Annotated in this window: 52 protein-coding genes (2 of these 52 only partly in view); 32 read left to right on the plus strand and 20 right to left on the minus strand. The window is 74.8% G+C overall.

Annotation, left to right across the window (positions count from 1 at the left end):
- Positions 1-940, plus strand: partial view of an acyl-CoA synthetase gene (locus tag VKZ81_RS25685; protein ID WP_324244250.1) — the 3' portion only. It extends 656 nt beyond the left edge of the window; only the last 940 of its 1596 coding nucleotides appear in the window; its start codon lies off the left edge, out of view; its stop codon occupies positions 938-940.
- On the opposite strand, the gene VKZ81_RS25690 is transcribed toward VKZ81_RS25685, so the two are convergent.
- Positions 941-2887: an acyl-CoA dehydrogenase family protein gene (locus VKZ81_RS25690; protein ID WP_324244251.1), complete on the minus strand. Its 1947-nt coding sequence runs from the start codon at positions 2885-2887 to the stop codon at positions 941-943.
- Positions 2884-3513 (minus strand): TetR/AcrR family transcriptional regulator, encoded by a 630-nt coding sequence (locus tag VKZ81_RS25695; RefSeq protein WP_324244252.1) that lies wholly within the window; start codon positions 3511-3513, stop codon positions 2884-2886. Before VKZ81_RS25695 ends, VKZ81_RS25690 begins: the two co-directional genes overlap by 4 nt.
- A 57-nt stretch (positions 3514-3570) precedes the next feature.
- Here VKZ81_RS25695 and VKZ81_RS25700 point away from each other — a divergent pair, with 57 nt between their 5' ends.
- From VKZ81_RS25700 to VKZ81_RS25715, 4 genes are all read left to right on the plus strand, one after another.
- A complete protein-coding gene (locus tag VKZ81_RS25700; RefSeq protein ID WP_324244253.1) occupies positions 3571-4857 on the plus strand; it encodes an acetyl-CoA C-acetyltransferase in 1287 nt (428 codons plus the stop codon).
- The gene (locus VKZ81_RS25705; RefSeq protein WP_324244254.1) at positions 4857-6182 is read left to right on the plus strand and encodes a 3-oxoacyl-ACP reductase; all 1326 of its coding nucleotides are present in this window, start codon (positions 4857-4859) and stop codon (positions 6180-6182) included. Before VKZ81_RS25700 ends, VKZ81_RS25705 begins: the two co-directional genes overlap by 1 nt.
- A complete protein-coding gene (locus VKZ81_RS25710) occupies positions 6182-7003 on the plus strand; it encodes a MaoC/PaaZ C-terminal domain-containing protein (RefSeq protein ID WP_324244255.1) in 822 nt (273 codons plus the stop codon). Before VKZ81_RS25705 ends, VKZ81_RS25710 begins: the two co-directional genes overlap by 1 nt.
- Positions 7004-7106: 103 nt before the next feature.
- Positions 7107-8645: an adenylate/guanylate cyclase domain-containing protein gene (locus VKZ81_RS25715; RefSeq protein ID WP_324244256.1), complete on the plus strand. Its 1539-nt coding sequence runs from the start codon at positions 7107-7109 to the stop codon at positions 8643-8645.
- A 111-nt stretch (positions 8646-8756) separates the two neighbouring features.
- On the opposite strand, the gene VKZ81_RS25720 is transcribed toward VKZ81_RS25715, so the two are convergent.
- The 6 genes from VKZ81_RS25720 to VKZ81_RS25745 all read right to left on the minus strand — a co-directional run bounded on the left by VKZ81_RS25720 (position 8757) and on the right by VKZ81_RS25745 (position 13960).
- A complete protein-coding gene (locus VKZ81_RS25720) occupies positions 8757-9557 on the minus strand; it encodes a putative hydro-lyase (protein WP_324244257.1) in 801 nt (266 codons plus the stop codon).
- A complete protein-coding gene (locus VKZ81_RS25725; protein WP_324244258.1) occupies positions 9554-10432 on the minus strand; it encodes a 5-oxoprolinase subunit C family protein in 879 nt (292 codons plus the stop codon). The genes VKZ81_RS25720 and VKZ81_RS25725 overlap by 4 nt, the downstream gene beginning before the upstream one ends.
- Positions 10429-11034: a 5-oxoprolinase subunit B family protein gene (locus VKZ81_RS25730; RefSeq protein ID WP_324244259.1), complete on the minus strand. Its 606-nt coding sequence runs from the start codon at positions 11032-11034 to the stop codon at positions 10429-10431. Before VKZ81_RS25730 ends, VKZ81_RS25725 begins: the two co-directional genes overlap by 4 nt.
- Entirely contained in the window at positions 11031-11801 is a 771-nt protein-coding gene (locus VKZ81_RS25735) for a LamB/YcsF family protein (RefSeq protein WP_324244260.1), read from the minus strand. Before VKZ81_RS25735 ends, VKZ81_RS25730 begins: the two co-directional genes overlap by 4 nt.
- Positions 11798-13015, minus strand: a complete 1218-nt coding sequence (locus tag VKZ81_RS25740; RefSeq protein ID WP_324244261.1) for an NRAMP family divalent metal transporter — start codon at positions 13013-13015, stop codon at positions 11798-11800. Before VKZ81_RS25740 ends, VKZ81_RS25735 begins: the two co-directional genes overlap by 4 nt.
- A 372-nt stretch (positions 13016-13387) precedes the next feature.
- A complete protein-coding gene (locus VKZ81_RS25745; protein ID WP_324244262.1) occupies positions 13388-13960 on the minus strand; it encodes an SACE_7040 family transcriptional regulator in 573 nt (190 codons plus the stop codon).
- Between the two features lie 86 nt (positions 13961-14046).
- On the opposite strand from VKZ81_RS25745, the gene VKZ81_RS25750 reads away from it, so the two are divergent.
- Positions 14047-16128, plus strand: a complete 2082-nt coding sequence (locus tag VKZ81_RS25750; protein ID WP_324244263.1) for a sensor histidine kinase — start codon at positions 14047-14049, stop codon at positions 16126-16128.
- Here VKZ81_RS25750 and VKZ81_RS25755 read toward each other — a convergent pair.
- Together VKZ81_RS25755 and VKZ81_RS25760 are read right to left on the minus strand one after the other, a co-directional pair.
- On the minus strand, positions 16104-16778 hold the full coding sequence (locus tag VKZ81_RS25755) for a response regulator transcription factor (protein ID WP_324244264.1): 675 nt from the start codon (positions 16776-16778) through the stop codon (positions 16104-16106). The genes VKZ81_RS25750 and VKZ81_RS25755 overlap by 25 nt on opposite strands.
- Before the next feature lie 32 nt (positions 16779-16810).
- Positions 16811-18064, minus strand: a complete 1254-nt coding sequence (locus VKZ81_RS25760) for an MFS transporter (protein WP_324244265.1) — start codon at positions 18062-18064, stop codon at positions 16811-16813.
- A gap of 81 nt (positions 18065-18145) precedes the next feature.
- On the opposite strand from VKZ81_RS25760, the gene VKZ81_RS25765 reads away from it, so the two are divergent.
- Genes VKZ81_RS25765 through VKZ81_RS25785 form a run of 5 tightly spaced genes read left to right on the plus strand, consistent with a single transcriptional unit; the run spans position 18146 to position 24748 of the window.
- Positions 18146-19690 carry a carboxyl transferase domain-containing protein gene (locus VKZ81_RS25765; RefSeq protein ID WP_324244266.1) on the plus strand — a complete coding sequence of 515 codons (1545 nt, stop codon included), beginning with the start codon at positions 18146-18148 and terminating at the stop codon, positions 19688-19690.
- Positions 19691-19707: 17 nt separating this feature from the next.
- Positions 19708-21681, plus strand: coding sequence for an acetyl/propionyl/methylcrotonyl-CoA carboxylase subunit alpha (locus tag VKZ81_RS25770; protein WP_324244267.1), 1974 nt, complete (start codon positions 19708-19710; stop codon positions 21679-21681).
- Positions 21681-22829: an acyl-CoA dehydrogenase family protein gene (locus VKZ81_RS25775; protein ID WP_414709472.1), complete on the plus strand. Its 1149-nt coding sequence runs from the start codon at positions 21681-21683 to the stop codon at positions 22827-22829. Before VKZ81_RS25770 ends, VKZ81_RS25775 begins: the two co-directional genes overlap by 1 nt.
- Before the next feature lie 59 nt (positions 22830-22888).
- On the plus strand, positions 22889-24337 hold the full coding sequence (locus VKZ81_RS25780) for a fused MFS/spermidine synthase (protein WP_324244269.1): 1449 nt from the start codon (positions 22889-22891) through the stop codon (positions 24335-24337).
- 21 nt (positions 24338-24358) lie between these two features.
- Complete coding sequence (locus VKZ81_RS25785; protein ID WP_324244270.1) at positions 24359-24748, plus strand: hypothetical protein; 390 nt, start codon at positions 24359-24361, stop codon at positions 24746-24748.
- A 72-nt stretch (positions 24749-24820) separates the two neighbouring features.
- Here VKZ81_RS25785 and surE read toward each other — a convergent pair whose 3' ends face one another.
- Entirely contained in the window at positions 24821-25621 is an 801-nt protein-coding gene (surE, locus tag VKZ81_RS25790) for a 5'/3'-nucleotidase SurE (RefSeq protein WP_324244271.1), read from the minus strand.
- 151 nt (positions 25622-25772) lie between these two features.
- On the opposite strand from surE, the gene VKZ81_RS25795 reads away from it, so the two are divergent.
- From VKZ81_RS25795 to VKZ81_RS25820, 6 genes are all read left to right on the plus strand, one after another.
- Complete coding sequence (locus VKZ81_RS25795; RefSeq protein WP_324244272.1) at positions 25773-26225, plus strand: MaoC family dehydratase; 453 nt, start codon at positions 25773-25775, stop codon at positions 26223-26225.
- A gap of 13 nt (positions 26226-26238) precedes the next feature.
- Positions 26239-27456 (plus strand): acetyl-CoA C-acetyltransferase, encoded by a 1218-nt coding sequence (locus VKZ81_RS25800; RefSeq protein ID WP_324244273.1) that lies wholly within the window; start codon positions 26239-26241, stop codon positions 27454-27456.
- Between the two features lie 361 nt (positions 27457-27817).
- Positions 27818-28282, plus strand: coding sequence for a MarR family winged helix-turn-helix transcriptional regulator (locus VKZ81_RS25805; RefSeq protein ID WP_324244274.1), 465 nt, complete (start codon positions 27818-27820; stop codon positions 28280-28282).
- A gap of 86 nt (positions 28283-28368) precedes the next feature.
- Positions 28369-30021 (plus strand): protein kinase family protein, encoded by a 1653-nt coding sequence (locus VKZ81_RS25810; RefSeq protein ID WP_324244275.1) that lies wholly within the window; start codon positions 28369-28371, stop codon positions 30019-30021.
- Positions 30018-32108: a WD40 repeat domain-containing serine/threonine protein kinase gene (locus tag VKZ81_RS25815; protein WP_324244276.1), complete on the plus strand. Its 2091-nt coding sequence runs from the start codon at positions 30018-30020 to the stop codon at positions 32106-32108. The genes VKZ81_RS25810 and VKZ81_RS25815 overlap by 4 nt, the downstream gene beginning before the upstream one ends.
- A 3-nt stretch (positions 32109-32111) precedes the next feature.
- Positions 32112-34022: a WD40 repeat domain-containing serine/threonine protein kinase gene (locus VKZ81_RS25820; RefSeq protein WP_324244277.1), complete on the plus strand. Its 1911-nt coding sequence runs from the start codon at positions 32112-32114 to the stop codon at positions 34020-34022.
- Here the strand turns inward: VKZ81_RS25820 and VKZ81_RS25825 are convergent.
- Positions 34019-34510 carry an inorganic diphosphatase gene (locus VKZ81_RS25825; protein ID WP_324244278.1) on the minus strand — a complete coding sequence of 164 codons (492 nt, stop codon included), beginning with the start codon at positions 34508-34510 and terminating at the stop codon, positions 34019-34021. The genes VKZ81_RS25820 and VKZ81_RS25825 overlap by 4 nt on opposite strands.
- Positions 34511-34699: 189 nt before the next feature.
- On the opposite strand from VKZ81_RS25825, the gene dacB reads away from it, so the two are divergent.
- Genes dacB through hpt form a run of 4 tightly spaced genes read left to right on the plus strand, consistent with a single transcriptional unit; the run spans position 34700 to position 38828 of the window.
- Positions 34700-36094 (plus strand): D-alanyl-D-alanine carboxypeptidase/D-alanyl-D-alanine endopeptidase, encoded by a 1395-nt coding sequence (gene dacB, locus VKZ81_RS25830; protein ID WP_324244279.1) that lies wholly within the window; start codon positions 34700-34702, stop codon positions 36092-36094.
- A 52-nt stretch (positions 36095-36146) separates the two neighbouring features.
- Positions 36147-37217, plus strand: a complete 1071-nt coding sequence (locus VKZ81_RS25835; RefSeq protein ID WP_324244280.1) for a zinc-dependent metalloprotease — start codon at positions 36147-36149, stop codon at positions 37215-37217.
- A gap of 29 nt (positions 37218-37246) precedes the next feature.
- Positions 37247-38254 (plus strand): tRNA lysidine(34) synthetase TilS, encoded by a 1008-nt coding sequence (tilS, locus tag VKZ81_RS25840; RefSeq protein WP_324244281.1) that lies wholly within the window; start codon positions 37247-37249, stop codon positions 38252-38254.
- A gap of 28 nt (positions 38255-38282) precedes the next feature.
- Positions 38283-38828 (plus strand): hypoxanthine phosphoribosyltransferase, encoded by a 546-nt coding sequence (gene hpt / locus VKZ81_RS25845; protein ID WP_324244282.1) that lies wholly within the window; start codon positions 38283-38285, stop codon positions 38826-38828.
- 7 nt (positions 38829-38835) lie between these two features.
- On the opposite strand, the gene VKZ81_RS25850 is transcribed toward hpt, so the two are convergent.
- A complete protein-coding gene (locus tag VKZ81_RS25850; protein ID WP_324244283.1) occupies positions 38836-39723 on the minus strand; it encodes a serine protease in 888 nt (295 codons plus the stop codon).
- A 290-nt stretch (positions 39724-40013) separates the two neighbouring features.
- Between VKZ81_RS25850 and ftsH the strand changes: the two genes are divergently transcribed.
- The 10 genes from ftsH (at position 40014) to VKZ81_RS25900 (ending at position 49546) form a co-directional block, all read left to right on the plus strand.
- Positions 40014-42473, plus strand: coding sequence for an ATP-dependent zinc metalloprotease FtsH (ftsH, locus tag VKZ81_RS25855; protein WP_324244284.1), 2460 nt, complete (start codon positions 40014-40016; stop codon positions 42471-42473).
- A gap of 59 nt (positions 42474-42532) precedes the next feature.
- The gene (gene folE / locus VKZ81_RS25860) at positions 42533-43096 is read left to right on the plus strand and encodes a GTP cyclohydrolase I FolE (protein WP_324244355.1); all 564 of its coding nucleotides are present in this window, start codon (positions 42533-42535) and stop codon (positions 43094-43096) included.
- Positions 43097-43140: 44 nt separating this feature from the next.
- Positions 43141-43944, plus strand: coding sequence for a dihydropteroate synthase (gene folP, locus VKZ81_RS25865; RefSeq protein WP_324244356.1), 804 nt, complete (start codon positions 43141-43143; stop codon positions 43942-43944).
- Positions 43945-43965: 21 nt separating this feature from the next.
- Positions 43966-44355: a dihydroneopterin aldolase gene (folB, locus tag VKZ81_RS25870; protein WP_324244285.1), complete on the plus strand. Its 390-nt coding sequence runs from the start codon at positions 43966-43968 to the stop codon at positions 44353-44355.
- Complete coding sequence (folK, locus tag VKZ81_RS25875; RefSeq protein WP_324244286.1) at positions 44352-44867, plus strand: 2-amino-4-hydroxy-6-hydroxymethyldihydropteridine diphosphokinase; 516 nt, start codon at positions 44352-44354, stop codon at positions 44865-44867. The genes folB and folK overlap by 4 nt, the downstream gene beginning before the upstream one ends.
- Positions 44864-45349 carry a DUF3180 domain-containing protein gene (locus VKZ81_RS25880; RefSeq protein ID WP_324244287.1) on the plus strand — a complete coding sequence of 162 codons (486 nt, stop codon included), beginning with the start codon at positions 44864-44866 and terminating at the stop codon, positions 45347-45349. Before folK ends, VKZ81_RS25880 begins: the two co-directional genes overlap by 4 nt.
- A gap of 11 nt (positions 45350-45360) precedes the next feature.
- A complete protein-coding gene (locus VKZ81_RS25885) occupies positions 45361-46722 on the plus strand; it encodes a PrsW family intramembrane metalloprotease (RefSeq protein WP_324244288.1) in 1362 nt (453 codons plus the stop codon).
- A gap of 194 nt (positions 46723-46916) precedes the next feature.
- On the plus strand, positions 46917-47810 hold the full coding sequence (locus VKZ81_RS25890) for a Rossmann-like and DUF2520 domain-containing protein (protein ID WP_324244289.1): 894 nt from the start codon (positions 46917-46919) through the stop codon (positions 47808-47810).
- Positions 47807-48709, plus strand: a complete 903-nt coding sequence (gene panC / locus VKZ81_RS25895; RefSeq protein ID WP_324244290.1) for a pantoate--beta-alanine ligase — start codon at positions 47807-47809, stop codon at positions 48707-48709. Before VKZ81_RS25890 ends, panC begins: the two co-directional genes overlap by 4 nt.
- 9 nt (positions 48710-48718) lie before the next feature.
- On the plus strand, positions 48719-49546 hold the full coding sequence (locus VKZ81_RS25900) for a type III pantothenate kinase (RefSeq protein ID WP_324244291.1): 828 nt from the start codon (positions 48719-48721) through the stop codon (positions 49544-49546).
- Here VKZ81_RS25900 and VKZ81_RS25905 read toward each other — a convergent pair.
- The 6 genes from VKZ81_RS25905 to VKZ81_RS25930 are packed head-to-tail and all read right to left on the minus strand — an operon-like array spanning position 49527 to position 56055.
- Entirely contained in the window at positions 49527-50726 is a 1200-nt protein-coding gene (locus VKZ81_RS25905; RefSeq protein ID WP_324244292.1) for a hypothetical protein, read from the minus strand. The two genes, VKZ81_RS25900 and VKZ81_RS25905, sit on opposite strands and share 20 nt — an antisense overlap.
- 47 nt (positions 50727-50773) lie before the next feature.
- Positions 50774-51910 (minus strand): N-acetylglucosamine-6-phosphate deacetylase, encoded by a 1137-nt coding sequence (locus VKZ81_RS25910; protein ID WP_324244293.1) that lies wholly within the window; start codon positions 51908-51910, stop codon positions 50774-50776.
- Positions 51907-52665, minus strand: a complete 759-nt coding sequence (locus VKZ81_RS25915) for an SIS domain-containing protein (RefSeq protein WP_324244294.1) — start codon at positions 52663-52665, stop codon at positions 51907-51909. The genes VKZ81_RS25910 and VKZ81_RS25915 overlap by 4 nt, the downstream gene beginning before the upstream one ends.
- On the minus strand, positions 52662-53402 hold the full coding sequence (locus VKZ81_RS25920; protein ID WP_324244295.1) for a 6-phosphogluconolactonase: 741 nt from the start codon (positions 53400-53402) through the stop codon (positions 52662-52664). The genes VKZ81_RS25915 and VKZ81_RS25920 overlap by 4 nt, the downstream gene beginning before the upstream one ends.
- Positions 53399-54550, minus strand: coding sequence for an AGE family epimerase/isomerase (locus VKZ81_RS25925; RefSeq protein ID WP_324244296.1), 1152 nt, complete (start codon positions 54548-54550; stop codon positions 53399-53401). The genes VKZ81_RS25920 and VKZ81_RS25925 overlap by 4 nt, the downstream gene beginning before the upstream one ends.
- Entirely contained in the window at positions 54547-56055 is a 1509-nt protein-coding gene (locus VKZ81_RS25930) for a sodium:solute symporter family protein (protein ID WP_324244297.1), read from the minus strand. Before VKZ81_RS25930 ends, VKZ81_RS25925 begins: the two co-directional genes overlap by 4 nt.
- A gap of 155 nt (positions 56056-56210) precedes the next feature.
- On the opposite strand from VKZ81_RS25930, the gene VKZ81_RS25935 reads away from it, so the two are divergent.
- Positions 56211-57242, plus strand: a complete 1032-nt coding sequence (locus VKZ81_RS25935) for a LacI family DNA-binding transcriptional regulator (protein ID WP_324244298.1) — start codon at positions 56211-56213, stop codon at positions 57240-57242.
- Here VKZ81_RS25935 and VKZ81_RS25940 read toward each other — a convergent pair.
- Positions 57211-57500: the final stretch of a class I SAM-dependent methyltransferase gene (locus VKZ81_RS25940; RefSeq protein WP_324244299.1), read on the minus strand. 454 nt of this gene lie beyond the right edge of the window; only the last 290 of its 744 coding nucleotides appear in the window; its start codon lies beyond the right edge, outside the window — the gene reads right to left on this strand; the stop codon is at positions 57211-57213. The genes VKZ81_RS25935 and VKZ81_RS25940 overlap by 32 nt on opposite strands.

Genomic DNA, 57500 nt, shown 5'->3' on the forward strand with positions numbered 1-57500 from the left:
CGACGTCGAGGTCCACGCGCTGCCGATGTACCACTGCGCGCAGCTGGACTGCTTCTTCTCCGTCGACGTCTACCTGGGCGCCACCAGCATCATCCTGCCCGGCCCGGACCCGGCCGCCCTGCTCGCGACGATCGAGGCGGAGCGGGTCACCAAGCTGTTCTGCCCGCCCACGGTGTGGATCTCGCTGCTGCGCCACCCCGACTTCGACACCCGTGACCTCACGAGCCTGCGCAAGGGCTACTACGGCGCGTCCGCGATGCCGGTCGAGGTGCTCAAGGAGCTGCAGCGCAGGCTGCCCGACGTGCAGCTGTGGAACTTCTACGGCCAGACCGAGATGGCCCCGCTCGCCACGATCCTGCGCCCGCACGAGCAGCTGGCGAAGGCGGGCACGGCCGGCCGGGCGGCGATCAACGTGGAGACGATCCTCCTCGACGAGGCGGGCGAGCCGGTGCCGCCGGGCGAGATCGGCGAGATCGCGCACCGCAGCCCGCACGCGGCGCTCGGCTACTACAACGACGAGGAGAAGACCGCGGAGGCCTTCCGCGGCGGCTGGTTCCACTCCGGCGACCTCGGCGTGATGGACGCCGACGGCTACCTCTCGGTCGTCGACCGCAAGAAGGACATGATCAAGACGGGCGGCGAGAACGTGGCGAGCCGCGAGGTCGAGGAGGCGATCTACCTCCTCGACGGCGTGGCCGAGGTCGCCGTGTTCGGCATCCCGCACCCGCACTGGATCGAGGCGGTCACCGCGGTCGTCGTGCCGAAACCGGACGTGAACCTCACGGCCGACGACGTGCTCGCGCACGCCCGGCAGCACCTCGCGGGCTACAAGTGCCCGAAGTACGTCGTGTTCGCCGAGGCGCTGCCGAAGAACCCCAGCGGCAAGATCCTCAAGCGCGAGCTGCGCGCGCAGCACGCGTCGCTCGCCGAGAAGGAGTGATCAGCCGACCGAGGCGAGGTCGCTCGGCTCGTCGTCCTGGGACGGCGCGGGCGGCGCGGCCGGTTGCTCCTTCTCGCCCTCCAGCAGCGGGCACTCGAGCCAGCGCTCCGGGATGCCGAAGCCGTCGACCAGGGTGCGCGCGTGCGGGCGCAGCCGCCCGCAGAGCGCGTTGACCGCCTGGGTGACGGTCTTGGCGCGCCCCGGCGTCAGGTAGGAGTGCTCGATGAAGAACGCCCGGTCGTTCTCGATGACGGTGAGCGCGTAGAGCCGCAGCACCTCGGCGAGCAGGTCGCGCACGCCCGCGTCGGTGGTGCGGTCGACGGCCGCGGCGAAGGAGTCGAACACGATCCGGTCGACGTGCGCGCGGGCGGCGGCGATCAGGTGGTCCTGCGCGCCGTTGAAGATCCCGAACTGGTCGGCGCCCGGCGCGAGCGCCTTGCGCATCCGCTGCGCCGCGTTGGCGAGCAGGTGCCGCTCGCGCTCGACCAGCAGCCACCGCTGGTACTCGCGGTCGGTGACGTCGCCGCGGCGCAGCAGCGCCCGCGCGCCGGTCCGCTCGACCACGGCGTCCGCGACCAGGTCGGCCGCGAACTTGGCCTTGCCGACCGGGCTCAGCCGGGCGACCCGGCGGCCGTAGTCCGACAGCAGCGTCTTCGCGACCAGCTGCAGCAGCACGGTGTTGTCGCCCTCGAACGTGGTGAACACGTCCGTGTCGGCCTTGAGCGCGGGCAGCAGGTTGGCCGAGAGGTAGCCTGCGCCGCCGCAGGCCTCCCGGCAGGTCTGGATGGTGGCGGTGGCGTGCCAGGTGGCCACGGCCTTGATGCCCGCGGCCCGGGTCTCGAGCTCGCGCTGGCGCCACTCGTCGCCCTCCGCCCCGGGGGTCTGCAGGTCGTGCATGTCCGACACCAGGTCGGCCTGCGCGAAGTGCAGCGCGTAGGTGGTGGCGAGCGCGGGCAGCAGCTTGCGCTGGTGCACGAGGTAGTCGAGGACCACGACCTCCTCGCCGGTGGCCGGGTCGGCGAACTGCCGCCGGATCGCGCCGTAGCGGATCGCCAGCGCGAGCGCCTTCTGCGTGGCCGTGCAGGCCCCGCCCGCGACGCTGATCCGGCCGCGGACGAGCGTGCCGAGCATCGTGAAGAAGCGCCGGGTCTCGTTGGCGATCGAGCTGGTGTACGTCCCGTCCTCGGAGACGTCGCCGAAGCGGTTGAGCAGCGCCTCGCGCGGGACGCGGACGTGGTCGAACGTGAGCCTGCCGTTGTCGACGCCGTTGAGGCCGGCCTTGTGGCCGCAGTCGCCGATCGTGACGCCCGGCATCGGGTTGCCGTCCTCGTCGCGGATCGGGACGAGCAGCGCGTGCACGCCGTGGGAGCGCCCCTGCGTGACGAGCTGGGCGAACACCACCGCCATCCGGCCGTCGCGGGCGGCGTTGCCGATGTAGTCCTTGCGCGCGCCCGGGTCCGGGGTGTGGACGACGAACTCCCGGGTCTCGGGGTCGTAGGTGGCGGTCGTGCGCAGGTGCTGGACGTCCGAGCCGTGGCCGGTCTCGGTCATCGCGAAGCAGCCGAGCAGCTCGCCGTCCATGATCTGGCGCAGGTAGGCGTCGTGGTGGTGCTTCGTGCCGAGCACCTGGACGGCCCCGCCGAAGAGCCCCCACTGCACGCCGGCCTTGACCAGCAACGACAGGTCGCCGAAGCCGAGCATCGCGAACGCGGTGACCACGCCGCCCACGTCGCCGCCGCCCCCGTAGGCGGGGTCGAAGCCCTGCCGCGGGCGGCCCGTGCTCGCCAGCAGCTTCAGGTTCTCGGTGGTGAGCGCCCGGTACTCCTCGGTGGTCAGGTCCGGGTCGGGGTTGAACGCCAGCTCGTCCATCTGGGCACGGATCTCGTTGCGGACCTGCGCCCACCGCCCGTCGAGGACGCGCTGCAGCGCGTGCCGGTCGACCGTCATGGCGTCTCCTCCTCGCTGCGGGCGACCACCCCGGACAGGCCCGCCCACGCCAGGGCGGTGAGGTGATCGGTCAACTGCTCCCTGCTCATACCCGCCGGACGGGCGATCCAGTTGTCCGCCGCCGCGCGGACCATCCCCACGACCCCGTGGCCCCACGGCACCGCGGGGGACGGGTCGGCACCGGCCGCGGTGAGGTGCTCGGCGATGACCTCCGCGACCTGGTCGCCGATCACGGACACGAGGTCGGCGACCAGGTCGGCCTCGGCGAGGGGCCGGTGCACCACGAACCGGTACACCTCGGGGTCGTTCTCGATCAGCCGCAGGTATGCCGAGATCGCGGCCGCGGTCTTCGCGCGCGGCCCGGCGACGCCGTCGATGGCCGCGCGCACCTGCGCGAGCAGCACCTCGGCCACGCGTTCGCACACCGCGACGTAGAGCTGGTTGCGGTCGGCGAAGTGCCGGTAGACGGCGGTTTTGCTGGTGCGCGCCGCGGCGGCGACGTCGTCCATGCCGACGCCCGCGCCGTGCCGGCGGATCGCCGCGATCGCGGCGTCGGTCAGTTCGGCGCGCCGCGTGCGCCGGTGGTGCTCCCACCGGGTGGCGCGCCGATCCCGTACCGCCTGCACGGCACCCAAGGTACCGGGTACTTTTGGTACCGGCTACTCGTGGGTAGGAGAACCGACATGCCGGAGACCCGGAGGAAGGCCGCCGTCATCGGCGGCAACCGCATCCCGTTCGCGCGGGCGAACGGCGCCTACGCCCGCGCGTCCAACCTCGACATGCTCACCGCCACGCTCGACGGCCTCGCCGCCCGCTTCGGCCTTTCCGGGCAGCGGCTGGGCGAGGTCGCGGGTGGCGCGGTGCTCAAGCACAGCCGCGACCGCGACCTCACGCGCGAGGCGGTGCTCGGCAGCTCGCTCTCGCCCTACACCCCCGCCTACGACGTCCAGCAGGCGTGCGGCACCGGGCTCGAGACCGTGGTCCTGGTGGCCAACAAGATCGCGCTCGGGCAGATCGACAGCGGCATCGCCGCGGGCGTCGACACCGCGAGCGACGCCCCGATCGCCCTGAACGACGACCTGCGGCGGCTGCTCCTGCGGCTCAACTCCGCGAAGACGCTCGGGGCCCGGCTCGCCGCGCTGCGCGACCTGCGGCCCGGGCAGATCGTGCCGGAGATCCCGCGCAACGCCGAGCCGCGCACCGGGATGTCGATGGGCGAGCACGCGGCGATCACCGCCGTCGAGTGGCAGGTGAGCCGCGAGGAGCAGGACGAGCTCACCGTGGCCAGCCACCGCAACCTGGCCGCCGCCTACGAGCGCGGCTTCTTCGACGACCTCGTCACGCCCTACCTCGGCCTCACCCGCGACCAGAACCTGCGCCCGGACACGTCGGTGGAGAAGCTCGCGAAGCTCAAGCCGGTGTTCGGCAAGGGCGAGGGCGCGACCATGACCGCGGGCAACTCGACCCCGCTCACCGACGGGGCCGCGGCCGTGCTGCTCGGCTCCGACGAGTGGGCCGCCGAGCACCGGCTGCCGGTGCTCGCGCACGTGGTGGACGCCGAGACCGCGGCCGTCGACTTCGTGCACGGGCGTGACGGGCTGCTGACCGCACCCGTGTACGCGGTGCCGCGCCTGTTGGAGCGCAACGGCCTCACGCTGCAGGACTTCGACTTCTACGAGATCCACGAGGCGTTCGCCTCCACCGTGCTCGCCACGCTCAAGGCGTGGGAGGACCCGGCGTTCGCCAAGGAGCGGCTCGGGCTCGACGCCCCGCTGGGGTCGATCGACCGGTCCAAGCTGAACGTCGCGGGCTCCTCGCTCGCCACCGGGCACCCGTTCGCGGCGACCGGCGGGCGGATCGTCGCGACGTTGGCCAAGCTGCTGCACGAGAAGGGCGCCCCGGCCCGCGGCCTGATCAGCATCTGCGCGGCGGGCGGGCAGGGCGTCGTGGCGATCCTGGAGGCGGCGTGATGAGCAAGGACACCCTGCGCGAGCTCACGCAGTACCGGTTCGTCCAGCGGCTCGGGGTGCCGCGCATCCCCGTGCTGCGCCGCTACGAGCCCGGTCAGCCGCTGCTCGACGGGCCCGCGCTGGTCGGTGCGGTGGGCAAGGGCCGGTTCGCCGACGACGTCCGCGCCCTGCTCGCCGGCGCGGGCGTGGCCGAGGCGGGCGAGGACGGGAAGGTGGCCGCGGCCGTCCTCGACGCCACCGGGGCGCACACCGTCGACGACCTCGCCGCGGTGCAGGAGTTCCTCACGCCCGCGGTGCGCAGGCTCGGGCCGTGCGGGCGGCTGTTGCTGCTCGGCCCGGTCGCGGCCGAGGGCGATGTCGAGGCCGCGGCCGTCGCGCAGGCCTTCGAGGGCCTGGTGCGCTCGGCGGGCAAGGAGGTCCGGGCGGGGGCGACGGCCAACCTGGTCACGGTCGCGCCCGACGCGGGGGCCGACGCGCTCGCCTCGACGCTGCGGTTCTTCCTGTCCGCCCGGTCGGCGTTCGTGTCCGGGCAGGTCGTGCGGGTCGGCGCCCCGGTCGGTCCGGTCGGGGCCGACGACCCGGCCCGCCCGCTCGCCGGGCGGATCGCCGTGGTCACCGGGGCGGCGCGCGGCATCGGCGAGTCGATCGCCGACACGCTGCACCGCGATGGCGCCACGATCGTCGCCGTGGACGTGCCCGCGGCGGGCGACGCGCTCGCCCGGGTCGCCAACCGCACGGGCGGCACCGCGCTGCAGCTCGACATCACCGCGGCCGACGCCCCCGACCGGCTGCTCGCCCACCTGCGGGAGCGGTACGGCCGGGTCGACGTGGTCGTGCACAACGCCGGCATCACCCGCGACAAGCTGCTGGCCAACATGGACGCCGACCGGTGGAACTCCGTCCTCGCGGTCAACCTGCGCGCCCAGCTCACGATCAACCGCGCCCTGCTCGCCGACGAGGGCCTGCTCGGCGACAGCGCGCGGATCGTCTGCATCTCGTCGATGAGCGGGATCGCGGGCAACCGCGGGCAGACCAACTACGCCGCGAGCAAGGCCGGCGTGATCGGGATGGTCCGCGCGCTCGCCCCGCAGCTCGCCCCGCGCGGCGCCACGGTCAACGCGATCGCGCCGGGCTTCATCGAGACCGCGATGACGGCGAAGATGCCGCTCGCCACCCGGGAGGCGGGCCGCCGCATCAACAGCCTCCGCCAGGGCGGGCTCCCGGTCGACGTCGCCGAGGCCGTGGGCTGGCTCGCCCAGGCCGCGACGGCGGGCGTCACCGGGCAGGTGGTCCGGGTCGACGGCCAGAACATGCTGGGGGCCTGATGGCGGGGCTCGGCACGCTGTACGTCAAGGCGGCGGTCGGCGCCGTCGGCCCGCGTGGCCGCGAGCTGCCCGACACCGCGCTCACCAGGGACGTCACCGTCGACCGCGGCCACGTCGCGGAGTACGCGCGCGTGTGCGGGTTCCGGGTGGCCGACGCGCTCCCGGTGACCTACCCGCACGTGCTCGCGTTCCCCCTGCAGGTGGAGCTGATGGCGCAGCGGTCGTTCCCGCTGCCGCTGCCCGGCCTGGTGCACGTCCGCAACCGGATCACCGCGCACCGGGCGGTCGACGCCGCGGAGCGGCTCACCGTGCGGGTGCACGCCGAGGCGCTGCGGGCCCACCCCAAGGGCGCCCAGGTCGACCTCGTCGCCCGGATCGACGCCGGGGGCGAGGCGGTGTGGGAGGGCCGCAGCACCTACCTCGCCCGCGGGGCCACCGCGCCCGAGGGCCAGCCGGAAGCGCCCGAGCCGGCCGGGGTGGACGCCGACTCGCCGGTCGCGACCTGGCGCGTCGACGCGGGCACCGGGCGGCGGTACGCCCGGGTCAGCGGGGACGTCAACCCGATCCACCTGCACCCGCTCACGGCGAAGGCGTTCGGGTTCCCACGGGCGATCGCGCACGGGATGTGGACGGCCGCCCGGGCGGTCGCCGCGTTCCAGGGCCGGCTGCCGGGCGCGCTCGACTACGACGTCGCGTTCGGCAAGCCGCTGCTGCTGCCGTCGACCGTGCAGGTGTACACCGCCCCCGCCGACGGCGGCTGGGCGGTCGAGGTCCGCGGCCGCAAGGGCCCCCACCTGAAGGCCCGCATCTCACCCCGATGATCCGACGAACGGCGCGCTCGTCGGAACCCGTGCGACGAACGCGCCGCTCGTCGGAAGGCGAGCGCGAGGGGAGGTTCGCCCGATCGGCCTAGACTCGGGCGCCATGGCACGCAGCAGGTGGGTCATCGACTGGCCCGCCCGGGTCGCGCTGGCGAGCGTCGTCGTGTTCGCGAACGTCGGCGGCGCTGCCGTCGTGTTCGTGCTCGCCGCCTGGGTGCTGCCGGAGGGGCCGCTGCCCGACCCCACCCGGGTCCGCGTGCTCAACCTGGTGGCGTTCGGGGCGTACCTGCTGCTCGCGCTGCCGATCGGGCTGGTGTGGGGCGCCCGCCGGTTCCGGATGCGCCCCGGCGAGCCGGACGCCGAACAGCGCCGCGAACGGCGGATGGTGCTGTACGGGCCGCTGCGGCTCGTCACGGTCCAGGCGGTGCTGTGGGTGCTCGGCGCCGCCGTGTTCGTGCTGCTCAACCTGCAGTACTCGACGCGCCTTGCGATCTCGGTCGGCGAGACGATCGTGCTCGGCGGCATCACCACGTGCGCGCTGGCGTACCTGCTCAGCGAGCGCATCCTGCGGCGGACCGCCGCGCGGGTGCTGGCCGCGCACCCGCCGCGCCCGCGGCGCGCGCTGCCCGGCATCGTCGTGCGGTCGCTGCTGTTCTGGGCCCTCGGCACCGGCGTTCCGGTGGTCGGGCTGATGCTGGCGGCCGTCTCGGCGCTGGTGTACTCCGACGTGCCCGCCGACCGGCTCGCCGTCATCGTGCTTGCGATCGGCGGCACGGCCCTGGGCGCGGGCCTGCTCGTGACGGTCGGGGCCGCCCGCGCCGTCGCCGACCCGGTGAACGCGGTTCGCCGCGCGATGCGGCGCGTGGAGCACGGCGAGCTGGACGCGACCGTCACGGTGTACGACGGCACCGAGCTCGGGCAGCTGCAGTCCGGGTTCAACACGATGGTCGCGGGCCTGCGCGAGCGGGAGCGGATCCGCGACCTGTTCGGCAGGCACGTCGGCCGCGAGGTCGCCAGGGCCGCGGCCGCGGCGGGTGAGGTGCGCCTCGGCGGCGAGGTCCGCCGGGTCGGCGTGCTGTTCGTGGACCTGGTCGGGTCGACGTCGCTCACGGCCGAGCGGCCACCCGAGGAGGTCGTCGCCCTGCTGAACCGCTTCTTCGCCGTGGTCGTCGAGGTGGTCGAGGAGCACGGCGGCTGGGTCAACAAGTTCGAGGGCGACGCCGCGCTGGCCGTCTTCGGGGCGCCGGTCGACGGGGCCGACCCCGCCGGGTGCGCGCTCGCGGCCGGGCGGGTGCTCGCGGCCCGGCTCGCCGCCGAGGTGCCCGACGTCGCGGCGGGCATCGGCATCTCGGCCGGGGACGCCGTCGCGGGCAACGTCGGGGACGTGCGGCGCTTCGAGTACACGGTGATCGGCGACCCGGTGAACGAGGCCGCCCGGCTCACCGACCTGGCCAAGACCGTGTCCGGCCGGGTGCTCGCGGCCGCCCGCGCCGTGGACATGGCAGGGGCGGACGAGGCCGCCCGCTGGGAGCTCGGCGACACCACGGTGCTCCGCGGCCGCACCGAACCCACCCGCCTCGCCGTCCCCGCCGAGCACGCCCCGCCCCGGCGGGACGAGGCCGCGACCACCGGTTCCGGCTGAGGGGCGGCGCCCCAGCTCGCGACTCGCCTACGCGCAGACCGCGACTCGCCTACGCGCAGACCGCGACTCGCGTGCACGGAGAGCGCGACTCGCCGAACGAGGGGGCCCCGGTCACGCCCGGATGCGGTAGTCCTCGTCCTCGGCGTCGGTGATCAGCATGTGCCCCGGCGCGTGCGAGATCGCAAGCGGTGGCTTCGACTCCACGACCGCGGCCTGCGGCGTCACCCCGCACCCCCAGAACACCGGCACGTCGCCCGGCTCGAACCGCACCGGGTCGCCGTAGTCGGGGGAGTCGAGGTCGCGGATGCCGAGCTCGCGCGGGTCACCGACGTGCACGGGGGCGCCGTGCACCGCCGGGTACGCCGCCGTGACCCGCACGGCCGTCTCGACGAGGTCGGCCGGCACGGGCCGCATCGACACCACCATCGGCCCGCTGATCGCGCCGGCCGGCCTGCAGCGCACGCTGGTGCGGTACATCGGCACGTTCACGCCCTGCTCGACGTGCCGGATCGGCACGCCCGCCGCGCCGAGGGCGCGCTCGAACGTGAAGCTGCAGCCGATGAGGAAGCCGACGAGGTCGTCGCGCCACCAGCCGACGACGTCGGTGGGCTCCTCGGTCAGCTCGCCGTCGACGTAGACGCGGTAGCGGGGGATGTCGGTGCGGATGTCGCCGTCGAGCAGCGGCCCGGACAGCGAGCCCGCCTCGAGCACGTCCAGCACGGGGCACGGCTGCGGGTTGCGCTGGGCGAACAGCAGGAAGTCCCACGCGAGGTCCTTCGGCACCGCGATCAGGTTGGCCTGCGTGTAGCCGTCGCACCACCCCGCGGTGGGGGTGACCAGGCCGGCGCGGAACCTCGCGCGGGCCTCGGCCGGTGTCGCGGTGTGGTCCGGCTCGGGGATCTGCTCGGTCATGGGGTGTCCTTCCACGGGGGCGGGACGAGGACGAACCGGACGCGCTGCCCGGGACGCACCTGGGCGGCCCGGTCGACGTCCGCGTCCAGGACGACGGCGGCCACCGGATAGCCGCCGGTGACCGGGTGGTCGGCGAGGAACAGCACCGGCTCGCCGCCGGGCGGTACCTGCACCGCGCCACGCACCAGGCCCTCGCTGGGCAGCTCCTCCAGCGACGCGCGTTCGAGGGGCTCGCCCTCGAGCCGCATCCCGACGCGGTCGCTGCGGCTGGACGCCGTCCAGGTGGTGCGGGCGAGCGCGGTCACGTCGGTGAAGAAGTCGGCGCGTGGGCCGGGCACGGCCCTGAGAACGACGTCGTCACCGGGGGGCACCGCGACGGGGGCGACGTCGATCAGGGGCAGCTCGGCGGGCTCGGTGCCCACCGGCAGGATCGTGCCGGGGCTGAGCTTCTCCGGCCCCAGCCCGGACAGGACGTCGGTGCTGCGCGACCCGAGCACCGGTTCCACGGCGATGCCGCCGCGCACCGCGAGGTAGGTGCGCAGGCCGGTGGGCGGGACCCCCAGCCGCAGCACCTGGCCCGGGTACAGGGTGATCAGCGCGTGGTGCCCGACCGGGGTCCCGTCCACGTCGGCCGGGGCCGGAGCGCCGGACAACGCCACCGTGAGCAGCCCGTGGGCCCGCACGGCGAGCCCGCCGAACACCACCTCGATGCCGGCCGCGCCCTCCGGGTTCGCGACGAGCCGGTTGGCCAGCCGCAGCGATCTGCGGTCGGCCGCGCCGGACCGCCCGACGCCGGTGGCGGCGAGCCCGGGCCGCCCGAGGTCTTCCACCAGCGCCAGCGCGCCGGTGGCGACCACCTCCAACTTGCGGGTCACCGGACCGCCTTGAACACGACAGTGCACCCGGGTCGTAGTAGCGCACCGCGCTCCATACTCCAAAGCTCGGCGTCCGTGTGCCCGATCAACTGCCATCCGCCGGGGGAGGAACGGGGGTACACGCCGCTGAACTCGCCGGCGAGTCCCACCGACCCGGCGGGCACCGAGGTGCGCGACACCTCCCGGCGGGGGACGCGTAGCCGCGGGTCGCCGCCGACCAGGTAGGCGAAGCCGGGCGCGAACCCGCCGAACGCGGCCCGCCACGGGGTGCCCGTGTGGGCCTCCACCACGCCCTCCGGGCCGAGCCCGGTGAGCTCGCCGACCTCCTCGAGGTCGGGGCCGTCGTACACGACCTCGATCACCACCCGCTCCCCCTCCGGCGGAGCGGCCCCCGGCCGGACGTCGAGGTCGAGCACCGTGCGCCGGAGCGCGGCGAGGTCGGTGCCCGGCTCGACCGACAGCAGCACCGTGCGCGCCGCCGGGACGACGTCCAGGATGCCCTCCGGCTGGGCCGCGCGGACGGCGTCGGCGAGCGCGAGCACCTCGGGCAGCCCGTCGACCTCGAGGAGCAGCCCGCTGTCCCCGCACGGGAGCACCCTCACCCCGGTTCCTCCGCGAACGGCCGCAGCGCCACTCCCGCCTCGGCCAGCCCGGCGCGCACGGCCTCGGCCATCGCGACCGCGCCCGGCGAGTCGCCGTGCACGCACGCCGAGTCCGCCCGCACGTCCACGTCCGAGCCGTCGACGGCGGTGACCTTGCCCTCGGTGACCATCCGCAGCACGCGGGCGGTCACCTCCTTCGGGTCGTGCAGCAGGGCCCCCGGCTCCCTGCGCGGCACCAGCGTGCCCTGCGGCGTGTAGCCGCGGTCGACGAAGAACTCCCGCACCGTGCGGAGCCCGGCCTTCTCGGCCGCGGCGAGGAACGCCGAGCCGGGGAGGCCGAGCACCGGGAGGTCCGGGTCGTAGGCGCGGACGGCCGCCACCACGGCGGCCGCCTGCGCCTCGTGGTGCACGACCGCGTTGTAGAGCGCCCCGTGCGGTTTCACGTACCGCACGCGGGTGCCCGCGGCCCGGCAGATGCCGTCGAGCGCCCCGATCTGGTAGACGATGTCGTCGGTCAGCTCGGAGGGGTCGACGTCGATGAAGCGCCTGCCGAACCCGGCGAGGTCGCGGTAGCCGACCTGCGCCCCGACCGCGACCCCGCGCTGCGCGGCCAGGGCACAGGTCCGCCGGAGGGTCGACGGGTCGCCCGCGTGGAAGCCGCAGGCGACGTTGGCGGAGGTGACGACCGCCAGCATGGCCGCGTCGTCACCCAGCTCCCACCTGCCGAACGACTCCCCGACGTCTGAGTTCAGATCGAAGGACGTCATGCCCACAGCTTGGCGAGTCCGGACAGCGACGAGTAGCCCATGTACAGCGTGAGCAGCCAGGCGGCGACGCCGACGCCGAGCAGCCAGGCCGGGTACTTGTAGCCACCCAGCAGGTCACGGCGCCGCCAGGCCACCCAGAGCACCACGGTGAAACCGATGGGAAGGATCATCCCGTTGAACGTGCCCGCCAGCACGAGCAGGGTGGCGGGGGCGGTCCCGGCCAGCACGAAGATCAGGGCCGACAGCGCGATGAACGCCACCGTGATCAGGTTGCGGGTGCGGTCGCTCGTCGTGGACCGGGTCAGGAACGACACCGAGGTGTACGCCGCGCCGATGACGGAGGTGATCGCCGCGGCCCACAGGATGATGCCGAACAGCCGCAGGCCCACCTGGCCCGCGGCCGCCTCGAAGGCGCTCCCCGCCGGGTTCTCCTCCGCCAGCGTGACGCCGCCCGCGACCACGCCGAGGACCGCGAGGAACAGCACCACGCGCATGACGCCGGTGACGATGATGCCGATGACGGAGCTCCTGGCGATCGAACCCGCGTGCTCGGGGCCGGTCATGCCGGAGTCGAGCAGGCGGTGCGCACCGGCGTAGGTGATGTAGCCGCCGACGGTGCCGCCGATCAGCGTGGTGATGACCAGGAAGTCCACCGTGTCGGGGAGCACGAAGTTGCGCAGGGCGTCGCCGACCGGGGGCGCCGAGACGATCGCGACGTAGGTCGTCATGAGGATCATCAGCGCGCCGAGCACGACCACGATCCGGTCGAGAGCGACCCCCGCCTTCTTGCTGAGGAAGATGGCGATGGCGATGAGCGCCGAGATCGCGCCGCCGATGGTCGCGTCGACGCCGAGCACGGCGTTGAGGCCGAGCCCGGTGCCGCCGACGTTGCCGATGTTGAACACCAGGCCGCCGATGACGACGAGGCCGGCGAGCACGTAGCCGACGCCGGGCGCCACCTTGTTGCCCAGCTCGTGCCCGCGCTGCCCGGACACGCCGATCACCCGCCAGACGTTCAGCTGGACGGCGATGTCCACCAGGATCGAGGCCAGGATCGCGAACGCGAACGCCGCGCCGAGCTGCGCGGTGAAGGTCGCGGTCTGGGTGATGAAGCCCGGGCCGATGGCGCTGGTGGCCATCAGGAACATCGCCCCGAGGACGGCGCTGCGCCTGGTCCCCGAGCCGATCGCGGTCACAGCCTTGGTGTCGCTCATCGCTGACCCCCGCCGACGCCCGGGCGACCGCTGCGGGGACGCACCGTGCCGATCGCGCTTGGCAAGCTCCGCTCGCTCATCGCGGCTCCCTCCAGGATCGTGACCCGCGGCACACCGCCGCTGGTATTCCTGGGAGCGTAGGGATCGTTCAACGATCCAGCAATACTTCTAGGCTATGTTCTTGTAAAAGCTGGGTGACCCGAGTGCCGACCGCCGGCAAAACCGCCCCTGTACAGGGCAGGTGGCGCGGGCGGACACTGGGCTCGACCGTGCTGTACCCGGTGGCGGGTGTGCCCGCCCACCACCGAGGCGCGGTCACAGGGCCGTCGACCGATCCCCCCTCCTCGGTCGACGGCCCGTCCGACCCCGCGGTCAGGACAGCGAGCGCAGCGCCGCGAGGGCCATGGTCCGCAGCAGCGCGGCGGCCTCCGGCGTGCGCCCGGCGTGCGGGGTGGAGTTGAGCAGGCCGAACGTGCCGTGCGCCGCCGTGCGGGCGGCCTCCGCGGGCAGGCCCGGATGGGCGCGCGCCAGCGCGTCGACCCAGATCTCGACGTAGGTGCGCTGCAGCCGCCGCACCTTCCTGCGGTCGGGGGCGGGCAGGTTCGCGAGGTCTCGGTCCTGCACGACGATCAGCTCCGGCTCGCGCTGGGCGAAGTCGGCGTGGAAGTCGACGAGCTCGACGAGCAGCTCGTGCGGGTCGGTTGTCCCGGCCGCTCGCGCCTGCGCTCCGGCGAGCAGGTGCTCGCTGATCCCGACCAGGAGCTCCGCGAGCAGGGCCTCCTTGCCCGGGAAGTGCCGGTAGAGCGCGGGCCCGCTGACGCCGACCGCGGCGCCCAGGTCGGCGATGCTCACGCCGTGGAAGCCGTGGCGGGCGAACAGCTGCGCGGCCACCGCGAGGATCTGCTCCCGCCTGCCGCCTGCTGGGTTCGCGGCGGGGGTGGCCATGCCGCGTAGCGTAGCCGCGGGTTAACGCCGACTAACAGGGTCGGCGACCTCAGCGTCGCCACAGCGGCGCCCGATACCCTGAAGTGATGCCCCGGCCGCTGGGATGGCTGCGCGCACGCATGGGCGTGCGCGTGGTGTCAGCGCTGTCCGCAGCCGTCGTGGTCGCGCTCGCCCTGGTCGTCGCGGGCGCCGCCCTGCTGCTGCTCGTCCAGCACTCGTTGCGCCAACAGGTCCAGGCGGAGGCCAGGACGCAGGCCCAGGTGATCGTCGACCGGCTCGAGGGCAACTGGGAGGGCGCGGCCAACGAGAACGCGCGCGACGCGCTCGACCAGTTCATCCGGGAGAGCGACCTCGCCCAGGTGCGGGTGAAGTACGGCGACGACCCGCCGACGTGGACCATCGAGGCGGGCACCGAAGCGGTCGGGCGCGACGAGCCGATCTCGGACCTCCTGCCCGAGGAGGGGCAGACCATCGTCGAGTCCGGCGTGCCGGTGCGGAAGGCCGATGGCAGCGTCGTGGACACGGTGCTCGTGGCCAGCGGCGCCGACTCGGGCGGCCGCGACGTCGTCCTGCTCTACGCGGCGCCGCTCACGGCCGTCGATGCGGCCACGCACACGCTGCTGTTCTACCTGCTCTGCGGCGTGCCGCTGCTGATCGTGGTCGCCGGGGTCACCACGTACCTGTTCTCCGGGCGCGCGCTGCGGCCCGTCGAGGCCATGCGCGCGCAGGTGGCGGCGATGACCGAGAAGGACCTCGCGCAGCGGGTCCCGGTGCCGCCCGCGCGCGACGAGATCGGCAAGCTCGCCGAGACCATGAACGGCATGCTCGCCCGGCTGCAGGACGCGCAGGGCGTGCAGCGCCGGTTCGTCGCCGACGCGAGCCACGAGCTGCGCAGCCCGCTCGCCACGATCGCCACCGGCCTCGAGCTGATGCAGGGCGGCACGGTCGACAAGGACACGATCACCGCGCTGCGCGGCGAGACCGCCCGGCTGAAGAACCTCGTCGAAGGGCTGATCCTGCTCGCCCGCGCCGACGAGCGGGGGCTGCAGCCGCGGCGCGAGGAGGTCGACCTCGACGAGGTCGCCGAGCTCGAACGCGGCCGGCCCGCAGGCGGATCGGTGGTCGCGGAGGTGCACGCCGTCCCGGTGCGCGTGATCGGCGACCGCGGGCAGCTCGCGCGGGTGGTGCGCAACCTGGTCGACAACGCCCGACGGCACGCCCGGTCCAAGGTGCTCGTCACGGTCGGGCGCGACGGGGACACGGCCATCCTCGACGTCGCCGACGACGGTCCCGGCGTGCCGCCCGCCGACCGGGCGCGCGTCTTCGAGCGGTTCGTGCGGCTCGACGACGCCCGCGCGCGGGCCGACGGCGGGTCGGGGCTCGGCCTGGCCATCGTCGCCGAGGTGGTGGCCGCGCACGGGGGCACGGTCGACGTCACCGACGGACCGCTCGGCGGCGCGCTGTTCCGCGTGCGGCTGCCCGCCGCCTCCGCGCCCGAGCCCGAACCCGAGGCCCCGGCTCCGGCCGAGGGTGGCTCGCCGGCCGGGCCCGTCCCCGCCCAACCGGCCCCGCCGGCCCAGGGGCCGCCCGCGCCTGCGCCGCCGGCGCCCGCATCGAAGCCCCCTGCACCGCGGGCCCCTGCCCCATCGGCCACTTCGGCCCTCGCCGATGCGCCGCCGGCTCCCGGGGCGCCGCAGGCATCCACCCCGCCGGGCCCGGCGGCCCCCCCGGTCAACGGGGCACCCGCCGGCAACGGGGCGCCTGCCCAACCGGTCAACCGGGCGCCTGTGCCGCCGGCACAGGGGCCTCCGGCGCCGCCCGCGCCCGCGGCTCCGGCCGGCAACGGGGCGCCACCGCCGCCGACGAAGCGCACCTCCACCGGCAACGGCTGGTTCGCCGCCCGCGAGCCCGTCGAGCCGATCGGGGAGGCCGGTGAGGAGGCGTGGACCGGCGAGGCGGTCTGGGGCGACGTGCCCGAGCCGGAGCCGCTGCCGCGGCGCCAGAGGCGCCGCCGCCGGGCCGAGGTCGACCAGCGGCCGGTGCGGGACGAGGAAGCCCGCCGCGACCCGGTCACGTCGCCGGGCGGTATCCCCGCGGTCCCGCCCGACGGGGCGGAGGAGGGCCGGATCCCGGCCCCGCGGTCTCAGTCCGGCTCGACCATGCGGTAGCCGACCCCGCGCAGCGTCTCGATGCTGTTCGTGCCGAACGGCGCGTCGATCTTGCGGCGCAGGTAGCCGACGTACACCTCGACGACGTTGACCTCGCCCTCGTAGTGGGCGTCCCACACCGCGCGCAGGATGTCGGTCTTGGTGACCACTTCGCCCGCGTGCCGCATCAGGTGCTCCAGCACGCCGAACTCGCGCGGGGTCAGCGAGATCTCGACGTCGCCGCGGTACACGCGGTGCCGGGCCGGGTCGAGCCTCAGGTCACCGACCTTCAGCACCGTGGGCCGTGGCTCGCCCGCCCGCCGCAGAAGGGCCCGCAGCCGGGCGAGGAGCACGACGAACGAGAACGGCTTGACCAGGTAGTCGTCGGCGCCGAGGTCGAACGCGTCGGCCTCGTCGTACTCGCCGTCCTTCGCGGTGAGCATGAGGACGGGGGTCCAGATCTCCGCGGCGCGCAGCCGTTCCAGGACCCGGTAGCCGGAGAGGCCGGGGAGCATGATGTCGAGCACCACGACGTCGTGCTGACCGGTGCTCGCGGCCGCGAGGCCGGAGATCCCGTCGTGGACGACCTCGACCGAGTGGCCCTCGGCGGCGAGGCCGCGCCGCACCATCTCCGCGAGCGGTACCTCGTCCTCGACCAGCAGTACGCGCACACCTAGACGCTAGCGGTGCCGGGCCGGCGCGTTCACCTGGCCGCCCTCGTGGTGAGCTCGGCCCCACGCGTCTCCGGCAGCAGCAGCGCGCAGGACCCCATCACCACGTAGGCGATCCCGGCGAACACGGCGATCGCGACCCCGATGGAGAGCGCGTCGGCCAGCAGCCCGACGAACAACGGGAACAGCGCGCCGACCCCGCGGCCGAAGTTGTAGCAGAAGCCCTGGCCGGATCCGCGCAGTTCGGTGGGGTACTGCTCCGTGAGCATCGCGCCGAGGCCGCTGAAGTACGCCGACGAGACGAACCCGAGCGGGAGCGCGAGCACCGTGAACACCGACGTGGGCAGCTCGAGCAGGGTCATCGGAAGGACGATCGCGAACGCCGCGACCGCGCACACCACGATGGCGGGCCTGCGCCCGAGCCGGTCGGTGAGCCAGGCGCCGAACAGGTAACCCGTGAACGCCCCGACGATCACCAGCAGCAGGGTGCCGCCGAGGCCGAACAGGTCGAGCCCGCGGGCGGTGCGCAGGAACTGCGGCAGGAACGTGGTCAGCGCGTAGTAGCCGCCCTGCGCGCCCGTGCACAAGAGCGCGCAGACCGCGGTGGTGCGCAGCAGACCGGGCCGGAAGATCCCGAGGAAGGACGGGCGGTCGGCCGCGCGGTCGGCGTGCCGGACGAACACCTCGGGTTCCGGCACGTGGCGGCGGATCCAGAACACGCCGAGCGCGGGCAGCACGCCCAGGGCGAACAGCGCGCGCCAGGCGGCCTCGGGCGGCAGCAGCGACTGCGTCAGCACGAACAGCCCGGCCGCGACGGCCCACCCGACGGCCCAGCCGCTCTGCACCGTGCCGACCGCACGGCCGCGGTAGGCCGCCCGGACGGTCTCACCCATGAGGATCGCGCCGACCGCCCACTCGCCGCCGAAGCCGAACCCCATGAGCCCGCGGAAGACCAGCAGCTGGGTGAAGTCCTGGGCGAACGCGCACAACAGCGTGAACACCGAGAACCACACCACCGTGACCTGCAGCATCAGCGCGCGGCCGAAGCGGTCGGCCAGCACGCCCGCCGCCCAGCCGCCGAGTGCGGAGCACAGCAGGGTGACGGTGCCGATCAGCCCGGCCTGCGCGTTGGACGCGAGCAGCCCGACGGAGATCAGCACCGGGATGAGCAGGCTGTAGATCTGCACGTCCATCGCGTCGGTCGCCCAGCCGCCGAAGCACGCCCAGAACGTCCGGCGCTCGCGCGGGGACATCGACCGGTACCAAGGCCCGTTGGTGGTGGTCATGGTCTCGACGTACCAGCGCGGTGGGCCGATCGGCAACCGGGCGGTGGCGGCCGCGGTTAATGAACGTTAACATCCGGTCCCATGGCCGTCGCCACGTCCAGCGCATCGCCGCGAAGCGCCGCCACCCACCGCGAGCTGGTGGTCGACCTGAAGGCCCGGCTCGCCGCGGCGGCGCTCGGCGGCCCGGAGCGGGCCAGGGCGCGGCACGTGGAGCGGGGCAAGATGCTGCCGCGCGACCGCGTGAACGCGCTCGTGGACCCGTCGAGCCCGTTCCTCGAGCTCTCCCCGCTCGCGGCGAACGGCATGTACGGCGACGAGGCGCCCGGCGCGGGCCTCATCACCGGCGTCGGCCGGGTGGCCGGGCGCGAGGTCGTGATCGTCGCCAACGACGCGACCGTCAAGGGCGGCACCTACTACCCGATGACGGTCAAGAAGCACCTGCGCGCGCAGGAGATCGCGCTGCACAACCGGCTGCCCTGCATCTACCTGGTCGACTCCGGCGGGGCCTACCTGCCCGAGCAGGACGACGTCTTCCCCGACCGGGAGCACTTCGGCCGGATCTTCTACAACCAGGCTCAGATGTCGGCCCGCGGCATCCCGCAGATCGCGGCGGTGCTCGGCTCGTGCACCGCGGGCGGGGCGTACGTGCCCGCGATGAGCGACGAGGCGGTGATCGTGCGCAACCAGGGCACGATCTTCCTCGGCGGCCCGCCGCTGGTGAAGGCGGCCACCGGGGAGGTCGTCACCGCCGAGGAGCTGGGCGGGGGCGAGCTGCACTCCCGCGTCTCCGGCGTCACCGACCACCTCGCCGAGGACGACGCGCACGCGCTGCGGATCGTGCGCGGCATCGTCGGCACGCTCGGCCCGCGGGCGCCGCGGCCGTGGGACGTGGCGCCGACCGAGGAGCCGCTCGCCGACCCGGAAGAGCTGTACGACGTCGTGCCCACCGACACCCGCACCCCCTACGACGTCCGCGAGGTGATCACCCGGATCGTCGACGGCTCGCGCCTGCAGGAGTTCAAGGCCGAGTTCGGCACCACGCTCGTCACCGGGTTCGCCCGCATCCACGGCCACCCGGTCGGGATCGTCGCGAACAACGGGATCCTGTTCTCCGAGTCCGCGCAGAAGGGCGCGCACTTCATCGAGCTGTGCGACCAGCGCGGCGTGCCGCTGGTGTTCCTGCAGAACATCTCCGGCTTCATGGTCGGCCGCGAGTACGAGGCGGGCGGCATCGCCAAGCACGGCGCGAAGATGGTCACGGCGGTGGCCACCACCCGCGTCCCGAAGTTCACCGTGATCATCGGCGGCTCGTTCGGTGCCGGGAACTACTCGATGTGCGGGCGGGCCTACTCGCCCCGGTTCCTGTTCATGTGGCCGAACGCGCGGATCTCCGTGATGGGCGGGGAGCAGGCGGCCACCGTGCTGGCGACGGTGGGGTCGGGCGTCGACCCCGACGCCGTGCGCGCCCAGTACGAGCACCAGGGCCACCCGTACTACTCGACGGCCCGGCTCTGGGACGACGGCGTGATCGACCCCAAGGACACCCGCACCGTGCTGGGCCTCGCCCTCAGCGCGGCCGCGAACGCCCCCCTGGAAGAGCCCCGTTTCGGGGTCTTCCGCATGTGAGCGACGAGGAGGTGTGCGTGTTCGAGACCGTGCTCGTCGCGAACCGCGGGGAGATCGCCGTGCGCGTGCTGCGCACGTTGCGGCGCATGGGCATCCGGTCCGTCGCCGTCTACTCCGACGCCGACGCCCACGCGCCGCACGTCGGCATGGCCGACGCCGCGGTGCGGATCGGGCCTGCGCCCGCCGCGCAGAGCTACCTGTCGATCCCGGCCGTGCTCGAGGCCGCCGCCGCGACCGGGGCGCAGGCCATCCACCCCGGCTACGGGTTCCTGTCGGAGAACACCGCGTTCGCCGCGGCCTGCGCGGACGCCGGGATCGTGTTCGTCGGCCCGCCCGCATCGGCGATCGAGGCCATGGGCGACAAGATCGCGGCCAAGGCCACGGTCGCGAAGGCGGGCGTGCCGGTCGTCCCCGGGTCCGACGGGGCGGGGCTCACCGACGACGAGCTCGCCGCCGTCGTCTCCGAGATCGGTTACCCCGTGCTGCTCAAGCCGAGCGCGGGTGGCGGCGGCAAGGGGATGCGCGAGGTGCACTCCCCGGCCGACCTGGCCGACGCGATCGTGTCGGCCCGACGAGAAGCGCGCGGGGCGTTCGGGGACGACACCCTGCTGGTCGAGCGGCTGATCGCGGCGCCGCGGCACATCGAGATCCAGGTGCTCGCCGACGCGCACGGCAACGTCGTGCACCTCGGCGAGCGCGAGTGCAGCCTGCAGCGGCGGCACCAGAAGATCGTCGAGGAGGCCCCGTCCGCGCTGCTCACCGACCGGCAGCGGGAGGCGATGGGCGCGGCGGCGGTGGAGGCGGCGCGCGCCGTCGGCTACACGGGCGCGGGCACGGTCGAGTTCATCGTCGGCTCCGACGACCCGGACCGCTTCTTCTTCATGGAGATGAACACCCGGCTCCAGGTCGAGCACCCGGTCACCGAGCTGGTCTACGACGTCGACCTGGTCGAGGCGCAGCTGCGCATCGCGGCGGGCGAGGAGCGGCCGTGGCCGGAGCGCATCCGCCCGTACGGGCACGCGGTCGAGGCGCGGATCTACGCCGAGGACCCCGCCGCCGGGTTCCTGCCGACCGGGGGCACGGTGCTGGCGCTGCGCGAGCCGGGCTCGGTTCGGGTGGACTCGGGCATCAGGGCGGGCAGCGTGGTCGGCAGCGACTACGACCCGATGCTCGCCAAGGTGATCGCCCACGGCGCCGACCGCGCCGAGGCGCTGCGCAGGCTCGACGCCGCGCTCGGCGACACGGTGCTGCTCGGGATCGACACCAACATCGGCTTCCTGCGCGCCCTGCTCGCCGACCCGGACGTGCGGGCGGGCCGCCTCGACACCGGGCTCGTCGGGCGCAGGCTCGCCGACTGGACGGCCGCCGACCTGCCGTCCGACGTGCTCGCCGCGGCCGCGGCGCACGCCCTGCTCGCGCTCGAGCCCGCGGGCCCGGTCGTGGACCCGTTCGACATCCCCGGCGGCTGGCGGGTCGGCGAGCCCGCCTGGACGACGTGGCGGATGTCCGTCGGCGGGCACGAGCCGGTGGCCGTGCGCATCCGGGGCCGGGCGTCGGCGGCCGAGGTGGCGGTCGGCGATGCCGACCCGGTGCCGTGCGCGGCGTGGCGGGAGGGCGCCGACCTCGTCGTGGCCCTGGACGGGCTCACCCGGCGCTACGCCTGCGCGCTCGACGGCGAGACCCTCTGGCTCGGCCGCGACGGGCGCGCCTGGGGCGTCCGCGAGCAGGCGCCGCTGGACGCCGCGGCGTCGGACGAGGCCGGTGGCGGCGGGCCGGTGCTCTCGCCCATGCCGGGCACCGTCACCGCGGTGGAGGTCGAGGACGGCCGGCGGGTCGAGGCCGGTGAGCGGCTGGTGGTCGTGGAGGCGATGAAGATGGAGCACGTGCTCACCGCCCCGGTCGCCGGGGTGGTCCGCGAGCTCCGGGCCCGGCCGGGCGACACCGTCGCCAAGGACGCCGTTCTGCTGGTCGTGGAACCCGAGGAGGAGTGATGGACCTCTCGCTGAGCGAGGAGCACGAGGCGCTGCGCGCCACGGTGGAGGACTTCGCCCGCAAGGAGGTCGCCCCCGTCATCGGGGAGCTCTACGAGCGCGGTGAGTTCCCGTACCAGCTGGTGGCGCGGATGGGTGAGATGGGGCTGTTCGGGCTGCCGATCTCCGAGGAGTACGGCGGCATGGGCGGGGACTACTTCGCGCTCTGCCTCGCCCTCGAGGAGCTCGCCCGCGTCGACTCGTCGGTCGCGATCACGCTCGAGGCCGGCGTCTCGCTCGGCGCGATGCCGCTGTACCGGTTCGGGACCGAGGAGCAGAAGCGGCGCTGGCTGCCCGCCCTCGCCGCAGGCGAGAAGCTCGGCGCCTTCGGCCTCACCGAGCCCGGCGGCGGCTCCGACGCGGGCGCGACCCGCACCACCGCGCGCCTCGACGGCGACGAGTGGGTGATCAACGGCTCGAAGGCGTTCATCACCAACTCGGGCACCGACATCACCTCGATCGTCACCGTCACCGCGGTCACCGGCACCGGCCCGGACGGCCGCAAGGAGATCTCCGCGATCATCGTGCCGGCCGGCACGCCCGGGTTCCGGGTCTCGCAGAAGTACTCGAAGGTCGGCTGGGCGGCCTCGGACACCCGCGAGCTGTACTTCGACGACTGCCGCGTCCCGGCCGAGAACCTGCTCGGTGAGCGCGGGCGCGGGTACGCCCAGTTCCTGTCGATCCTCGACGAGGGCCGGGTCGCGATCGCGGCGCTCTCGGTCGGGCTCGCGCAGGGCTGCGTGGACGAGTCGCTGCGCTACGCCCGAGAGCGCGAGGCGTTCGGCAACCCGATCGGCAGCTACCAGGCCATCCAGTTCAAGATCGCCGACATGGAGGCGCGGGCGCACACCGCCCGGCTGGCGTACTACGCGGCGGCCGCGAAGATGCTGCGCGGCGAGCCGTTCAAGAAGGAGGCCGCGATCGCCAAGCTCGTCGCCTCCAACGCGGCGATGGACAACGCCCGCGACGCCACCCAGATCTTCGGCGGGTACGGGTTCATGAACGAGTACCCGGTCGGCCGCTTCTACCGGGACGCGAAGATCCTCGAGATCGGCGAGGGGACGAGCGAGGTGCAGCGCATGCTGATCGCCCGCCAGCTCGGGCTGTAGTCCCGGCCGCACCGAGGCCCCGGCGGAGCCCACCGCGCGGCGACCGCCAGGATGGTGGGGTGAACGCCCTGTTCGCCCGGATCGTCGTGCTCACCAGCGGTGCCGCGATCCTGGTGGTGGAGACGCTGGCCACCCGGCTGGTGGCCCCGTACGTGGGGCTCACGCTCGAGTCGACCTCCGCCGTGATCGGGGTGGCGTTGGCGGGCATCGCCGCCGGGGCGTCGCTGGGCGGCCGGTGGGCCGACGTGCTCCCGCCGCGCCGGGTGGCGACGGGCGCGCTGGTCGTGGGTGGGCTGGGCGTGCTCGCCGTCCGGCCCATGGTCCGCGTGCTCGGGCCCGCGCTCGGGCCGGGCCCGCTGGCCGCGATCGTGCTGGTGGCGGCGTCGACGTTGGTGTCGGTCACCGCGCTCGCGATGGTCACGCCCGCGGTCACCCGGGCCCGCATCGAGCGGGTGCAGGGGTCGGGCGCGGTGATCGGCGGGCTGTCCGCGGCCGGGACGGTCGGCTCGCTCGCCGGCGTGTTCCTCACCGGGTTCGTGCTCGTGTCGCTGCTGCCGGTGGCGGCGATCCTGCTGGTCACCGCCGCGGCCTGCCTGGTGCTGGCCCTGCTCACGGCGGTGGCGCCGCGCCGGGGGGCGGTCGCGGGCACGGCGGCCGTCGCCGCGGTGCTGGCCGGGGCGCTGGTGGCGGTGCCGGGCCGCTGCGACGTCGACACCGTCTACTACTGCGCGAGCGTGCGCACCGACCCGGCCGACCCGGCCGTCCGCGTGCTCGTGCTCGACGACCTCGACCACTCCGCGGTGCACCTGGCCGACCCCGCGCACCTGCGGTTCGGCTACACCCGCCGCTTCGCCGACGCGATCGACACGGCGTTCGCGGCGGGCCACCCGCTCGACGCCGTGCACGTCGGCGGGGGCGGCTTCACCATGCCGCGGTGGCTCGCGGCCACCCGCCCCGGCTCGGCGTCCACCGTGCTCGAGGTGGACGCGGGCGTCGTCGAGCTCGGGCGCCGGGAGCTGGGGGTGGGCGACATCCCCGGCGTCGACGTGCGGATCGGCGACGCGCGCAGCCTGCTGGCCGAGATCCCGGACGCGTCGGCCGACCTCGTGGTCGGCGACGCGTTCGGCGCCCGCTCGGTGCCGTGGCACCTGGCCACCGCCGAGTTCGCCGCCGAGGTCCACCGCGTGCTGCGCCACGACGGCGTGTACGTGCTCAACGTGATCGACCACGACCCGATGCACCTGCTCGCTGCCGAGGTCGCGACGCTGGCCGACCGGTTCTCCCACGTCGCGGTGCTGGCCCGGCCCGAACAGCTCGGCCCCGGCGGGGGCGGCAACGCCGTCGTCGTCGCGTCGGACCGGCCGATCGACGTCGCCGCGCTGGAGGCCCGCGCCGCCGCGCGCGGGGAGCCGGGGTCGGTCCTGGACGCGGGCGCCGCCCTGCGGTTCGCGGGCGACGCACCGGTGCTCACCGACGACTGGGCGCCGGTCGACCAACTCATCAGCTGATCGCGGCGGTACGGTCCGCACGTGGCTGAATGGGACGACCTCGTGGCGTTCGTGCGGGTGCGCTACGAGATCATGCGGCAGACGGACGACGAGCTGTGGTTCCGGTTGCCGACGCAGGCCGACCGCACGCAGCTGGTGGTGGTGCGGCGGGTCACCGGCGAGGACGACCACCCGTGGGCGGAGATCACCTCACCGGTCGGGCGGGTCGCCGACCTCGACCTCCCCCGCATGCTCGAGCTCGCGGGCGAGAGCGTGGCGGGCGGCGCGGTGGCGGTGGACGGCCTCGTGCTGTTCCGCCACTCCATCCCGCTCGGTGACACCGCGATCGACGGCTTCGACCGCCCGTTCCGGCTGGTGGTGGACGTGGCCGATCGGCTGGAGCACACCCTCACCGGCGCCGACGAGCACTGACCCGGCAGCCGTTCGTCGGAAACCGCCTGCTGGGGCGGCCCCGCACGAGGCGCGGCGCCGCCGGCACGAGAGCTAACTGGCCCGCCTGCGCAACGTCCCGCCGGCGAGCAGGCCGGGCCGGTCGGTCACCGGCTGCAGCTCGGTCAGCGTCGGGTGCCCCGCGGCCAGGAGCGCGGTGTCGGTGTCCGGTTCGAGCTCGCCCACCAGCTCGGCCTCGTGGGAGTGCAGCAGGTCCCCGTCCTCGCCGCTGACGTGGTCGACGCGCACCCGGACCGAGCCCCAGTGGGCCAGCCGCGCCTCGCGCAGCTCGCGGAGCTCGTCCACGGGCAGGTCGGGCACGTTGAGCGAGAGCACCGTGCCGTCCGGGGCGGCGAGCAGCACGTCGAACACGTCGGGCAGCACCGCGAGCGCGGACTCCCAGTGCGGTTCCCTCGGCTCGACCAGCGGCGTGCCGAGGGAGACCGCGAGGGCCCGCCACCCGTGCAGCCCCGCGGCGAGCGCCGCGCCGATCGTGCCGGAGTGCAGCACCGAGTGCCCGAGGTTGGCGCCGATGTTGATGCCGGAGAGCACGACGTCCGGCTCCGGGTCGAGCCAGCCGCGCCCCGCCGAGTGGACGATGAACGCGGGGTGGCCCTCCACCGCGAACGCCGGGACGTCCGGCAGCTCGGGCAGCTCCCTGCGGTGCACGCGCACCCGCCCCCCGTCGCGCACCGCCAGCACCGATCCGCCGACCCCGCTCGCGTCGACGTGCGGGGCGGCGACGACGACGTCGAACCCGGCGTCGCGGGCCGCGGTCGCGAGGGCGACGAGCCCGGGGGATTCGATGCCGTCGTCGTTGGTGATCAGGGCGCGGAGACGTCGGGAGGAGGCCACGCGTCCACGTTAGGTGAGACGGGTGACCGCCGGTCGGCTTCGCGATGACGCTCACGCGCCCCGTCCGTGGCGACGATCACGAAGCGGTCTGCTGCCGGTCGCTCGCTGTGGCAGGGTGGGCCCGCAGGGTTGCGGACGATCGGAGCGGAGCATGCGCGTCTTCAACGGTGTCGACGAGCTGCGAGCGGCGGTGGGCACACAGCTCGGGGTGAGCGACTGGCACACGGTCGACCAGTCCCAGATCGACACCTTCGCCGACGCCACCCTCGACCACCAGTGGATCCACGTCGACGCGGACAAGGCGAAGGAAGGCCCGTTCGGCACCACGATCGCCCACGGGTTCCTCACGCTGTCGCTGCTGCCGCACCTCGTGAAGCAGGTCTACCGCATCGAGGGCACGAAGATGGGCGTCAACTACGGGCTCAACCGGGTGCGGTTCACCTCGCCCGTTCCCGTCGGCAGCAAGGTACGGGCGAACGTCGAGCTCGCCGACGTCGCAGACGTCTCGGGCGGGGTGCAGTTGACCACGAAGGTGACGGTCGAGATCGAGGGATCGGAGCGTCCCGCGCTCGTCGCCGAGTGGCTCACCCGGCAGTACGTGTGAGGAGGCCTTTTCGATGCGTGACGCGGTGATCTGCGAGCCGCTGCGGACCCCGGTGGGTGGGTTCGGCGGCTCGCTGAAGGACGTGCCGGCCCACGAGCTCGCGGCCACGGTGATCCGCGCGCTCGTGGAGCGCACGAACCTGCCGCCGGACTCCGTGGACGACGTGGTGCTCGGGCACTGCTACCCGACCATGGACGCCCCCGCGATCGGCCGGGTGGCCGCCCTCGACGCCGGCCTGCCCGTGACGGTTCCCGGCCTGCAGATCGACCGCCGCTGCGGCTCGGGCCTGCAGGCGGTGCTGTACGCCGCGATGCAGGTGCGCTCGGGCGCGGCCGACCTGGTGCTCGCGGGCGGCGCCGAGTCGATGTCGAACGCGCCGTTCTACACGACGGGCATGCGCTGGGGCGCCAAGGGCGGGCCCGGCGTCATGCTCCACGACTCGCTCGCCCGCGGCCGCGTCACGGCGGGCGGCTGCAACTACCCGGTGCCGGGCGGGATGCTGGAGACCGCCGAGAACCTGCGCCGGGAGTACCGGATCCCGCGGGAGGAGCAGGACGAGTTCGCCGTCCGCTCGCACCGGCGCGCCGCCGCCGCGCGCGACGAGGGCCGCTTCGCCGACGAGATCGTCCCGGTCACGGTGAAGGGCCGGAAGGGCGACACGGTCGTCGACTCCGACGAGCACATCCGCCCCGACTCCACCGTGGAGACGCTCGCCAAGCTGCGGCCGGTCCTCGGGCGGGACGACCCGGAGGCCACGGTCACGGCGGGCAACGCGAGCGGCCAGAACGACGGCGCGGCCATCTGCGTGGTCACCCACCCGGACAAGGCCGCCGAGCTGGGGCTGCGGCCGCTGGTCCGCCTGGTGTCGTGGGGCCTCGGCGGCGTACCGCCCGCCACCATGGGCATCGGCCCGGTGCCCGCCGTGGCGAAGGCGCTGGACGACGCGGGGCTCACGCTCGCCGACATGGACCTGATCGAGCTGAACGAGGCGTTCGCGGCGCAGGTACTGGCGTGCACGCGCGAGTGGAAGTTCGTGGCCGAGGACTTCGAGCGGCTCAACGTGAACGGCTCGGGCATCTCGCTGGGCCACCCGGTCGGCGCCACGGGCGGGCGGATCCTCGCCACGCTCACGCGGGAGATGCACCGCCGCGACGCCCGTTACGGCCTCGAGACGATGTGCATCGGCGGCGGCCAGGGCCTCGCCGCGGTCTTCGAACGGGTGACCGCCTGATCGTGACGTGATCCACCTCCCGCGCCGGGTCCGACAGCACCTCCCGGAGGGGAGGTCGAGGGGATGACCGGCGCGGAACCGCGACGCCCGCGCGGGCGCGACCGTGCCCTGCTGCGTGCGGTGGCCGCGGGGCGGTGCCGGATCGGGAGCGGGCCCGAGCCCGTCCTCCTGCTCGACGGCATCGCCTGCGCCGACTCGACGGCGCGGCACCGGTCGGTGTCCGCCGGGTTGATCGCCCCGCCGGGCCGGGCCTCGCCCGGGCCCGGCGATCCGCACGCCGCTGGGGCGGCGAGCCCTCTCGGGCTGAGCGTCACATCCGGGGCGTGTTGCCCGGATGCGAGCGGCGGTGGATGCTCGCGCGGTGCCGTCCGACGACGATCTCGCGCTGGCCGACCAGGTGAGCGGCCAGCTCATCCGGCTCGTCCGCCTGATGGACCGCAAGCAGGCCCAGTACCAGGCCGAGCACCCGGACGCCGTGGAGCGGGCCACCTACTACCTGCTCGTCCACCTGGTGAAGGGCGGTCCGCAGCGCGCCGGGGCGCTCGCCGAGGCGGTGCACTCGGACCCGTCGACGATCAGCCGCCAGGTCGGGCACCTGGTGCGGCTCGGCCTCGTCGAGCGGATGGCCGACCCGGAGGACGGGCGGGCCACGCTGCTCACGGCCACCGAGGAGGGGCGGCGCGTGTTCGAGGAGAACCGACGGATGCGCATCGAGCGGTTCGCCGAGATGCTCTCGGACTGGTCGGTGGCGGACCGGCGCAAGTTCGCCGAGCTCCTCGGCCGGTTCGTGTCGGCGTTCGAGTCCGCGCAGCGCCCGGACGGCTGACGGTCATGTGAGGGTCATCACCCCAACCGGGGGGTCGGTTGGGGGGTCGACCAGGAAGGAATTCGAAGGTCCCGGGGGGAACGGTGGTGGGATCGGCGCAGTTCGGGCCGTACCTGCTCGATGCGGTGCTGGCGCGCGGCGGCTCGGCGACGGTGTACCGCGCGCGGGACACCAGCCACGACGAGCGGGTCGTGGCGGTCAAGGTCTTCGACCGGCAGTTGTCGGCCGATCCGGGCTTCCGGGAGCGGTTCCGCCGGGACGCGGGCCTGCTGAGCGCGCTGCGCGAGCCGCACGTCGTGCCCATCCACCGCTACGGCGAGATCGACGGCCACCTCTACCTCGACATGCGGCTGGTCCGCGGGCCGAGCCTCGCCGACGTCCTGCGCCGCGGGCGGCTGGCGCCGCAGCGGGCGGAGGCGATCGCGGGACAGATCGGTGCGGCCGTCGACGCGCTGCGCCGCGGCGGCCTCGGCGACCGGCGGATCGAGCGCAGCGACGTGCTGCTCGCCGGTGGGCCAGGGCGCGGGGAGTTCGTGCAGCTCGTCGGGCTCGGGCTGGGCAGGCCGCCGGTGCAGGCCGCCGTCTTGCCCACCGCGCTCGTGTCGCGTCCCGCCCGCCACCGGCGGCTCGTGGCGTCGACGGCGGCCGTGCTGGTGGTCGCGGCGTTGGTGGCGTGGGCGGTGTTCCCGCGTGATCGGGAGCGGGTGGGGGAACCGTCCGCGGCGACCGGGCTGGTGGCGACCATCGGCGTGCCGGACGCGGGCCTCCTCGACGCCGCGGTCGTCTCGGTCGGGGGGCGGCGGCTGCTCGCGGGTGTCACCGCCGACGGTGCGCTCCGCACCTGGGACCTGTCCACCGGGGCGGAGGCCGGACCGGCCACGCCGGGCGACGCGGTCGCCGTCGCCACGGCGGTGGTCGACGGGAGGGCGGTTGCGGTCGTGCGCAGGCGCGACAACACCGTGGTCGCCCGGGACCTCGAGACGGGCACGCCGCTCGGCCCCCCGATGGGCACCCCGCGGGAGTATTCGTTCGGCCGGTTGGTGGTCGTCGAGGTCGACGGTGAGCCGGTCGTCGTCGCGCTCGAGCCCACCGGGAGGCAGCTGCCGGGGCCGTTCGACATGACGGAGGAGCAGGTCGGGGTGTCGTCGTTCGCGCTGCGCACCGGTGCCCCGGCGGGCCCGGTGCTCGCGGCGGACGGCGCCTCGATCGACGCGTTCTCGGTCACCGAGATCGACGGGCGGCCGGTCGTCGTCTCGAGCACCGCCGGGGGCGGCGGTGTGCAGGCGCGGGACCTGCGCACCGGTGCCCCGGTCGGTGCGCCGACCGCGCCGCAACCGGTGGCGTTCCGAGCGCTCACCACCGCGGTGCGCGACGGCGTGCCGGTCGCGGTGACCGGTGGCGACGACAACACCGTCCGGATCTGGGACCTGCGGACGGGCGAGCAGGTCGGCGCGCCGCTCGCGGGCCACGTCGAGTCGGTGACCGCGGTGGTCGCGGTCCAGCAGGACGGTCGCACGGTGCTCATCACCGCCGGGGGGAGCGACCTCAGCCCGACCCCGCAGGTGCGGTTCTGGGAACTCGCGACGGGGACCCCGCTGGGGCCGCCGATGACCGACCACCCCCTGAGCCGCGGGTTCCGGGCGCTGTCACCGGACGGATCGCTCCTGCTCACCACCGCGCCCGGCGAACCGGTCGCCGTCTGGGACGCGAAGCAGCTGGTGGCGGAGGTGGCGTCGTGATCGGCGCGATGTTCGGCCCGTACCGGATCGAGTCGCTCGTCGGACGCGGCGGGATGGGCGAGGTCTACCGGGCCGTCGACACCGAGCAGGGTGGCCGGCGGGTGGCCCTCAAGGTCCTCCCCCCGCCCCTGTCCGACGACCCGCAGTTCGTCGCCCGTTTCCGGCGGGAGGCGGAGATCGCCGCCCGGCTCGCCGACCCGCACGTCGTGCCGATCCACCGCTACGGCGAGGTCGACGGGCGGCTGTTCATCGACATGCAGCTCGTCGACGGCCGGGCGCTCTCCGAGGTGCTCGCCCAGGAGGGGCCGCTGGACCCCGCGCGGGCGCTCGCGATCCTCGAGCAGGTGGCCGGCGCGATCGACGCCGCTCACGCCGAAGGGCTGGTGCACCGCGACGTCACGCCGGCCAACATCCTGCTGACGCAGCCGGGGGGTGGACGGGCCGAGTTCGCCTACCTGCTCGACTTCGGCATCGCCCGCCCCGCGGAGCCGGGCAGCCGCACGGCGCTCACCCGGTCCGGTGCGGTGATCGGCACGTTGGCCTACATGGCGCCGGAGCGCTTCCTCGCCCAGCCGGCCGGGCCCGCGGTGGACGTCTACTCGCTCGCCTGCGTGCTGCACGAGGTGCTCACCGGCGCCAGCCCGTACCCCGGCTCCGGGTACGCGGCACAGGTGGCCGGGCACCTGTACCAGCCGCCGCCCCGGCCGAGCGCGGTGCGCGCCGGCCTGCCCGAAGCGTTCGACGCCGTCATCGCCCGGGGCATGGCCAAGGACCCCGCGCAGCGGTACCGAACGGCCGCCGAGCTCGTGGCCGCGGCCCGCGAGGTGCTGTCCGGGGTCGAGGTGGCGCCGGCCGGCCCGCGCGAAGCGCCCCCCGTGGCGGCAGCCGCACCGGCCGCCTGGGCGCCCCCCGGCACCCCGCCGCCGCGGCCGCAGGCCGTACCACCACCACCGGCCGCTGCGCGTCGTCCTGGTCGCTCGTGGCTGCCGACGGTGGTGGCCGCCGTGCTCCCGACCGTGGTGCTGGTCACCGTCCTGGCCCTCGCGGGGGTGCTCACCGTGCCCGGGGCCCCGGGCCCGGCGACGGCCCCGGGGGAGGCCGCGCCGGGCGACGCGCTGCCGTCCGGCGGGCCGATCACCGAACGCGTGATCGTGGGGGCGGCCCCCGATTTCCTCGTGCCGCCGGTCATCGCCGAGCTCGACGGCGTTCCCGTGCTCGTCAGCAGCCGCTTGGACGAAACAGCGGTCTACGACCTGGCCACCGGCGAGGTGATCGGCGTACCGATCGCCAATGACTTCTCGCGGTTCACGTTGGCGGCGACCGCGGCCCGGATCGACGGGCGCAGCGTGCTGATCACCGGGAGCAGCGACCACGTGATCCGGATGTGGGACCTCGCGTCCGGCGAGCCGCTCCCCACCACCCTGACCGGCCACACGGGCGGGATCACCGCGCTCGCCGTCGTCGCGGTCGACGGGCGGGAGGTGCTGCTCTCGAGCGGGGAGGACGCGACGGTCCGCCGTTGGGACCTGGCGGCCGCCACCCCGATCGGCGAGCCGCTCGCGGCGGACGTGGGCCCCGTCGACGCCATGGCCGTGGTCGGCGGGGACCGGCCCGTCGTGCTCGCCCGAGGACAGGAGGGCGCGATCTCCTCCTTCGACGTGGCGACCGGGGCGCCGGCGGGTCCGCGGGTGTCCGGGAGGCCCGCGCTGCATGAGACCGTCGCGACCGTCGAGTTGCCCGGTGGGCCCGCGGTCCTGACCACGGACCACTCCGGCGAGTTGGCCGTCGTCGACGTGCGGACGGGTGCCCGGCGCGGTCACGGGATCCCGGAGGTGCTGTTCCTCGACCGCTACGCCGCGGCCGTGGTCGACGGGCGCCCGGTCTTGCTGAAGGAGGTGCTCCGGCAGAACAGCATCGAGGTCCTGGAGCTGAGCACCGGGAGACCGGCCACCGAGCCCCTGCTCGGACACGAGGACCGCGTCGAGTGCATGGTTCCCCTGACGGTCGGCGACCGGACCTTCCTCCTCTCGGCCGGCTTCGACCACACGATCCGGATCTGGGACCTGACCGCCAGGACGGGGAGGTGATCGATGACGGTCACGGAGGTGCGTTTCGGCCCCTACGTGCTCGGCGAGCTGCTGGGCCGCGGCGGCATGGGCGAGGTCCACCGGGCGACCGACACGAGCCAGGACGACCGCCTGGTGGCGCTCAAGCGCCTCGCCCCCCACCTGTCGGAGGACGCAGGCTACCGGGAGCGGTTCCGCCGGGAGTGCGAGGCCGCTGCGCGGCTCACCGATCCGCACGTCGTGCCGATCCACCGCTACGGGGAGATCGACGGGCGGCTGTTCCTCGACATGCAGCTGGTGGACGGGCACGACCTCGCCGCCGAGCTCGCCCGTACCGGTCCGATGGCCCCGGCGCGGGCCGTCGGGATCGTCGCCCAGGTGGCCGCGGCGCTCGACGCGGCGCACGCCGCCGGACTGGTGCACCGCGACGTCAAGCCGTCGAACGTGCTGCTGACCGCTCCGGCGCCGGGGCGCCCCGACTTCGCGCAGCTCACCGACTTCGGCCTCGCGGCGGGGCCGGACGCGTCCGCCGGCGCGGACGGCACGGTCGAGTACCTCGCCCCGGAACGGCTGGCCGGGTACCCGGCGGACGGGAGGGCCGATGTCTACGCGCTGGCCTGCGTGCTGTACGAGCTGCTCACCGGGCTGCGCGCGTTCCCGGGGTCCGACTTCGCCGCGCAGGTGTACGGGCACCTGCACCTCCCGCCTCCGCGCCCGACGGCGACGTCCGGTGCGATCCCGCCGGGGCTCGACGCGGTCGTGGCCCGGGGGATGGCCAAGGACCCGGCCCAGCGCTACCAGCGGGCCGGCGCGCTCGCCGACGACGCGGTCGCCGCGCTCGGCCCGGGATCCGCCACCGGCGCGGCGCGGCGCGGGGCGTCGCGGCGCGGGGTGCTGCTGGGAGCGGCCGCGGGCGCGGTGGTGCTCGCGGGCGGGGGCGCCCTTGCCGTGGCGCTGTCCCGGCGGCCGGACGAGCAGCCGCCACCACCCGGCCCGACACCGCTCGCGTCGGGTCCGCCACCGGAACCGGTGATCGAGGAGCGTGCGCTCGCGGTGCGCAGCACCAGCCCGTTCCCGTTCAACGCCGCCCGGGTGGGCGGCCGTCCGGCCCTCCTCGTCGAGGACGTCGGCCACCGGGTGCGGTTGTACGACCCGATCGCCGAGCGCGACCTCGGGTTCCTGCCGGACGGCACCGTCGACGGGGTCATGTGGGCGGCCGTGGTGACCGTCGACGGCCGCGATGCGGTGGCCGCGCTTCAATCCAGCACGATCCGCTTGATCGACGTTTCGAGCGCCGCGGTCACCGAGGTCGGCACGCACGAGAGCTCGGCCGATTTCACCGCGGCCGCGTCGTTCGCGGCCACCGCAGGCCTTGGGATCGTGCGCCGGTGGGACCTGAGCAGCCGCACCGCGCTGGGGGACCACCCGCTCCCCGGTCATCTCCCCACGCTGAGCACGCTCGATCTCGACGGGCGGTTGTGCCTCGCCATCCAGGTGGCGAACCGCACGCAGATCATGGACGCCATGACCGGCGAGCCCGTGCTGGACACCACGCACGGGCTGTCCGCTCCAGCCCACCTCACGATCTTCGCCGGGGCCCCCGTGGCCGTCTCCCTCAACTGGCAGCTGGCGGTCACCGACCTGCGGACGGGCGAGGTCGTGCGCCGCCACGACACCGGGGGGCGACCCGTCCGGACGAGCGCGCTCGGCGTGTTGGACGGCCGCCCGATCCTCGCTGCGGAAGGGCCCGACCGGAAATCGATCGTCCTGGTGGACGTCGACACGGGCCAGCAGCTCGGTTCCCCGATGACCGGCCACGAGGCGGCGGTGACCGCGTTGGACTTCATCTACCTCGACGGCCGCCCGATCCTGGTGTCCGGCGCCCGCGACAACGCGATCCGGGTGTGGGACGTCGCGGTGCGGGCCGCGAGCTAGTGCGCCTCGGCCGCCTTGGCGCGCTGCCAGGAGGCCTTGATCTCCCGCTCGGCCTCGGCGCGGCCGACCCAGGTGGCGCCCTCCACGCTCTTGCCCGGCTCGAGCGCCTTGTAGATCTCGAAGAAGTGCTGGATCTCCAGGCGGTCGAACTCCGGCAGGTGGTGGATGTCGCGCAGGTGCTCCTGGCGCGGGTCGTCGCTGGGCACGCAGAGGACCTTGTCGTCGCCGCCCTTCTCGTCCTTCATCCGGAACATGCCGATCGCGCGCGACCGGATGAGGCAGCCCGGGAAGGTCGGCTCCTGCACGAGGACGAGCGCGTCGAGCGGGTCGCCGTCCTCGCCGAGGGTGTCCTCGATGAACCCGTAGTCGGCCGGGTACTGGGTGGCGGTGAACAGGGTCCGGTCCAGCCGGATGCGCCCCGTGCGGTGGTCCACCTCGTACTTGTTGCGGCCACCTTTGGGGATCTCGATGGTGACGTCGAAGTCCACTGGCGCTCTCCTGCTGGTCCGGTGCGGATGGGTGGCCGGTACCGGTCGGGCGACCGGCCCCGGCGCCTGCGTCTAGTGTGAGGGACCGCGTCGGCGGCGCCGACGTCCGGGGCGCTGCTCTTGCGCCCTGTGGGATGTCGAGGGAGGGCGCCCGTGGGGATCGGGCGACGAATCGGTGACTCACTGCGATTGCCCGGTCGCGGAGCGCGGCGGATCGTCGTCGTGCTGGTCGTGCTCGCCGTGGCCGGGGGTGCCGGAGGGGCGGTCGCGCTCGCCGGCCCGGGCCTCGTGGAGCGGTGGGGGCTGGTGGCGCCCGCGCCGGCTCCGTTGCCGCCCGTGCCCGCCCCCGCGCTGCGGCCGCTCCCGCCGGACGCTCCGATCCCCACGCCCGAGGGGCTGGCGGCGGTGCTCGACGAGCCCGCCGTCGACATGCCCGGCAAGTTCGCGGGCGTGGTGCTCGACGCGGCCACCGGGCGCGAGCTGTGGGGCCACACCCCGGAGCGCCCGCTCGTGCCCGCGTCGACCGCGAAGCTGATCACGGCCGCCGCGGCGCTGCTCGCGCTCAACCCGACCGACCGGCTGATCACCCGCGTCGTCACCGGCCCGGACCCGAGCACGGTCGTGCTGGTCGGCGGCGGGGACCCCACGCTCACCGCCCTGCCCGACCCCGAGGACAGCCTCTACCCGGGCGCGCCGAGCGTGCAGCAGCTCGCCGACGCCGTGCGCGAGAAGGCCCCCGGGCCGATCCGCAAGGTGCTCGTCGACACCAGCCGCTACACCGACGACGACGGCGGCCTCGCCCCCGGGTGGGACCGCGCCGACATCGCGGGCGGGTTCATCACCCCGATCGAGCCGGTGATGCTCGACGGCGGCCGGATCGACCCGGAGCTGCAGGACGGCCCGCGCGTCTCCGACCCCGCGCTCACCGCGGCCCGCGCGTTCGCCGACGCGCTCGGCGTCGACGACGTGGAGAAGGGCACGGCCCCGCCGGGCGCCACGAGCATCGCGGCGGTGGGTTCGGCGCCGATCAGCGAGCTCGCCGAGCACGCGCTGCGCACCTCCGACAACGTGCTCGCCGAGGTGCTCGCGCGGGAGGTGGCGATCGCGCGGGAGGCCGAGCCGTCCTTCGCGGGCGCGGCCGAGTCCGTCCTCGCGACGCTGCGGCAGGCGGGGATCGACACGACCGGCGCCGAGCTGGTCGACGGCAGCGGCCTGTCCACGCGGAACCGGGTGCCGCCGCGGCTGCTGGGCGAGGTCCTCGCCGCCGCCGCGGCGCCCGCGAAGGGCCCGCTCGACGCGCAGTTCCTGCGCCCGGTCCTGTCCGGGCTCCCGGTGGCGGGCGGCGTCGGCACCCTCGACGACCGGTACGCGCTCGACGGCGAGGCCGCCGCCGGACGCGGCGTCGTGCGCGCGAAGACCGGCTCGCTGTCCGGTGTGAGCAGCCTCGCCGGCGTCGTGACCGACTCCGACGGGCGGCTGCTGGTGTTCGCCCTGATGTCGAACGGCGCGAGCCCGGCCGTCGTCCGCCCGCTGCACGACGCCATGGCCGCCGACCTGAGCCGCTGCGGCTGCCGCTCGGCGTGACGCGGTCGCCCCGCCGGCCGCCCCGGGCACGTAGCGTGGACGTGTGCCGCACGTGACCCACCCAGCCCAGTCCGCCACCAGCCCTGCGGGCCAGAGCGGGCTCCCCGTCGACTGGGAGCTCGCCAGCCGCACGGCGGGTCGGCTCATGCAGCCCGGGCCCGACGCGACCCCGGCCGAGGCCACCGAGCTGGTGCAGCGGTTGCGCGCCGACGCCGCGGTCGCCGAACGGCACGTCCGGGAGACCACCGGACTCGGGCACGGCCTGCCGCTGCTGCCCGCGGACGTGGTGGACCGCAAGGCGTGGGCGGCGGCGGCCGTGCAGAGCATGGCCGCGCTCACGGCGGGCGCCCGGCTGCCCGAGGTGTCGCGGGTGGCCCGCACCGTCACCGCGCGCACCGCGGGTCTGCAGGTCGGCAGCGTGGTCGCGTACCTGGGTGGGCGCGTGCTCGGCCAGTACGACCCGTTCGGCGGGCCGGACGGCGGCGGACGGCTGCTGATCGTGGCGCCCAACGTGCACGCGGCGCAGAAGGCGCTCGACGTGCCGAGCGCGGACTTCGGGCTGTGGGTCTGCCTGCACGAGGCGACGCACCGGCTCCAGTTCACCGCCGTCCCGTGGCTGCGGTCCTACTTCGCCGAGGAGGTCGGCCGGTTCCTGTCGATCGCGCAGACCGACCGCGGCGCCGTCTTCGAACGCCTGCCCGAGGTGGTGCGGTCGCTGCGCGAGACCGGCGGCGACTCGCTGGCGATCGTCGAGCTGCTGCAGGGCCCCGAGCAGCGGGCGGTGCTCGACCGGCTGCTCGCGCTCACGACCCTGCTGGAGGGCCACGCCGACCACGTGATGGACGCCGTCGGTCCGGAGGTGGTGCCGTCGGTGGCCACGATCCGCAACCGGTTCACGGTGCGCCGCCGCGGCGGCGGTCTGATCGACCGCCTGCTGCGCGCCCTGCTGGGCGTGGAGGCGAAGGTCCGCCAGTACGCGGTGGGCTCGGCGTTCACCAGGCACGTGGTGCTCGCCGCGGGCATGGAGGGCTTCAACCGGGTGTGGGAGAGCCCCGAGACGCTGCCGACCCGCGAGGAGCTCGCCCACCCCGGCCGCTGGCTGGAGCGGGTCCACGGGATCTGACCGGCAGCGGTCGTCGCTGGAGGGACATCGTGGCTCCGACGCGCGGGGGTTCGGCGGACGGGCGCGACGCGGCCTGCCTCGAGGTCCGGCGGGCCGTGCGGCGCGGGCTCGCCGCCCTGCCGGCCCCCCACCGGGACGCCCCCGTGCTCGTCGCCTGCTCCGGCGGCGCCGACTCCCTCGCCCTCGCCGCCGCGGCCGTCGCGGTGCGGGGCCGGGGCGCGGTGCGCGGCGCCGTCGTCGACCACGGCCTGCAGGAAGGCTCCGCCGAACGCGCCGCCGCCACCGCCGATCTGCTGGAGCGGATGGGGATCCCGGCGGCCGTGCACCGGGTCGAGGTCACCGGCCCGGGCGGGGTCGAGGCCGCGGCCCGCCGCGCCCGCTACGCCGCGCTGCGCGCCGCCCGACCGCACCCGGACTCCCCGGTCCTGCTCGGCCACACCCTCGACGACCAGGCCGAGACCGTGCTGCTCGGGCTGGGGCGGGGCTCCGGGGCGCGGTCGCTGGCCGGGATGCGGCCGTGGGACCCGCCGTGGTGCAGGCCGCTGCTCGGCGTGCGCCGGGCCGTGACCCGCGCCGCCTGCGCGGCGGCCGGCCTCCCGGTGTGGGACGACCCGCACAACGCCGACCCCCGGTTCACCCGCGTCCGGCTGCGGCACGAGGTGCTCCCGCTGCTGGAGGAGGTGCTCTCGGGCGGCGTCGCGGAGGCGCTCGCCCGCACGGCGCGCCAGCTGCGCGAGGACGCCGACGCCCTCGACGCCGTGGCCGCCGACCTCCTCGCCGGGGCGCGCGACCCGGAGGGGGGCCTGCTCCTCGGCCCGCTCGACGGGGTGCCCGCCGCGCTGCGCCGCCGGGTGCTGCGGGCGTGGCTCGCCGCCGCCGACGTGACGGCTCTCACCGACGCCCACCTCAGGGCTGCCGACGTCCTCGCAGGTCGGGGGCCGGACCGCGGGGGCGTCGCCCTACCGGGCGGGTTGGAGCTGGTGCGGGCGCATGGCAGGCTCTCCCTGCGCCCGGTCCGTTGGCCGTCCGGCGTCTGAACCCGATCCATGCAGGAGGCCGCCGGCTGTGTACGACGGTGAGATCGCATCGACGCTGATCACCGAGGAGGCGATCCGGGAACGGACCAAGGAGCTCGCGGAGCAGATCGCGGCCGACCGGGCCGGTGCCGACTCGGACCTGCTGCTCGTCGGCGTCCTCAAGGGTGCGGTGATGTTCATGAGCGACCTGGCCCGGGCGCTGCCGGTGCCGGTCCAGCTCGAGTTCATGGCGGTGAGCTCCTACGGCTCGTCCACGTCGTCCTCGGGCGTCGTGCGCATCCTCAAGGACCTCGACCGCGACATCGCGGGCCGCGACGTGCTCATCGTCGAGGACATCATCGACTCCGGGCTGACGCTGTCGTGGCTTCGCGGCAACCTGGAGTCGCGCCACCCGGCCTCGCTCGCGGTGTGCACGCTGCTGCGCAAGCCGGACGCGGTGAAGGTCGACGTCCCGGTGAAGTACGTCGGCTTCGACATCCCCAACGAGTTCGTCGTCGGGTACGGCCTCGACTACGCCGAGCGCTACCGCGACCTGCCCTACATCGCCACGCTCGACCCGTCGGTGTACGCCTGAGGCGCGCTCAGCCCAGCAGGGGCAGCGGCGGCACCGGGAGGCCCTCGGCCGGACCCGCGCTGAACGGCTCGGTGCCCTCCGCGAGCCGGACGTCGCCCACGTCGCCGTGCGCGCGGGCGTACTCGAGCGCGTGGGCGAGGTCGATCACGCCGTTGCTGGCGGGCAGCGGCACCAGGTTCAACGTCGACAGCACCCCGAACGCGGCGCCCGAGCTGTCGACGAAGGCGCTGCCCGAGTCACCCGGGATGCCCGGCGTGAGCGTGTAGACGTCGTGGTTGCGCCCGTCGCCCGCGTCGCCCACGGCGATGCCGACCTTCGGGCCGAGCGCGCTCAGCCCGAGCCGCAGCGGCGAGTTGCCGATGCTGTAGACGAGCTCGCCGACCTCGACGCCGTCGGTGTCGAGGCCCGTCGGGCCACCGAACACGGGGAGCGTCGGATTGACGTCCGCCACATCCTCAGGGGCGATCTCGACGAGCGCGAAGTCGTTGAACGCGCACTCGTCCGGGTCGGTCTCCCCGCCCTCCTGCATCGCGATCCACGAGCTGTAGGCGAGGTGGCCGGTGCGGTCGGTGCCGTCGGCGGCCCTGATGGTCACCGGGGTGCCGATGCCGACGGTGCCGGAGTCGCACCCGTCGGTCTCGGTGGCGTCGCCGGTGCCCGCGCAGTGCGCGGCCTGGCCGAGGAAGGTGCGGTCGCCGCTGGTGAAGACGAAGTTGCTGGTGCAGGAGCCGCCGCCCTCGGTGTCGGTGACGACCCCGGGCCGGATCGCCGCGGCCTCCGCCGACGCCCACTCGCCGCGCGCAGGCGCCGCCGTCGCCGCGGGGGCGAGCAGCGCCCCGAGCGCGATCCCACCGAGTGCGACCGCCGCCGCGACGCCACGGGCCCTCACCGTCATGCCGTCTACCCCCAACCGCCTGCCCGCCGTCGGGCACCGTCGTGATCACCGTCCGCCACTGGACCCAACGACGGTGTGCGCACGGGGATATGGCCTCCGGGAACACCCGTTCCGGACCGTTCGTTGAGAGTGCATGTACCCGTCAGGGCTACGCCGCTGGACATCGACGGCGCAGCCGCGCTCCCGGCCCGCTATCCTGGCGGACTCAGGGCCGGTCAGTCCGCTGCGCCGGGTCTCTCCGCCGGAGAATCTTCGCCAGGAAGGGTGAAGGCCGCCACGGCCGAAGCTGAATGGACCGCAAGCGCCTGCTCCGCAACCCGCTGATCTGGATCCTCGCCGCGATCCTGGTCTACTTCACGTTCAGCGTGCTGTTCGACGACACGCGCGGCTACACGCGGGTCGACACGTCCGTGGCGCTGGCGCAGATCTCCGAGGGGCACGTCACCGACGCCCTGATCGAGGACCGCGAGCAGCGGCTGCGGCTCACGCTCGACCGGCCGATCGACGGCAGCACCCAGATCATCACCCAGTACCCGGCGCAGACCGCGGGCACGATCGTCGAGGCGCTGGAGAACGCGAGCAACAACCCGTCGTTCAACACGACCGTGCGTCAGGACTCGTTCCTGACCACGATGCTGATCTACCTGATCCCGCTCGGCCTGGTGCTGCTCATCCTGTTCTGGATGATGAACAACGCCCAGGGCGGCGGGAACCGGGTGATGTCCTTCGGCAAGTCGAAGGCCAAGCAGCTCAACAAGGACATGCCGAAGACCACCTTCGGCGATGTCGCGGGCGCCGACGAGGCGGTCGAGGAGCTGCACGAGATCAAGGACTTCCTGCAGAACCCGGCGCGCTACCAGGCCCTCGGCGCGAAGATCCCGAAGGGCGTGCTGCTCTACGGCCCGCCCGGCACCGGCAAGACGCTGCTGGCCCGCGCGGTCGCGGGCGAGGCGGGCGTGCCGTTCTACACGATCTCCGGCTCCGACTTCGTCGAGATGTTCGTCGGCGTCGGCGCCTCCCGGGTGCGCGACCTGTTCGAGCAGGCCAAGCAGAACTCGCCCTGCATCATCTTCGTCGACGAGATCGACGCGGTCGGCCGCCAGCGCGGTGCGGGTCTCGGCGGCGGCCACGACGAGCGCGAGCAGACGCTGAACCAGCTGCTCGTCGAGATGGACGGGTTCGACGCCCGCGGCGGCATCATCCTGATCGCGGCCACCAACCGGCCCGACATCCTCGACCCGGCGCTGCTGCGCCCCGGCCGGTTCGACCGGCAGATCCCGGTGAGCGCTCCCGACCTGGCGGGCCGCCGCGCGATCCTGCACGTGCACGCGAAGGGCAAGCCGTTCGCCCCCGACGTCGACTTCGAGGCGCTCGCCAAGCGCACCGTCGGCATGTCCGGCGCCGACCTGGCCAACGTCATCAACGAGGCCGCGCTGCTCACCGCGCGCGAGAACGGCACGCTGATCACCGCGGCCGCGCTGGAGGAGTCGGTCGACCGGGTGGTCGGCGGCCCCCGGCGCAAGTCGAAGATCATCTCCGAGCAGGAGAAGAAGATCACGGCCTACCACGAGGGCGGCCACGCGCTCGCGGCGTGGGCGATGCCCGACCTGGAGCCGGTCTACAAGCTCACGATCCTGCCGCGCGGGCGCACCGGCGGCCACGCGCTCGTGGTGCCCGAGGACGACAAGGGCCTCATGACCCGCTCGGAGATGATCGCCCGGCTGGTGTTCGCGATGGGCGGGCGCAGCGCGGAGGAGCTCGTGTTCCACGAGCCGACCACCGGCGCGTCGAGCGACATCGACCAGGCCACCAAGATCGCCAAGGCGATGGTCACCGAGTACGGCATGAGCGCGCGGCTCGGCGCCGTCCGCTACGGCCGCGACCAGGGCGACCCGTTCCTCGGGCGCTCGATGGGCGCGCAGGCCGACTACTCGCTCGAGGTCGCCCACGAGATCGACGAGGAGGTGCGCGCGCTCATCGAGGCGGCGCACACCGAGGCGTGGGAGATCCTCAACACCTACCGCGACGTCCTCGACGACCTGGTGTTCGAGCTGCTCGAGAAGGAGACGCTCACCCGCAGCGACCTGGAGCGCATCTTCTCCGGTGTGGAGAAGCGGCCCCGGATCACGGCGTTCAACGACTTCGGCGACCGCACGCCGTCGGACAAGCCGCCGATCAAGACGCCGGCCGAGCGCGCCCGGGAGCGCGGCGAGCCGTGGCCGCCCGAGACCGAGCCGGTCCGCGAGCCCGCGCCGGTCGGCTCGTACCCGGGCGGTACCAACGGCGTGCCCGCGCCCGGCCCCAACGGCGGCCCCGTGCCCTCGCCGCCCGGGGGTTACCCGGGTGGGCCCACCCCGTTGCCGGCGGGCTACCCGCCGCCGCAGCAGCAGGGGCAGCCGGCCGTGCCGCCGCCCCCGCCCGGCTGGGGCGGGCAGCCGCCCAAGGCGGTGCCGGACAACTACGGCGCCCCGCCTGGTTGGCGACCGGCCACCACCCCGGCGGGCCAGCCGTGGCCGCCCACCAGCGGCCAGTGGCAGCAGCAGCCCGCCCCGCAGTGGGGGCCGCAGCCGAACCAGGCCCCGCAGCCGAACACCAACGGCGCGGGTGAGCAGCAAGCCCAGGCCCAGGCGCAGCAGGCCCAGGCACAGCAGGCACAGGCACAGCAGGCACAGGCACAGCCCGAGCAGCCGTCCCCCGAGAAGCCGAGCGGGGGGACCGGCTCCGGGCCGGACGAGGGTGGCTCACGCTGAGCACAGCAGTACCCGGTGGCGCGACGCCCGAGCCGGCGTCGAGGAACGGCCGACGGACGATCGACCACGCGCGCGCCGAGGCGGCGGTGCGCGAGCTGCTCATCGCGATCGGGGAGGACCCCGACCGCGAGGGCCTGCGTGACACCCCGGCGCGCGTCGCCCGCTCCTACGCCGAGATCTTCCAGGGGCTCTACTCCAACCCCGACGAGGTCCTGGAGCGCACGTTCGACGAGCACCACCAGGAGCTGATCCTGGTCAAGGACATCCCGATGTTCTCGATGTGCGAGCACCACCTCGTCCCGTTCCACGGGGTGGCGCACGTCGGGTACATCCCGAACCCGGACGGGCGGGTCACCGGGCTGTCGAAGATCGCCCGGCTCGTCGACCTCTACGCGCGGCGCCCGCAGGTGCAGGAGCGGCTCACCGGGCAGATCGCCGACGCCATCGTGAACAGGCTCGAACCGAAGGGCGTGATCGTGGTGATCGAGGCCGAGCACCTCTGCATGGGCATGCGGGGGATCCGCAAGCCCGGCTCGCGCACCACCACCTCCGCCGTGCGCGGGATGCTGCGGTCCTCGCCGACCTCCCGCGCCGAGGTGCTGGCGCTGATCCGGAACGGGTGAGCGCGGTGGCGGCCGGGTTGCCCGCCCCGGGGCGGTGCGTCGTGATGGGCATCCTGAACGTCACCCCGGACTCGTTCTCCGACGGGGGCCACTGGCTCGACCCGAGCCGGGCGGTCGCCCACGGCGTCGCGATGCGCGAGGCGGGCGCCGACCTCGTGGACGTCGGCGGGGAGTCCACCCGGCCGGGGGCGCCCCGCATCGACGCGGAGACCGAGCTCGCCAGGGTGCTGCCCGTGGTGCGCGAGCTGGCGGCCGCGGGCGTGCCGGTCAGCATCGACACCACGCGGGCCGCGGTCGCCGAGGCCGCTGTGGCGGCCGGCGCCGCGGTGGTCAACGACGTCTCCGGCGGGCTCGCCGACCCCGCGATGGCCAAGGCGGTGGCGGCGGCGCAGGTGCCGTGGATCCTCATGCACTGGCGCGGGCACAGCGACCGGATGAACGAGCTCGCCGTCTACTCCGACGTCGTGGCCGAGGTCCGCGACGAGCTCACCGCGCGGGTGGACGCGGCCGTGGCCGCCGGGGTGGACCCGGGGCGGCTCGTGATCGACCCGGGGCTGGGGTTCGCGAAGAACGCCGAGCACAACTGGGCGCTGCTGCGCAGGCTGGACGTGCTGGTCGGCCTCGGGTTCCCGGTGCTGGTGGGGGCGTCGCGGAAGCGGTTCCTCGGCTCCCTGCTCGCCGACGAGCACGGTGAGCCGCGGCCCACGTCGGGCCGGGACGTGGCGACGGCCGCCGTCAGCGCGCTCGCCGCCCACCGCGGCGCGTGGGGCGTGCGGGTGCACGACGTGGTCGGTTCGCTCGACGCCGTGCGCGTGGCGGCGGCCTGGGACGGCGCGACCGGGCGATAGTGTCCCGACGGGAGGAGCCGAGTGGCGGATCGCATCGAGCTGCGCGGCCTGCGCGTGCGCGGGTTCCACGGCGTGTTCGAGCACGAGCGCCGCGAGGGCCAGGACTTCGTCGTCGACATCACCGTGTGGCTCGACCTCACCCCGGCCGCCCGCTCCGACCGGCTCGAGGACACCCTCGACTACGGCGCGCTCGCGCAGCGCGCGGCCGCGATCGTCGGCGGGCCGCCGTGCAACCTGATCGAGACGGTTGCGGGCCGCGTCGCCGACGAGGTGTTCTCCGACGTGCGGGTGCAGACGGTGGAGGTCGTGCTGCACAAGCCGCAGGCGCCGATCCCGCTCGAGTTCGCCGACGTGGCGGTCGTCGCGCGCCGCACCCGCACCGGCGGGCGGGGGCAGGTGGTGCCCGCGTGACCCGCGCCGTGCTCTCCCTCGGGTCGAACCTCGGTGACCGGTTCGCCTACCTGCGCTCGGCCGTGGCCGGCTTCGGCGACGCGGTGCGGGCGGTCTCGCCGGTGTACGAGACGGCCCCGTGGGGCGGGGTCGAGCAGGACGACTTCCTCAACGCGGTGCTCGTCGTCGAGGACCCCGCGGTCGACGAGTGGGGCTGGCTGCGGCGCGGGCAGGAGCTCGAACGGGCCGCGGGCCGGGTGCGGGAGGTGCGCTGGGGCCCGCGCACGCTCGACGTGGACGTGGTCACCGTCGACGGCCCGGACGGCCCGGTGCGCTCCGACCACCCGGAGCTGCTGCTCCCGCACCCGGGCACCCCGGAGCGCGCCACGGTGCTGCGGCCCTGGCTCGACGTCGACCCGGACGCGGTGCTGCCCGGCCACGGACCGGTCGGCGCGCTGCTGGCCGCGCTCGGCCCGGACGCCGAGGACGGGATGCGCCGCCGCGACGACCTCGACCTGATGGCGGAGCGGTGACCCCGACGCGGCCACGGGACCTGTTCGGCGTCGCCCTCGTCGCCGCGGTCGTGGTCGGCATCCTGGTCCGGTTGTCCTACGGGTCGCTGCCGGAGATGCCGCTCGGCGCGGGCGCCACGCTCGGCGTGCTCGGGATCGCCGAGGCCATCGGCGGCAACGTGATGCGGGCCCGGATCCGCCGCAAGCCGGGCACGCAGCCGGTCCAGCCGCTGGTCGCGGCGCGGGCCGTGCTGCTGGCGAAGGCGTCGTCGCTCGCGGGCGCCATCATGACCGGTGCGTGGGCCGGGCTGCTCGCGCACGTCCTGCCGCTCGCGGGCACCGTGACGGCCGCGGGGAACGACGCGCTGGCCGGCGGCATCGGCCTGGTGTGCTCGCTCGGGCTGGTCGGCGGGGCGCTGTGGCTCGAGCACTGCCTCCGCACGCCCGACGACCCCCGCGACGACGACCCCGACGACGGCCCGCCCGTCGGTGATCACCCCTAGGCTGCAGGTTCATGACCCAGCCGACGCGCGTCATCCCGATGCCCACCCCGGGCCGGCACCGCCGCTGGGTGCTCGCCCCGGTCCTCGGGTTGATCGCGCTCGGGTTCTGCGGGCTCGTCGTGATCGGGCTGGTCCGCTCGAGCGTCGGCACCGCCGGGGTGGTGGTCGGTGCGCTGTGCGCGCTGGTGCCGGTCGGGCCGGTGGTGGCCACGTTCCTGTGGGTCGACCGGTGGGAGCCGGAGCCGCCGCGCACGCTGCTCGCCGCGTTCCTGTGGGGCGCCTGCTTCGCCACGCTGACCGCCCTCCTGATCAACAGCAGCGCCACCGTCGTGGTCGACCAGGTGCTGGGCCGCGAGGGGGCGAACCTGGTCGGGGCGGTGGCGGTGGCGCCGGTCGTCGAGGAGGCGGTGAAGGGCGCGTTCCTGGTCGGGATGCTGTTCTTCCGGCGCCGCGAGTTCGACGGCGTGGTCGACGGGATCGTCTACGCGGGGCTGGTGGCGGCCGGGTTCGCGTTCACCGAGAACATCCTCTACCTCGGCCGCGCGTTCACCGAGGACGCGGGCGTCGGGCAGGTCGCGAGCGTGCTCGGCGTGCTGGTGCTGCGCGGGGTGATCTCGCCGTTCGCCCATCCCCTGTTCACGGCCATGATCGGTATCGGGGCGGGGATCGCGTCGCGCAGCAGGTCGGTGGCCCGACGGGTCGCGGCGGTGGTGATCGGCTACCTGGTCGCGGTCGCGCTGCACTCGCTGTGGAACACCTCGGCCTCCGTGCTCGACGGCGGGCTCTTCCTCGCGGTCTACGCGTTCGTGATGGTGCCGGTGTTCGTCGCGCTGGCGATCGTCGTCGTGTGGCAGCGCCGCCGCGAGCAGCGGATCGTGGCCTCGCAGCTGCCCGCGTTCGCCGCGGCCGGGTGGATCGTGCCGAGCGAGGTGCCGCTGCTGTCCAGCCTGGCCGGCCGGCAGGGGTGGCGGGCGGCCGTGCGCAGGCGGTCCGGGCGCGAGGCCGCCAAGGCGGTCGCCGACTACCAGGCCGCGGTCACCGAGCTCGCGTTCCTGCGTGACCGGTTGGCGCGCGGCACCGCCGGTCCGCACGGCCCGATCTGGCACGCCGAGGCGGTGGAGGCGGTGCGCAGGGCCCGCGCCCGCGCCGTCGGGCACCCGGAGGCGCTCACGGCCGCGATGCGCCGCCGCCCACCCGGCTGGACGCCCCCGCCGCCCGGTCCGCCGCCGGCTCCGCCGCCCGGCCACGCGGCCCCGCCGTACGGCGCCGGCCCCGCCTGGCCGGCCCCACCGCCCGCGCCCGGCTTTCCGGGGGCGGCGCCGCCGTACGACCCGCCGCCGCAGGGCTTTCCCCCCACGCCCGGGCGCCGCTGAGCCCCGCCCCCTTCCGACGAACGGCCCGTTCGTCGGACAGGTACCGACCAACGCGCCGTTCGTCGGGGAGGAAGGAGTGGGCACCCGACGCGGTGAAGCGCGTCACCGGGCCTCGGTGCGCACCGCGGCGGCCGTTAACCTGGGCCGCGCCGTCTGGTACCCGCAGTGGCGGGACTGGAACGAGGAGTGAAGCGATGACCGCTGGCAGGCCCGCGCGACTGTCGATCGGTGTGGTGTCGGCCGGCCGCGTCGGCGCGGTCGTGGGGGCGTCCTGGGCCGCCGCGGGGCACCGCGTCGTGGCCACTTCCGGCGTCTCGCGGGCGTCGGTGAAGCGGGCGGCCGCGCTCCTGCCCGACGTCCCCCTCCGCCCCCCGGACGAGGTCGTCTCGGGTGTCGACCTCGCCCTGCTCGCCGTCCCCGACGACGTCCTCCCCGGCCTGGTGCGCGGCCTCGCGGCCGCGGGCACGTTCCGGCCGGGCCAGATCGTCGTGCACACCTCGGGCGCGCACGGGGTGTCCGTGCTCGCCCCCGCCGCCGAGCACGGCGTGCTGCCGCTCGCACTGCACCCGGTGATGACGTTCACCGGCCGCACCGAGGACGTCGCCCGGCTCGCCGCGTGCAGCGTCGGGGTCACGGCGACCGCGGGGGACGAGGCGGCGTGGAGCGTGGGCGAGGCGCTCGTCGTCGAGATGGGCGCCGAGCCGGTCCGCGTCCCCGAACAGGTCCGCCCGCTGTACCACACGGCGCTGGCGCACGGCGCGAACCACCTGGTCACGCTCGTGCGCGACTGCGTCGACACGCTGGAGCGCGCCGGGGTCACCCCGGCCGAACGGCTCGTCGCGCCGCTGCTGTCCGCGGCGCTGGACAACGCGCTGCGCCACGGCGACCGCGCGCTCACCGGCCCGGTGGCCCGCGGTGACGTGGGCACCGTGCGCACCCACCTGCGCGAGCTCGACGCCGCCGACCCGGACCTCGCCGAGGCCTACCGCGTGCTCGCGAGCCGCACCGCGCACCGCGCCGTCGACGCCGGGCTGCTGTCCGACCACGCCGCCCACGACGTGCTCGAGATCCTCCAGGAGAAACCATGACTCGGCCGATGGCCACCTCCGTCGGCGGGGCCCGCACCCATGGCGGCTACACGCCCGGCGCCCTCACCGTGCACCGCTCGCCGCGCGACATCGCCCCGGTCACGCGGGCGCTGCGCAACGCGGGCCGCAAGATCGCGCTCGTGCCGACGATGGGTGCCCTGCACGAGGGGCACCGCGAGCTGATCCGGCACGCCCGCCGGGCCCCCGGCGCGGTGGTGCCGGTCGTGTCGATCTTCGTGAACCCGTTGCAGTTCGGGCCGGGTGAGGACCTGGACCGCTACCCGCGCCCGCTCGAGGCGGACCTGCAGGCCTGCCGCGAGGAGGGCGTGGAGCTGGTCTTCGTGCCCGAGGTGGCGGACATGTACCCCGAGGGTGCCGACACGAAGGTCGCGCCGGGGCCGCTGGGCGAGCGGCTCGAGGGCGCCGCGCGGCCGGGGCACTTCGCCGGGGTGCTCACGGTGGTGTCGAAGCTGTTCCACATCGTGGCGCCCGACCTCGCGTTCTTCGGTGAGAAGGACTACCAGCAGCTGATCCTCGTCCAGAAGATGGTGCAGGACCTGAACTTCCCGCTGTCGGTGGTCGGCGTGCCCACGGTGCGTGAGCCGGACGGGCTCGCGCTCTCCTCCCGCAACGCGTACCTGTCGCCGGAGGACCGGCGCCGCGCCACCGTGCTGCACCGCGCGCTCACCGCCGGGGCGTCGGTGTCGGCGCGCGGCCCGCAGGCCGTCCTCGACACCGCGCGGGCGGTGCTCGCGGAGGAACCCGCGGTGCAGGTCGACTACCTGGAGCTCACCGACCCGGAGCTCGGGCCCGCGCCGGAGACCGGGCGCGCCCGGCTGCTCGTCGCCGCCCGCCTCGGCGGCACCCGGCTCATCGACAACGTCCCGGTCCAGCTGTAGGCGGTCGCCGTGCTGCTCTGCGTCGACGTCGGCAACACCCAGATCGCGCTCGGGCTCTACGCGAACGGGCCCGGCTCGGCCGACGAGGTCGACCCGCCGCTCGTGCGCGACTGGCGGATGCGCACCGACCCGCGGATGACCGCCGACGAGCTGGACGTCGCGTTCGCCGGCCTGCTCGGCCCGTACGCCACGCAGGTCACCGGGATCGCGGCGCTGTCGACCGTGCCGACCCTGCTGCGCGAGCTGCGGCTGCTCATCGACCGCAGGGACGTGCCCGCGGTGGTCGTCGGGCCCGGGGTGCGGACCGGGGTGCCGCTGCTCGTGGACAACCCACGGGAGGTGGGGGCCGACCGCGTGATGAACACGCTCGCCGCGCACCGGCTCTACGGCACCGCGTGCGTGGTGGTCGACTTCGGGACGTCCACCAACATCGACGTCGTCTCCGCGAAGGGCGAGTTCCTCGGCGGCGTGCTCGCCCCGGGCATCGAGATCTCGATGGAGGCGCTGGCCACCCGGGCCGCGGCGCTGCGCACCGTCGAGCTGGTCCGGCCGCGGTCGGTGATCGGCAAGAACACCGTCGAGTGCCTGCAGTCCGGGGTGCTCTACGGCTTCGCCGGGCAGGTGGACGGGCTGGTGCGCCGCATCCTCGCCGAGCTCGGCCCGAAGGCGGGCCCGGTCACGGTGCTGGGCACCGGCGGCCTCGCGCCGCTCGTGGCGGGCGAGACGGAGACGATCACCGAGTTCGTGCCGGACCTCACGCTGCTCGGCCTGCGCCTGACCTTCCTGCGCAACGCCGCTGCGACCCCGAACCGCGCGGTCACCTCGACAGCCGGCTGAGCAGCGCGGCGGCGGCCGCGACGAGCCGCTCCGAGCCGCCCTCGGCGAACGGGCCGGGCAGGCCGTAGTAGCGGTGGGCCTCGGCGACCTCGTATCCGCCGTGGGCGTACTCCTCGGCGGGCGGCACGTAGCCGGGGCAGCCGTCGCAGTAGCCGGCGACGAGCACGGTGTCGCCGTCGGCGGCGTGCGCCCTGACCTGCTGCGCCGCGGCCGCGAACGGCTCCCCGGGCAGGGCGACGAGCACCGCGGGGCCCCACCGCAGCGCGGTCACCGAGCCGGACCAGGAGCCCGGGTGGCCGGGCGCGGCGAGCGCGTCGCGGCCCCACGCGGCCCAGCAGCGCAGCAGCTCGGCCGTCGCCGGCTCGGCCGTCGCGGCCCGCTCCTCCCACGCCGCGACGTCGGCGGGGCCGATCCCGGGGCCGGCGAGCGCGAGCGCCACGTCCCGGCGCGCGGCGGCCACCCGGCCGGGTCCGGGCACCGTGGCGGCGGCCGCCGCGGCGTCCGCGACCAGCCGGCCGACCCGCTCGCACTCGGCGAACGTGCGGCCGGCGGCCGGTGCGGTGGAGACCGACGCCGCCGCGGAGTGCCCGGTGTTGGCGTCGCCCGCGCAGCCGGTGACGAACAGGACCGGCCCGCCGAGCCGCTCGGCGAGCACCCGGCGCACGATGCCGGGGTAGTCGGCGGTGAGCAGCGTGTTGTCCGCGCCGAGCACCACCGGGTGGCAGGGGTAGGAGGCGACGGCGGCGAGCAGCGTGCCGTCCGGGCGGCGCAGGTGCACCACCGGGAGCGCGCGGTCGACCGGGCCGTCGGGCCTGCGCCGGTTGCGGGCCACGCCCGGGTCGGCCCCGTAGCCCGCGTGCACCGCCACCGGCTCGGCCGCGGCGAGCGCGGCGTCGATCGCCTCGGCGCAGGTGGCGACGAGGCGCTCCAACCACGCCTCGTCGACCGGGCCACCCAGGCGCCCCGGCATGCTCGCCGGCCCGCCGTGGGTGTGGGTCGCGTGCACGACCACCCGGTCGGCGGGCAGGGTGCAGCGCTGCCGGATGCGCGCGCAGTCGTCCTCGTGCAGCCCGACCACGTCGACGGTCACCAGCGCGGTGTCCTCCACCACGAGCGCGTGGACGAGCAACGGGTCGTGCACGCCCGTGGCGGGCGCCGTGCGGGCGACGAAGCCCGACATGGCCGCACCGGGCGGGGGCGTCACGTCCCGGACCGCGACCCCGGCCCTCACCCCGCGCCCCCTGCGACCTCCGTACCTGCGGCCACCACCCGCTGCACCCGCAGCGCGGCGTCCAGCAGCACGACGTCGGCCTGCGCGCCGGGCGCCAGCACGCCGCGGCCGCCGACGAACCGGCCCGGGTTCGCGGTGGCGAGCCGCACCGCGTCGCCCAGCCCGATCCCGGTCACGGCGGCGGCGTGGGCGAGGCCGTCGGCCAGCGAGCGGGCCGCGCCCGCGAGGTACGGGGTGCCCGCCACCGAGAGCCGCCCGTCGGCGGAGAGCTCCACCGCCCCGCCGATCGGGCTCGCGTACTCGCCGGGCGGCATCCCGGCGAGCGCCACCGAGTCCGACACCAGCAAGGATCGGTCGAGGCCCTTCGCGCGGAGCATCGCGGTGAGCGTGTCGGCGGGCAGGTGGTGGCCGTCGGCGATGAACCCCGCGGTGAGCCGGTCGTCCGCGAGCTGGGCCCACAGGTGGTTCGGGTGCCGCGGCAGCACGGCGTGCGCGCCGTTGCCCAGGTGGGTCGACAGGCGTGCGCCGGCGTCGGCCACGGCCCGCACCTCGTCGGGGGAGGCGTGCGTGTGGCCGATCGCGACGATCGCGCCCGCGCGGGTGACGTGCTCGGTGTAGGCGACCGCGCCTGCGTGGTGCGGGGAGAGCGTGACGATCCCGACCAGCCCGTCGCAGGCGGCCTGCCAGCGGTCGAACTCGGCCGGGTCCGGCGGGCGCACGTGCTCGACCGGGTGCGCGCCGCGCGGTCCGTCCTGGTCGGAGATGTGCGGGCCCTCGACGTGCACGCACGGGATCGCGCGCCGGGTGGCCTCGTCGCGGGCCCTGGCCTCGGCGACCGCCCGCAGCGAGCGCACGATGTCCGCCTCCGCTGCCGTGATCACCGTCGGCACGAACGTCGTGGTGCCCGCCGCGGCGAGCGCGCGGGCGAGCGCGACCACCTCGTCGGCGGTGACGTCCGGCCCGTTGACGTCGTGGCCGCCGTAGCCGTTGACCTGCAGGTCGACCAGGCCGGGGAGCAGCCACGGGGCGTCCTCGGCTGCGCCGTCCACGGCCCGGACGTGCGCGATCACCGGACCGTCCGTGGTGACCTCGACGAGGCGCCCGCTCGCCGGGTCCCGGCCGCGGAGCCTCACAGCGAGCGCACCCGCCCGCGGAACCGCTCGAGGAAGCGGCCGTTGGCCTCGTCGCCGCCCGGGGCGTTGCCGCTGCGCCACACCGGCGGTTCGATCCCGCGCGCCGCGAGCGCCTCCACCGTGGCGAGCGTGAGGCAGTTGAGCACGTACGCGTTGGTGAACGTCGAGACCGCGGCGACCGGCTCGGCCGACCCCGACACGTCCATCACCGCGTCGCCGATCGGCACCTTGCTGTCGATGTGCACGTCCACGAGGTCGTGCAGGTTGGCCTTCGACGGGTGCCGGGCCGGGTGGTCGGGCGCGGTGTTCTCGGCGTGGTCCCGGGAGCTGATGCCGACCAGCCGGACCCCGCGTTCGCGGGCGGTGAGCGCGGCGTCGATCAGCGCGGCGTTGATGCCGTAGGCGTTGACCAGGATCAACAGGTCGTCCGCGCCGAGCCCGCGGTCGGCGATCACGACGCGACCGTAGCCGGGCGTGCGCTCCATCGCCATCGACCGCAGCGCCCCGTTGGACAGCAGCGTGCCCTCGTCGAGGATCGCCGAGATGTGCATGAGCCCGCCCGCGCGGAAGAACACCTCCTGCGCGGCGAGGTTGGAGTGCCCGCCCGGCCCGAACACGTGCACGAGCCGGTCGGCGGCGATCTGGTCGGCGAGCAGCTCGGCCGCCGCGCGGATCGCGCCCGCCTCCTCGGCGAGGATCCGCTCCAGGTAGCCGTGGACGGTCTCCAGGTAGGTGCGAAAGGTCGGGTCGTTCAACGGGGGTCGGCCTCCGCGTCCAGGTACAGCGTGACGTCCGGGTGGGTGCGCAGCGCCGTCGCCGGGTCCGCCGCGGAGATCGGCGCGTGCAGCGCGCGGTCCACGGCGTGGCGCTTGGCCGCGCCCGGCACCACGCAGAACAGCTTCCGCGCGTCCAGCAGGCGGGGGATCGTGAGCGTGACCGCGTGCGTCGGGACGTCGTCGAAGGTCGGGAACGCGCCGTCGTCGACCTGCTGCCGGCGGCAGGTGCGATCCAGCTCGACGACCTTCACGTCCTCCGGGTCGTCCAGGTCGGCCACCGGCGGGTCGTTGAACGCGAGGTGGCCGTTCTGGCCGATGCCGAGGCACACCACGTCGATCGGCGCCTCCGCGAGGAGCTTCGCGTAGCCGGCCGGGTCGGCGTCGGGGTCGATGCGGTGCACCGCGGCGAACGGGACGCGGGTGAAGATCGCCCGGTCGAGCCAGTTCGCGAACCGCGCGGGGTGGTCCGGGGGAAGGCCGATGTACTCGTCCATGTGGAACGCGGTCACCCGGGACCAGTCGATCCCGTCGGCGGCGGCGAGGCGCTCCAGCATCTCGGCCTGGCTCGGCGCCGCCGCGAAGACGATCCGCACGCCGTCCTGGTGGGCGAGGCGGGCCCGCAGCTCCGCGGCGATGTCGGCGGCGGCCGCCGCGCCCATCGCCGCCCGGTCCGGGAAGGACCGCACCCTCGGCATGCCCGGGACTTCCTGTCTCACCCTTCTCCTTCCAGCTCCACCAGCATGAGCAGCGCCCTGGCGATGTGGAACGGGTCCTTCACCGGGAGCGCGACCGTCTTCTCCACGGGCGTGCCGTCGCGGGTGCGGATCTGGGTCCACTCCCGCCCCTTCCCCTCCGGGAACGTCGCGAACACGTACTCGCGCAGCCGCGCGTGGTGCTCCGGCGCCAGCAGCGCGGTCGCGTAGAGCGCCTCGGCGTGCGGCCACCACAGCTTCGTGTCCCAGGTGTCGACGACGAGCGCCTCGTACGGGTCGTCGGTGCGGGCGCCGGTGGGGGCGCCCCCGTCGCGGTCGACGTAGCGCAGCAGCCCGCCGTGCTCGCGGTCCCAGCCCAGTTCGAGCGCGTGGACGGCGATCCGGGCGAGCCGGTCCGGCTCGGCGAGCGCGGACCCGGTGAGCAGGTCGCGGGCGTGGTGCAGGAACCAGGCCGCCTCCAGCACGTGTCCCGGGGTGCGGTGGCGCGACAGCAGCCCGTCGATCTCCGCGGGCATCTCCGCGACGTCGTCGCCTGCGAGGTGGTGCTCCTCGATCTGCCGTGCCGCGTCCCGCACGAGCGCGGCGGAGGCCGCGGAGCCGGTCGCGCGGTGCACCTGTTCGCCGACCCCGACGAGGATCATCGGCAGCCCGAACGAGCGGTGACCCACGGGCACCGGGTAGGGGTCGGAGCGGAACTCGCCGCTCGCGATCGCGGCCGCCGAGCGCAGCAGGATCTCCTCGGCGCGCCCGCCCCACTCCCCCTCCGGGTGCAGCCGCGCCACCCCGGCGAAGCCGAGCGCGGCGAACAGGTCGGCGTAGACGCTCGTGTGCGGCCCGGCCTCGTCGCCCGCCCGGTTCGTGACGAACGCGGTGGTGCCGTCGGGCAGGACCGCGTGGTCGCGGACGAACTCGGCCGTGCGCAGCGCCTGGTCGGCGTACCAGCCACCGTCGACGCCGAGCAGGTCCGCGTCCAGCGCGACGCGGGCGGTGAGCCACGCCCACCGGCCCTGCGACCACGTGTACTTGTCGTCGCTGACGAGGCGGGTGCCCGCGTTGTCCCAGCAGGTCAGCACCCCGCCGTGGGCGTGGTCGGGGCCGTTCGCGGCCCACCACGCGAGCACGTCGTCGACGAGGTGGTCGCGGTAGCTCACCGGACCTGCTCGGTGGCCGGCTCGTCCTGGGCGATCGCGTCGACCAGCTCGTCGGACCGGGCGTTGCGCCACGGTGCGACGAGCCCGATGACCACGAACGCGATGATCGAGCAGACGACCGGGCCGCCCACCTGGATGGCGGTGGCCTGGTCCTCGGCGAGCGACGAGACGTCGATCCCGTAGCGGGTGAACGCGAACACCGCGAGGCCGACGGCCCACGAGCCGATCGCAGCCACCGGGCCGCAGCGCTTGAAGGCGGGCAGCATGCCCAGCAGCATCGGGATCGCGATCGGGCCGACGAGCCCGCCGAACCACAGGATGATCAGGCCGAGCACGCCGCCGAAGCTGTCGGCGGTCAGCGCGATCACCATGCTCAGCGCGATGAACGTGAACACGCTGATCCGGCCGATGATCAGCTCCGCCCTGGTGTCGAGCGACCGGCCGCGCTTCCAGATCGCGGGCAGGATGTCGCGGGTCACCACCGAGGAGATCGCGTTGGCGTCCGAACCGGTCATCGCCATGGTGTGCGAGAACAGGCCGGCGAGCACCAGCCCGACGAGCCCGGCGGGCAGCAGCTCCTGCGTGAGCAGCGCGTAGGACTGGTCCGGCTCGGACAGGTTGGGCAGGAGCACCGGCGCCGCCCACATCGGGAAGAACATCACCAGCGGCCAGACCAGGTAGAGCGCCGCGGAGAACAGCGCGGCCCGCCGCGCCGTGCTGCCCGTCGGCGAGGCGATGAACCGCTGCGCCAGGTTCCAGGTGCCGCCGTTGTAGGACAGCGTGTTGATCAGCAGGTAGACCATCACGAACAGCGCCGTGTACTGCCCGTTGAAGGGCGCGGAGTGGTCCTCGGGCAGCTGGTCCCACAGCGTCCACAGGGTGGGGATGCCGTCGAGCGCGCCCAGCACGGCGACGAACAGCGCGATGCCCGCCACGAACTGGATCACGAACTGGCCCGTGTCGGTCAGCGCGTCGGCCCACAGGCCGCCGATGGTGGAGTAGACGAGCGTGACGCCGCCGGTGAGCAGGATGCCGACGGCGAGCGGGACGCCCGTGAAGACGTTGAGCAGCAGCGCGGTGGCCGTCCACTTGGCGCCGACGTCGAACACCTTGAGCGCGGTGCCGCTCCAGGCGAGCAGCTGCTGGGTGGGGACGCCGTAGCGGACCCGCAGGTACTCCAGCGGCGAGATGATCTCCAGCCGCCTGCGCAGCCGCGGCCACCGGGGGACGAACAGGAACGCGCCGACCACCATCGCGAAGGTGATCCCGAGCGCCCACCACACGTAGAGCACGAACCCCTCGGTGTAGGCGATCGCGGCGTAGCCGACGAACACCGCCGAGCTGTAGCCCGACATGTGGTGCGAGATGCCCGACAGCCACCACGGCATGCGCCCGCCCGCGGTGAAGAAGTCGCGCGAGTCGTGGATGCGGGCCTTCGCCCACAACCCGATCAGCACCATCACGACGAAGTAGCCGCCGACCACCAACCAGTCGAGCAGGTCCATCGCTCCTCCGTGTCGCCTTCGCCCGCTTCCGCTCCGGACGGCTCGCGGTCGTTGTCGCCACCGTGTTCCTGCGGCGGCCGTTGGCGGGCGATGCTCGCGTGCAACCGGTTGCACGTCAAGTCCTGGCGGTTGAGACGAGCCGTACAGTGCACCCCGTGGCCCGTCTGGAAGGGCGCCGCCAGGCGCCCACGATCAAGGTGGTCGCGGCGGCGGCCGGGGTGTCGACGTCGACGGTCTCGCGCGTGTTCTCCCACCCCCACCGGCTGAAGGCGAGCACGGTGGCGCACGTGACGGAGGTCGCAGCGCGGCTGGGCTACAAGCCGAGCCACACGGCGCGGGCGCTCAGCACCGGCCGGCTCGGGATGATCGCCGTCGTCGTCCCCGACATCGCCAACCCGTTCTTCCCGCCGGTGATCCGCGCCGCCCAGGCGCACGCGGCCACCGACGGCGTCAGCACCGTGGTCGGCGACACCGACGAGGACCCCGCCAAGGAGCTCGACCTGCTGGCCGAGCTGGAGCGGCGCACCGACGGGGTCGTGCTGGTGTCCTCGCGGCTGCCGGAGGACCAGCTGCGGGAGGTGGCCTCCCGGGAACACCCGCTCGTGCTGGTCAACCGGGACGTGGCGGGCGTGCCGCGCATCCTCGTCGACTCCGTGCCCGGCATCCGCGACGCGGTCGACCACCTCGCCGGGCTCGGCCACCGCCACATCGCCTACATCAGCGGGCCCGCCGGGTCGTGGTCGGACGAGCAACGCCGGGCCGCCGTACGCGAGCGGTGCGCCGCGCTCGGCATCACCGCCACCGTCCTGCGCCCGCACCGCCCCGAGCACGACGAGGGCCGGGCCGCGGCCGCCGAGGTGCTCGCCACCGGCGCCACCGCCGCCATCGCGTTCGACGACGGGCTCGCCCAGGGCGCGCTCGCCGGGATGGCCGAGCACGGGGTCGCCGTGCCCGGCGAGGTGTCGATCATCGGGTGCGACGACATCCTCGCGGCGACGACCTACCCGCCGCTCACCACCGTGCACGGCCGCGGCGGCGAGGCCGGCCGGCTCGCGGTCGAGCTGCTGATGGAGCTCGTGGAGAGCCCCGAGGCCGACCGGGACCGGCGGGTGTCGCTGCCCTCCCACCTCGTCACGCGCTCGAGCACCGGCCCGGCTACCGCCGGATCGCCCGCACCACGTCGGTGACGAGCGGGAGCACGAACTCCCCCGACGCCGTCTCCGGCCGGGCCGCGAGGTAGGCCCGGAGCCGGGCGAAGGCCGCCTCCCGCTCGGCCGGCTCCGCGACCAGCGCCCACGAGTGGGTGCGCAGCGTCGCGACGAGCCCGTCGACGGTGGTGGGCAGCAGGTGGGGGAACTGCGCGTACCCGTCGCTCACGAACGCGGGGTGCGCGAGCCGCGGCGGTTCCTCCTCGGGGCCGCGCACCGGGTGCGAGGCCCACCCGC

The organism is Pseudonocardia sp. (genome assembly GCF_035305885.1).
Classification (GTDB): Bacteria; Actinomycetota; Actinomycetes; order Mycobacteriales; family Pseudonocardiaceae; genus Pseudonocardia.

Coding starts and splice junctions, on each gene's coding strand:
- VKZ81_RS25690 (WP_324244251.1), bottom strand. CDS start 2,887: ATGACGGTCGACCGGCACGCGCTGCAGCGCGTCCTCGACGGGCGGTGG.
- VKZ81_RS25700 (WP_324244253.1), top strand. CDS start 3,571: ATGCCGGAGACCCGGAGGAAGGCCGCCGTCATCGGCGGCAACCGCATC.
- VKZ81_RS25705 (WP_324244254.1), top strand. CDS start 4,857: ATGAGCAAGGACACCCTGCGCGAGCTCACGCAGTACCGGTTCGTCCAG.
- VKZ81_RS25710 (WP_324244255.1), top strand. CDS start 6,182: ATGGCGGGGCTCGGCACGCTGTACGTCAAGGCGGCGGTCGGCGCCGTC.
- VKZ81_RS25715 (WP_324244256.1), top strand. CDS start 7,107: ATGGCACGCAGCAGGTGGGTCATCGACTGGCCCGCCCGGGTCGCGCTG.
- VKZ81_RS25720 (WP_324244257.1), bottom strand. CDS start 9,557: ATGACCGAGCAGATCCCCGAGCCGGACCACACCGCGACACCGGCCGAG.
- VKZ81_RS25735 (WP_324244260.1), bottom strand. CDS start 11,801: ATGACGTCCTTCGATCTGAACTCAGACGTCGGGGAGTCGTTCGGCAGG.
- VKZ81_RS25740 (WP_324244261.1), bottom strand. CDS start 13,015: ATGAGCGACACCAAGGCTGTGACCGCGATCGGCTCGGGGACCAGGCGC.
- VKZ81_RS25745 (WP_324244262.1), bottom strand. CDS start 13,960: ATGGCCACCCCCGCCGCGAACCCAGCAGGCGGCAGGCGGGAGCAGATC.
- VKZ81_RS25750 (WP_324244263.1), top strand. CDS start 14,047: ATGCCCCGGCCGCTGGGATGGCTGCGCGCACGCATGGGCGTGCGCGTG.
- VKZ81_RS25760 (WP_324244265.1), bottom strand. CDS start 18,064: ATGACCACCACCAACGGGCCTTGGTACCGGTCGATGTCCCCGCGCGAG.
- VKZ81_RS25765 (WP_324244266.1), top strand. CDS start 18,146: ATGGCCGTCGCCACGTCCAGCGCATCGCCGCGAAGCGCCGCCACCCAC.
- VKZ81_RS25775 (WP_414709472.1), top strand. CDS start 21,681: ATGGACCTCTCGCTGAGCGAGGAGCACGAGGCGCTGCGCGCCACGGTG.
- VKZ81_RS25795 (WP_324244272.1), top strand. CDS start 25,773: ATGCGCGTCTTCAACGGTGTCGACGAGCTGCGAGCGGCGGTGGGCACA.
- VKZ81_RS25800 (WP_324244273.1), top strand. CDS start 26,239: ATGCGTGACGCGGTGATCTGCGAGCCGCTGCGGACCCCGGTGGGTGGG.
- VKZ81_RS25820 (WP_324244277.1), top strand. CDS start 32,112: ATGACGGTCACGGAGGTGCGTTTCGGCCCCTACGTGCTCGGCGAGCTG.
- VKZ81_RS25850 (WP_324244283.1), bottom strand. CDS start 39,723: ATGACGGTGAGGGCCCGTGGCGTCGCGGCGGCGGTCGCACTCGGTGGG.
- ftsH (WP_324244284.1), top strand. CDS start 40,014: ATGGACCGCAAGCGCCTGCTCCGCAACCCGCTGATCTGGATCCTCGCC.
- folP (WP_324244356.1), top strand. CDS start 43,141: ATGGGCATCCTGAACGTCACCCCGGACTCGTTCTCCGACGGGGGCCAC.
- VKZ81_RS25885 (WP_324244288.1), top strand. CDS start 45,361: ATGACCCAGCCGACGCGCGTCATCCCGATGCCCACCCCGGGCCGGCAC.
- VKZ81_RS25890 (WP_324244289.1), top strand. CDS start 46,917: ATGACCGCTGGCAGGCCCGCGCGACTGTCGATCGGTGTGGTGTCGGCC.
- panC (WP_324244290.1), top strand. CDS start 47,807: ATGACTCGGCCGATGGCCACCTCCGTCGGCGGGGCCCGCACCCATGGC.
- VKZ81_RS25905 (WP_324244292.1), bottom strand. CDS start 50,726: ATGTCGGGCTTCGTCGCCCGCACGGCGCCCGCCACGGGCGTGCACGAC.
- VKZ81_RS25930 (WP_324244297.1), bottom strand. CDS start 56,055: ATGGACCTGCTCGACTGGTTGGTGGTCGGCGGCTACTTCGTCGTGATG.